The following is a 47090-nucleotide window of genomic DNA, read 5'->3' as shown; positions in this document are numbered from 1 at the left end:
TCAAATTTTTCATCTTGCGGGATAAATCCATGCTCGTTTGTTATAGAATAGCTTTCTAGCGGAAGATTGTCTCGATTCTTTTCTCCTGCTGGAAAAGTAATATCAGAGAACTTACGCTGTTCCCAAGGGTCAGTAAAGCCCTTGAACCGGAGGGCAGGTTTCTTCTCGTTATCCTGCATAATCATTCACCTCCCAGCAACTTTTTGAGTTCTGCAATGCCCTGCATGTCAAATTCATTTCCCTGCAAATCGTCCAGCAGCCCCAGCAATTCGTGCTCGGTGCTGGCGATCTGGCTCTCTACGTCCTCAAAAGTGGTTTCATATTTCTTGCAGACGGCATCCAACTGCTTCACAAAATCGTCCAGAACGGCATCCGGCAGACTGTTCAGATTTTCCATCAGGGGCAGGATCCACTTGCGATGCAGCAGGTCACGCACTTCTTCATCGGTCAGGTGCTCGATCACGCTCTTGGTGCGCTGGTGGAGGGCGGCGCTGTCGTCCTTGACCTGCTTTTTCAGGGTCTTTTCCTCGGCAAACAGCGCGTCCACATCCTTCAGAATGCTCATGGTGGCAGGTTCTACCTCCCGCGCTTTGATGGCCTTTTTGACTTCAGCGGCAACAAAGGCGTCCTTTGCGTCATTCACAAAGTTCTGCTCCTTGTCCTCCTCGCTCAGTTCGTCCAGATAGCTTTCATATTCTCCGGCGATTTCGGAGAGTCTGGTTTCCTTTGCCCGCAGCGCTGCTACTTCCTCGTGCATTTTAACGCTCTGCACCAACTCAAAGGGCAGCACATGACCCACCCAGCCGTCCTGTACTTCGGCATCCTTTTTCAGCACCATGTTGGGGTCTACCTGCTTGGTTGCAGCAAAACCCTCGGTCTGGATGATTTCAAGGTCAATGGCGATTTTCTTCCAGTCATCGTCCAAAAGCTGGTATGCTGCATAGCGGTCAACCAGCGGAATCTCTGCCAGCCGTGCAAAGATCTCCCGGCTCAGGCGTTCTTCCTCGCCGGCAGCATTCAGCTGCGTCATGCCGTCGATGAGTGCGGACTTCAAGTAGGCATCAAAGTCACCGAAAGCATTCTGGAAAGCGGTCTTGAACGCCACCACATCCGGGTGGGACAGAACAGCGTTCTTTAAATTGGCCACATTCAGACGGCAATAGGCTTCGTTGTCCGGGCTGAACAGAGCCGCTTTCAAGTGCGGGAATGCTGTCCAGTAGGCAGACAGGTCTTGCAGTTCGGCCTCGGGAATGCCGCCAAACATGGAAGCGTAAATATCCCAGCTCTCAGCCTTTTCCGAGGAATCCACATACCGGGGGATGTTCAGGTTGTAATCATTCTGGATAATCTCTGCGCGGGATACTCTGCGTGCGAACTTTTCGATTTTCTCCGGGCGTTCCTTGTAAGCATCCACAATGCGTTTGATGTCACAGGCACGCAGCTTGTTGTTTTTGCCGTCCTTCTCAAAGCCCTTAGACGCATCAATAATCAGAACGTCCGAATCCTTTTTATTCTTCCGCAGTACCATGATGATGGTGGGAATGCCTGTGCCGAAGAAAATATTGGCGGGCAGACCGATGATTGCATCAATGTTGTTGTGGTCAATCAGATTTTTGCGAATTGTACCTTCTTCACCGCCACGGAATAGAACACCGTGGGGCAGAACGATGGTCACAATGCCGTCATTGCGGATATGATACAGGTCGTGCAGCAAAAAGGCGTAGTCTGCCTTGCCTTTGGGGGCAAGGCCGTAATCCGAAAAGCGCGGGTTGTTCTCTTTGTCGTTCGGATTCCATGCCTGCGAATATGGGGGATTTGATACCACCGCATCCACAAACAGCGGGTCGTAGGTGTTAACCGGGTCGTTTTCTTCAAAGTACGGCCAATCTTCCTCCAGCGTATCGCCGTTGCGCGTTACAATGTTGTCGGGCAGAATGCCGCGCATGACAAGGTTCATGCGGGTCAGGTTGTAGGTGTTTTCCTTCAACTCCTGTGCGTAGTATTTGATGTTGTTGCCATTGCCCATATACCGTGCTGCACACTGACCAATGTTGATCAGCAGAGAGCCGGAACCGCTAGTGGGGTCGTAAATTTTGATCTCTTCCCGGTCTTTCAGGTGGTACGCCACGATTTCAGACATGAGCAGCGAAACTTCGTGCGGCGTGTAGAACTCGCCGGCCTTCTTGCCTGCGTTTGCTGCAAAGTTGCTGATCAGATATTCGTAGATAAAGCCGAGAACATCGTAATCCTGCTTGCCGTCCATGGGAATATCTTTGATGAGATAGATCAGGTCGCGAATGGCCTTTGTCCGCGCACCGGAGCTTTCACCCAGTTTGGACAGGCCGGTTTGCAGCGTAGCAAAGACACCGTCAAACACCTTTTTGTGGTGCGGGTCGATCAGTCGACTGAATGCCTGCAATGCCACCGTTACGTCGTCAGCCTTGAAGTCGTTGCCTTTGCTGATCCATGTGGAAAACAGATTTTCATAGGCGATAAAATAGCCGACATTCTTCCGAACGGTATCCAGCGTTTCGACATCGTCTTCGGTCAAATCCGGCAGATATTCGTCTGTCCAGTCATTCTCTTTCAGCCATTTGACTTCTTTGTCCGACAGAAATTTATAAAACATGAAGCCCAGAATGTAATCCTTGTACTCGTTGGCTTCGATTTTAGAGCGCATCTTGTTGGCAGATTCCCAGATTTTCGATGCGAGTTGCTGCTTGTTCATGCTATTCCTCCCAGTGGCCTGCAATAGCGCATTTTTAGATTTTTTAATCGGACAGCCCCTCCGATTTTATGCGTGTGTTCATTGAACCAATTATACAAAAGTGCCACCCGGTTTGCAATGCGAATGAAAAGTTTCTCAATCGCATTCGCAGAGCCATAACCATGGCGAGCAGAGCCTTTGTGCGCACAAAGGCTAAATTCGCACGCAGAATTAAAATTCTGCTGTGTTCATTCGCTTGTTGGGATGCAATCCCAATCCCTGTAATCATCACAATTCCGTGATGGCTGCGCATTCCTGCGGTGTGCTGAAAGAGCGTTTTGCAAAAAACGCGTAGCCTGCATCCATCGGATGTAGTTCAAGGGTTTGGGATTTCCCAACAAGCATTTTGCAACGCAAAATGGTCTTTGTATATACGAAGACACTGCTTGCTACGGCTATGAACGCCTTTTGAATTGCAAAATGATTTTTCAGTTGCTATACTGGGCTTATCAAAGTTTTTTCGGGAGGACGTCGCAGTGACCGCACAGACAATGCAAATCGGGAGCAGACCTTGCCGCATTTACGGCGAAGCCCATGCGGAATACCTGCTGCTCCAAATGACCGGCGAACATGAGTTGCAGCGCATGGACAGCGAGGTTGCCGCTATTGCACAGAGTGCGCACCACTTTCTGTTTGCGGCTATTCCAGTGGAAAGCTGGAACGATGCACTTTCTCCGTGGGAAGCCCCTGCTGTGTGGGGAACGCAAGGGTTTGGCGGCAATGCTATGGACACCCTGCGCTTTCTGATAGAACAGGTCATCCCCACGCTGAAGCGGCAGTTTCATCTCCCGGAAAACGTCAAAATCATTCTGGGCGGCTATTCACTGGCCGGGCTGTTTGCGTTGTGGGCATCCACCCAGACTGATCTGTTCTATGGTGTCGCCGCCGCATCCCCCTCTGTTTGGTTTCCGGGCTGGATGGAGTTTGAACAGCAGCATTTGATACAGGCACAGCACATTTATCTGAGCCTTGGCGACAAGGAAGAGCGCACGAAAAACGCTGTCATGGCTGCGGTGGGGGATAATATCCGCACCCTGCACAGTCGGCTTGCAGAGCGTGGCGCAGACTGCACCCTTGAATGGAACAGCGGCGGGCATTTCAAAGACGCTGACCTGCGCACTGCGAAAGCCTTTCGGTGGGTGATGGAGGAACACGCATGACCATTTTGATCGATGCAGATGGCTGTCCGGTTGTCGATTTGACATTGCAGATTGCAAAGCAGTTCGGCGTTCCTGTCATCATCCTGTGCGACACCTCGCACCAGATCGAACGTGAGGGTGCACAGACGATGGTATTCGACAAGGGTATCGACAGCGTAGACTTTGCGCTGGTCAACCGGGTCAAACCGGGGGATGTGGTCGTAACACAGGACTACGGGCTGGCGAGTATGTGCCTTGCCAAGTGCGCCCGGGTGCTGAACCAGAATGGTCTGGAATACACCGCCGACAACATAGACGCTCTCATGCTGCGGCGGTATGAAAACAAAAAGCTCCTCCGTGCCGGAAAGCACCCCAAGGGGAGCCCAAAGCGGACGAAGGAGCAGGATGTCAGGTTTGCGGACACGCTTGAGAAGATCTTGAACTGCAACCATTGATACATACTTTTGGAAGGCTGGAGAAATCCAGTCTTCTTTTTTCATAAGTGCCAATTGTGACTTTTTTGTTAACTTTCAAAGATGTGGTTGTATTTTGGCCTTTCAACTGGGTTCGTATATGAAGGCTTCTTTTTTTGGCGAATATCGATTCGAGAGATTACATCTTGGTTACAAGTTATAAATTGTGGGTGCAGAATGGCCTTTTTCGTCGGCTACCAATTAGGGGGATGATTTTTCAAAAGCCCTAAATTCCGAAGATTTTCTATAAAAAGCGGCTCCATGAAAACAGAACAGTTCAATCGTCCGGTACTTCACAAAAGGTACTTCTGTAACTCGCAGCCCGGTCATAACGAAGACGGGGTTGCTGAAATGCCAATGAAGCGGTGCAAGCCCGCTGCTGGACGATTCCCCACCCCTAGGGTGCCGAGGGCGAATATGGGAGACCTATATCATATTGACGCAGATGGACTGTAAGCCTATCTGCGACGCGAGAGTTGAAACTACTGTCAGCTCTCTTTACATTGCCACCTATCCGCAGGTGACACACTTTTTGACGCTATGAAGGATTCTTCTGGCTAGTATCAATTTGAACGATTACATCTTGGTTACAGATTGTAAGTGGTGGGTGCAGAATAGCCCTTTTCGTGGGCTCGTATATAGAGGGGTATTTCTTCGGAGTATCTTCTTTCACGAAGGTTTGCTTGTACTCGTATGATTATTATGACAATTCCGTTTAATAGCAGACGCACGATTTGCAAATGCAAATTGTGACTTTTTTGTTAATTTTCAAAAGCATTGCTACGTTTTGGCCTTTTTCGTCGGCTACCTATTGAGGGCATCTTTTTTCAAGACCACTTTCAACTTCAGGCACCGCCATTGTTGCAAAGTTTCGCCCTCCATCGGTTACCCCATGGACCGACGTTATTTTAACCAAGAAGCTACTTCGGCTATATTTTCCAAGAACTTTTTAACAAATTTCTTTTTCAGGTTACTTTTTGGCCTTTCTCGATGCCTACCAATTAGAGGGACAATTTTTCGGAAGCCTTAAATTTCGAAGATTTTCTATAAAACTCTGTTCTTTGAAAACAGAATAGTTCAATCGTCCGGTACTTCACAAAAGGTACTTCTGTAACTCGCAGCCCGGTCATAACGAAGACGGGGTGGCTGAAATGCCAATGGTGCGGTGCAAGCCCGCTGCTGGACGATTCCCCACTCCTAGGGTGCCGAGGGCGAATATGGGAGACCTTAACATATTTTTCGGGAAGTCAGCATGTTAGCCGGCTTCTCTTACATATCGCTTTTATCCTCAAGCTTTATCTAAGCTTTTTCAAATTATCAGTTTTCACGGCATGATCATCTGCCATATCCAAGGAGGGTCTATGAAGTTTAACGATGCCTATTCCCAGATGTTTCCCGGCTACCCCGATGCCGTCAGCCTTCAGCAGGCTGCGGAGATGCTTGGTCTGAACCGCCATACAGTTGGGGAACTGATCCGTTCCCGCCGCCTGTTTGCGCTTAAAATCGGCCGCACCTATCGTATCCCGAAGCTGAGTGTGATCGAGTTCCTGCTCACCGGGCAGAGCACCTTCCCGGCTGGAAATCCGCCGCTGGATGTGGTATGCTGTGGGTGCAGCAACGGACAGCACGCCTGTTGACCCAAAGGAGGTTTATGATGAAAACTACAGGGTCTGTCCAAGAGAAAAATGGACGTTTCTATTTCGTGATCAATCTTTATGATGCCAACGGCAAGCGGAAGATCAAGTGGATCTCCACAGGTCTAACCGTCCGGGGCAACAAGCGCAAGGCGGAATCCATGCTCCGGGAAGTATTGCTCCGCTATGATGAGACCGGGGAGCTGCCCACAGGGCGGGGCGGAGCCTACGAAAAAGTAGATACTAAAACCACCAAGCCTCTGCCGCAACCCCTCCAACCCGTCAGCAAGTCGGAGATGCTGTTTCTGGACTATCTCAACGAGTGGGTGCAAGTCCATAAAGCATCCATCCAGCCTGCAACCTTTATCAGCTACAATCGGATGATCACCGGGCGCATCACGCAGTATTTTGAGCCGCTGGGCTTGAAGCTGTGCGAGGTCACGCCGCAGGTGCTGGATGAGTTTCAGGAGAAGATCTTGCTGGAGGGCTACACCACCAACACGGTCATTCACTACCACGCCATCTTCGGTAAAGCGTTCAAGGATGCCGTCCGCAAGGACTATCTGGAAACCAACCCGATGCTGAAAGTTGACCGCCCGAAGAAGAACAGCTTCCGGCCCAACTTCTACTCCAAGGATGAAGTCCAGCAGCTGCTGGAAGTATCGCAGGATGACCCCCTGCACCTGTGCATCCTCATTACAGCCTACTACGGTCTGCGCCGCAGCGAGGTACTGGGGTTGAAGTGGTCGTCTATCGACTTTGAGCGCAAGTCCATCACCATCAATCACAAGGTGACGGAACAGTTGGTGAACGGCAAGTACGTTCCTGTGGTCAGCGATGTGATGAAGAACAAGACCAGCTGCCGCACCCTGCCGCTGATCCCGGCTGTGGAAGAAGAACTTCTGAAGCAGAAGGAAAAGCAGCAGCTTTACCGCAAGCTGTTCAAGAAGAGCTACAGCACTGAGTATCTGGATTTCGTCTGCACCGATCAGGAAGGCAAGCTGATCCGCCCGAACTTCGTGACGGAGCACTTTGATTGGCTGCTGACCAAGTACGGGCTGAAGCACATCCGTTTTCACGACCTGCGCCATAGCTGCGCCAGCCTGATGGTGATGAACGGCGTATCCATGAAGCAGGTTCAGGAATGGCTGGGGCACAGCACCTTTTCTACCACCGCTGACATCTACGCACATCTCGATTACAAGAGCAAACAGGGGTCTGCTGGGGTCATTGCGAACCTTTTGGGAGAATCCAAACTCCCCAAATAATTATGGATTTATCGTTCATGTATAAAGCATACTGTGATGAGGCAAAAACGATCTTTCTCTGCTTGATGCAAAAGAAAAAGTCGCAGATTCGTTTGAATCTGCGACTTCTGGCGGAGATGGTGGGATTCGAACCCACGTGCCCGGTTAAGGACAAAACGATTTCGAGTCGTTCTCGTTACGACCGCTTCGATACATCTCCAAGTATATTTTCATGGCCGATTTACGATTTGTATATCGCAAATCGGCCTTGAAACTTGGAACAGTTGCTGTTAGAATATTGTTAGAAAACGCATCGTTCAGACAGGCTTTGAAGCCTGTCAGGACATCAAAATTGACGTTTCCTCGTGTGATATGGAGACATCCGGCGAAGCATCCACTTGGATTTCGAGTCGTTCTCGTTACGACCGCTTCGATACATCTCCCTATTCCCTTCGCGCTCCAGAGCGGCGGGCAGAAGCTGTCAAAGCCGCTTGATAGCCCTATTATTATAACAAAGTTCCCGCTTTCCGTCAACTGGTTTTCTTCTGCGTCTGCCGGGTATATTTTCAAGGGCTGTGCGGCATCCTGTGAAAAAGCAGCGGCGTCGTTGCGCCTGCACTTGACAGATGCCGTGATTTCTGGTAATGTATCCAAGCTTGGCAAAAGTTTAACGATTTAGCCCGGCAGCTTCTCCCGGCGGGAGAGGTTTTGGAATGAATGGAGCCGCCGTGGGCGGCAGAAGAGGGAAAGCAACCTATGAACAACGTCAATTTACGCAAGATCGCCGTCATCGGCTGCGGCTTCGTCGGCTCGGCGTCCGCCTTTGCGCTGATGCAGAGCAAGCTGTTCTCGGAGATCGTCCTGATCGACGCAGACCACGCCAAGGCCGAGGGCGAAGCCATGGACATCAGCCACGGCATCCCCTTTGTGGGCAACATGAAGATCTATGCCGGCACCTACGATGACATCGTGGATGCCGCCATCATCGTTATCACGGCAGGCGCAGGCCAGAAGCCCGGCGAGACCCGGCTGGACCTCGTGCACAAGAACCTGAACATCTTCAAGAGCATCATCCCGGAGATCGCCAAGCGGGAATGCCGCGGCATCCTGCTGGTGGTGGCGAACCCGGTGGACATCCTGACCTATGCCGCCATCAAGCTGTCCGGCTTCCCGGAGCAACGGGTCATCGGCTCCGGCACCGTGCTGGACACCGCCCGCCTGAAGTATCAGCTGGGCGAGCACCTGTCCGTGGACAGCAAGAGCGTCCACGCCTTCATCATCGGCGAGCACGGCGACAGCGAGATCGCGGCCTGGAGCAGCGCCAACGTCTCCGGCATCGCGCTGGACGATTTCTGCGAGATGCGCGGCCACTACAATCACGACCAGTCGCAGGAGAACATCGCGGAGAAGGTCAAGAACAGCGCCTACGAGATCATTGAGAAGAAGCGCGCCACCTACTACGGCGTCGCAATGGCCGTCAAGCGCATCTGCGAGGTCATCATCCGGGACGAGAAGTCCATCCTGCCCATCTCCTCGATGATGCACGGCGACTTCGGCGTGGACAATGTCGTTCTGAGCATGCCCGCCGTTGTGGGTGCCGACGGCCTCGAAGAGCTGGTCCCCATCGCACTGAGCGAGAAGGAATCCGCCGACCTCCGGAAGTCCGCAGACACCCTGCGCGGCATCCTGGACGAATGCGGGATCTGATGCAAGCCTGAAAACGGCTCCGGCAGCTGCCGGGGCCGTTTTCTTCTGCACAAAAGCGGGCCGGTCGTTGGAATTTTCACAAAATATTACTATTTTGACGCGATTTTGTACAAACGTTCCGGAGACTTCCTGTGATATACTAATCTCACAACGAGGTCTGCACCGCAGACCCACACAGAGAAAAAACTGAGAAGGAGTCGTATCAATGAGAGAGATCATTTCCTTGAACGAAAACTGGACCCTGTCCTTCCCCAAGGGCGACCATGTGACGGAGCAGGTCAACCTGCCCCACACCTGGAACGCTGTGGACGGCAACGACGGCAACGGCAGCTACCTGCGCACCACCGGCGTTTACACCCGCACCTTCGAGCAGCCCAAGCAGCCCCGTGAGGGCGGCCGCACCTATGTTGAGGTGCTCGCTGCTGCGCTGAACGCCACCGTGAAGGTCAACGGTACGGTCGCCACCACCCACGAGGGCGGCTTCTCCATCTTCCGTGCCGATGTCACCGATCTGTGCCACGAGGGTGAGAACGAGCTGACCATCGAGGTCTCCAACGAGGACACCCCGTCCATGTACCCCGCTTCCGCCGACTTCACCTTCTACGGCGGTCTGTACCGCGGCGTCAACCTGATCAGTGTGCCCAATGCACACTTTGATCTGGACTACTACGGCGGCCCCGGCATCATGGTCACCCCGGTCCCCACGGAGGACGGCGGTGCAAACTTCACCATCAAGAGCTTCGTCACCAACCCCGCTGACGACCTGACCGTTCTGTACAGCATCGAGGACTGCTTCGGCCGCGAAGTCGCTTCCGCTGTCCGCGGCTCCGCCGAGACCGAAGTCACCATCTACGTGCCCGATGCACAGCTGTGGAGCATGGACGAGCCCAATCTGTACACCGTCACTGCGACCCTGCAGCGCAACAACGAGGCCGTCGATGAGATCTACGCCAACGTCGGTGTCCGTTCCTTCAAGGTCACGCCCAACGAAGGCTTCTCCATCAACGGTGTGCCCACCCCGCTGCGCGGCGTTTCCCGCCATCAGGACCGCGTGTTCGAGGGCAACGCGCTGACCCCCGAAGAGCACTATGAGGACGCTATGCTCATCAAGGAGCTGGGCGCCAACACCATCCGTCTGGCACACTATCAGCACAGCCAGGACTTCTACGATGCCTGCGACGAGATCGGTTTCGCCGTCTGGGCTGAGATCCCCTTCATCAGCGTCTTCAAGAAGGGCGAGGGCGCACACACCCACGTCATGGAGGAGATGAAGGAGCTCATCATCCAGAACTACAACCACCCCTCCATCATGTTCTGGGGCATCTCCAACGAGATCCTGATCGGCGGCATCTCTCAGGAGCTGGTGGACACCCACCACGATCTGGAGAAGCTCTGCAAGGAGCTTGACCCGACCCGCCTGACCACCATTGCACACGTTTCTCACACCCCCGTGGACGGCCCCATGCACCACATCACCGACCTGGAGAGCTACAACCACTACTTCGGCTGGTACGGCGGCAAGATGGAGCAGAACGGCCCCTGGCTGGACAAGTTCCACGCCGACCACCCCGACATCTGCATCGGCGTTTCCGAGTACGGCTGCGAGGGCATCATCAACTGGCACAGCAACACGCCGGAGTGCAAGGACTACACCGAGGAGTATCAGGCACTGTACCACGAGCACATGGCACAGGTCTTCGAGGACCGTCCCTGGGTGTGGGCTTCCCACGTCTGGAACATGTTCGACTTCGGCTGCGCTGCCCGTCATGAGGGCGGCGTGAGCGGCCGCAACAACAAGGGCCTCATCACCATGGACCGCAAGACCAAGAAGGACAGCTATTTTGTCTATCAGGCTTACTGGACCCAGACCCCGATGGTCCACATCGCTGGCCGCCGCCACGCACAGCGCGCAGGCGAGACCACCGAGATCAAGGTCTACTCCAACCAGGATACCGTCGTTCTGTACGTCAACGGCAAGGAAGTCGGCCAGCAGACCGCGCACCGCGTCTTCAAGTTCGACGTTGCTCTGAACGAAGGCTTCAACACCATCCTGGCTGTGGCCGGCGATGTGAAGGATTCCATCACCCTGGAGAAGGTCGCCGAGGAGCCCGCTTACTACACCCTGCCGGAGTTCAACGAGCGCCAGGAGGGCGTTGCCAACTGGTTCAAGCAGGTCGGCAGCCTGGATCTGGACCTCAAGGCTCCCATGGAGTTCCCGGAAGGCTACTACAGCATCAAGGACAACATGGAAGAAGTCTCCAAGTGCCCCGAAGCTTTCGCCCTCGTTGCCAAGGTCGTGAAGCTGACCACCAACTTTGATGTGAAGCCCGGCTCCGGCATGTGGGATATGCTGAAGACCATGTCCCCGGAGAATCTGGGCAACGTCATGGCTCTGCCCGATGGCTTCCTGGAAAGCCTGAACGCACAGCTCATCAAGATCAAGAAGGTCTGAGCGTTCCCGGATAGGACCCAAAGTTAAAGCCCCATAAAACCGCCCCGGCAGATGCTGTGCAGCACCTGCCGGGGCATTTTGTCGTCCTGTTCAGAGGCTCCTGAGAGGGGAGGCCGCAACACCAAAAGCCCGCAGCGAAAGCTGCGGGCTTTTGGTGTTTCTTCGAAAAGAAAGGAGGTAAATGAGATGAATGAATAGAGGGAAATGTCGTAGAAAGTTCAGCCGCTCAGCGCTTTTTCTTGTGCTGAGCGCGGGGCTTTGCCGAGGCGGCAGAGGTCTTGGTGCTGCCGCTGGAACGCCGCTGATGAAGATACTTAGCCACCGAGGGCGCAACGATCGCAAGGATAGCCAGAATCACGATGACCTGCAGATCAGGCAGCTCATGATTGGTATTGAACAGGGTCTGCAAAACGTTGCTCATAGCACTGTACCTTTCCGGTCCCGGCGGAACCGCTCAGAAGAGGTGGGGCGTCACAGCCAGATGCTGCCGTTCTCGTCCGGCTTCATGGGGGCCGCGATGACAGCATCCACGATGGTCATGGCTGCCGAAAAGCCGGTCCAGAAGGTGGCCAGATACAGCACCCCCAAAACCGGGCGCTTGGCGTAGAACTGGTGCGCCCCAAAGGCCCCCAGAATGCAAAGGCGGAGATACTTTTTCCGGTTTACCTCATGGCGCTGGCGGTTTTCCTTCCAATAGAAATAATGTTCGATGGAATTCCAGATAAAACCGTGGTCGGGGTCTTTTGTCCATTGGGTATTTGCCATTGTCGTACCTCTGTCTTTGTCTCATAAAATCGGGAAAGCCGCCCACTGTGCACGTAGCCGGTGAGCGGTCTTTCCCATGGGATGTAGTTTCCGCAGAATCAGAAAGCGTGGCAGCTTGGATTATGCGTTTTCAGCCATTGCCTTCATCTTGATGGCAGCGACCTCGTCCTGGATCTCAGCCATCTTCTCCTTGGTCAGGGGATAGAACTTCATGGCGATCAGGTTGCACAGCAGGCCGATCATGATGACGCCGCTGTAGCAGAAGGCGCAGCCGATGCGGAGCTTCATGGTAGCCACGTCGCCCTCAACGGGGTTGTGGTCAGCGAAGCCGCAGATGGTGAACATGACACCGGCGATCATGGGAGCGAAGGAGGAGACCAGCTTATCGACGAAGCTGAACAGGGTGCCCATCAGGCCGGGAACGTACTTGCCGGAGCGATAGACCTCGTAGTCGGCGCAGTCCGCAGTCATGGGGATGACGATGTTGCCGGAGATGCCCTGGAAGCCTGCGTAAGCAACGCTCAGCAGGACATGGAGGATCAGGAAGTAGCCCCAGTTCAGGGTGCCCTTAGCGGGGTCAGAGGTCATGGTGGTGGGGTCGCCCAGCAGCCACAGGGCGATGGTCAGAGCGTTGATGACCAGACCGCCGACGGAGCCGATGATCATGGCCTTGCGCTGGCCGAACTTGGTAGCCACCAGAGAGATGGCCAGGAAGGTGACGATGACGCTGGGGATGGTGGTCAGAGCGGTCACGTTGCCCTGCAGAACGGTAGAACCGGCGATGCAGGCGAACATCGCAACGGAGACAGCGCTGGTACGGGCAGAGGAGCCCAGCTTATCGGTAGATGCGGACAGGACCAGCATCTGGATGGCGCGGTTGTTCTTCAGGGTATCCCAGTAATCCTTCAGGCCGACCTTGACCGGCTTGCCGGTGCCAAAGAACTCCGGACGGTCCTTCGGGGCGATGGCGATGACAGCCAGCAGGGTGAAGATACCGGAAACAATGGCGGTCATGACCCACAGGCTGTGGAAGAACTGGGTGGAAGCATAGCCGCCGACATCCTTGTAGCTGTTTGCCATATTCGCAAACACAACCGCCAGACCAGCGAACAGAACGGTGTTGAACACGCCGTCGAAGGAAGCGAACATGGGGCGCTGCTTGGGGTCATTGGTCATGCAGGACTGTGCAGACTTGGTAACGACGCACTGGCAGGTGTAGCCCAGATAGTAGATCATCAGGACCACAACGTAGAAGGGGAAGCGGACTGCCTGCGGCAGCTGGTGGGTGACGTGGAACAGGATGAAGCTGGTCACGGCCAGAATGATATTGCCGATGACGATGAACGGGCGGTTCTTACCGAACTTGCCGTTGGTCTTATCGACCATGAAGCCCACGAACGGGTCGGTGACACCGTCCCAGATACGCATGATCATGCTCAGGGAAGAGGCCAGCATCATGCCGACGCCGACCCAGCCCATCAGGTAGTAGGTAGCGTAACCCATCATCATCATGTACAGGTTGGTAGCCGTGTTGTTCAGTGCAAAGCATGCGATGCGCCACAGCGGAACGCGGTGGATGCCGTTGTGCTCGTAGTCTTTGTCGTAGTACTTATCCGGCAGACTTCTCGTTTTTGCCATTTCGTTTTCTCTCCTTAATTTGTAAACAAGGCGTTCTCCGTTTTTGCCCCGTTTGAAAACCGCACCTGCCACTGTGCGGCACATCGGGACTTTATGTCCTTATTATGAACGATATTTTGAAATTCTGTTAGTAATATTTTGAGGTAAAACAGGACGATTTTACTATTTTGAAGCAATTTTCACAACTTTCCAAAAACCTATTGGTCAAATTGTACATATCATTGATATACTAGTACAGCACATTGCCAGTTTTCTCCGCCTGCATGGACCTGCATGGAAAAGAATATTAGGAAAGTGCGGATTTTTCCAAAAATTTTTCTAATCCCTTTCTGGGGTCTGCCATTATAATATAGGTATCACGAACCCCACCGCAGACGGCGTAAAATAAAAAGGAGAAATCACATGGCAACGAAAGCATCCCAGCGCGTCCAGCGCTATGTCAACGCAAACGGCCCCACCATCGGCACGGTGGAGCGCCGGGTCATCGAACAGGATGGCCTCTATTTCAAGGATATCGACGGCACCGGCACCGTCAGCGCCGTCAACGACTGGCGCCTTGCCCCGGAAGAGCGCGCCAAAGCCTATGTCCAGACCCTGACCACCAGCGAGAAGATCGGCCAGCTGTTCACCTCTGACTGGCGGATGGGCCCCAAGTACCCCTCGCCCCGTCTGGCTGCCAACGGCCACAAGCCCGTGGGCGATGACTCCGGCCTGCTGGATGAGGCACCGGTGGACGTTTCCGACAGCATCTTCGGCCATCAGGCGCTGCCCAGCACCTCCGACATGGTCAAAAAGTGCTTCAACCGCCACGTCATCCTGCGCGAGAACCCCACCCCCGAAGATCTGGCCGACTATCTGAACCAGCTGCAATACCTGACCGAGACCTGTGAGCACTTCGTGCCCATGCAGGTCATGTCCAACAGCCGCAACGAGAACGGCGAGGTCGTCTTCGGCATGAACGATGCCGCCGGTGTCTTCGCCACCTGGCCCGGCACTCTGGGCATCGCAGCGGCCGTCAAGGGCACCGCCCGCATCGACATCATCGACAAGTTCGCCGACACCATCCGCCGCGAGTGGAACGCCTGCGGCCTGAAGAAGGGCTACATGTACATGGCCGACTGCGTCACCGACCCTCGTTGGCAGCGCACCTTCGGCACCTTCGGCGAGGACCCGGAGCTGATCGAGGAGATCTTCGACCACCTCATCCCCGGCATCCAGGGCGGCAGCAACGGCGTCACCCCGGACGGCGTGTCCGTGACCGTGAAGCACTTCCCCGGCGGCGGTGCCCGTGAGAACGGCTTCGACCCCCACTATGCAGCCGGTCAGTGGAACATCTACGCCACCCCCGGTTCCTTGCAGAAGTATCACATCCCGACCTTCCGTGCGGCCATCCGCCACAACGCCGAGTCCATCATGCCCTACTACTCCAAGCCGTCCGCTGAGAAGAGCGCCCCGCAGGAGGACTTCGAGGGCAACCCCATCGCGCTGAATCCCTATGGCTTCGCTTACAACAAGGTCTTCATCGACGGGATGCTCCGCAGCCAGATGGGCTTCAAGGGCTACATCAACTCCGACACCGGCATCGTCCACAACATGTGCTGGGGCGTCGATATGCTGGATGAGCCGGAGCGCATCGGCTACGCCGTCACCCAGAGCGGCGTGGACCTGATCTCCGGTCTGCTGGACAATGCGTTCGGCGAGGAGAGCTACGCCCGCGCTACCAACGGCTACTACGACACCCACGAGGTACCCGCAGGCTTCCGGAAGGAAGACCTTGTCCTGACCGACGAGAGCCTGAACCGCGCCGTCCGCCGCACCCTGACCGAGCTGTTCCGTCAGGGCATGTTCGAAGATCCCTATGCAGACCCCCGGAAGGCTGCCGAGGTCGTGGCCACCAAGGCCGACTGGGAAGAGGCCAGCCGCGTCCACCGCGAGAGCGTCGTCCTGCTGAAAAACGACGGCACCCTGCCCCTGAAGGACGGCTGCAAGGTCTACGCCGAGGCCTTCGGCAAGAGCGCCGAGGCCGGCGAAGCTGCCACCAAGGCCCTGCGCGAGATGCTGGGCAATGTCACGCTGGTGGCCGACCCCGCCGAGGCCGATATTGCCCTGCTGATGGTCAGCCCGCAGTCCGGTGCATACTTCAATGCAACGCCGGGCTATCTGGAGCTGGACATCTGCGAAGGCAAGACCGTCTGCAACGTGGATGAAAGCGGCAAGCCCACCGCCGAGACCCATCAGGAGACCACGCTGGTCGGTGCCAGCCGCATCCCCGGCATCGCCGAGGCGGTCCACGCACACGGCGGCAAGGTCGTTTCCAACATCAACTGCCCGCTGGCCTGGGAAGTCGGCAGCATCGAAAAAGTCTCCGATGCGCTGACCGTCGGCTTCGATACCTACCCCTCCGCAACGCTGGATGTCCTGTTCGGCCGCTTTGCCCCGGTCGGCAAGCTGCCGCTGACCCTGCCCAAGGGCGACGAAGTGCTGGCCGTCAATGCAGACGGCGTCTGCATCAGCCCCAACGATGTGCCCGGCTACGCCAAGGATGCCTACATGCCCGACTGCATGAAGGACGAAAATGGCAAGGCTTACGCTTACCGTGACGCCGCCGGCAATTACTATGAGTTGAATTTCGGCCTGTCGTATTAAAATATGCGGTGGTCCGCACCCCCTTCGGGTGCTGGCCGCCCTTTTCATGCAAGGAGAAACCAATGGCACAAACACAGAAAAAACAAGGAGATATGGGCACCGGCAGCGTCAAAAAGCTGCTGCTCCAGCTGATGATCCCGGCCGTGGTGGCCCAGATCGTCAACCTGCTGTATAACATCGTGGACCGTATCTACATCGGCCACATCCCCGGCATCGGCGCAGCCGCGCTGACCGGTGTGGGCCTGTTCACCCCCATCCTGATGCTGCTGAACGCCTTTGCGATGCTCATCGGTGCCGGTGGTGCGCCCCGCACCGCCATCGCCATGGGCCAGGGCGACAAAGACCAGGCGGAAAAGATCGTCAGCAACAGCTTCACCATGCTGCTGATCTTCTCGGTGCTGCTGACCGTCGTGTTCTACGCCGCCGCACCGGCCCTGCTGCGGATGTTCGGTGCCAGCGACGCCACCCTGCCCTATGCGCTGGCGTACAGCCGCATCTACATCCTCGGCTCGGTCTGCGTCCTCATCGTGCTGGGCATGAACCCCTTCATCACCGCACAGGGCTTTGCCAAGATCAGTATGCTGACCACCGTCATCGGTGCGGTCATCAACATCGTGCTCGACCCCATCCTCATCTTCCTCTTTGGTCTGGGGGTGCGGGGTGCAGCCATCGCCACCGTGCTCAGCCAGGCTGTGGGTGCCATCTGGATCATCCGCTTCCTCACCGGCCCCAAGACCACCCTCCGGCTGAAGAAAGAGTACCTCAAGCCCGAAGGGAAGATCGTGCTGCCCGTCCTGGCGCTGGGCATCTCCACCTTCGTCATGATGTCCACCGAGAGCCTGCTCTCGATCAGCTTCAGCTCCAGCCTGGCCCGCTACGGCGGCGACGTGGCCGTGGGCGCAATGACGGTCATCACCAGCGTTTCCCAGCTGGCCAGTATGCCGGTCTCCGGCGTCTGCCAGGGCGGCCAGCCGGTGATGAGCTTCAACTTCGGTGCAGGCAAGAAAGAGCGCGTCAAGGAGGCCTTCCGCTTCCAGCTTCTGGTCTGCTTCGGCTACACAGCCATCTTCTGGGTGCTGATGATGCTGGTGCCCGGTGTGGTGGCCGGCATCTTCACCTCGGATGCCACTCTGATCGAATACACCACCTGGGCCATGCGCATCTACATGGCTGGCATCTTCTCGCTGGGCATCCAGATCGCCTGCCAGCAGAGCTTTATGGCGCTGGGTCAGGCCAAGGTCAGCCTGCTGCTGGCCTGCCTGCGCAAGCTGATTTTGCTCATCCCCCTCATCTTCATCCTGCCGCATGTGGTCGCAGACCCGGTGTTCGGCGTCTTCCTGGCCGAGCCGGTCAGCGACATCATCGCCGCCACCGTCACCGCCGCTACCTTCTTCTCCCGGTTCGATAAGATCCTGGACAGGGGCGCGGGCAAAGTTTAAGCAACGAAGAGGAGATCTGTTATGGAAAAGAAAGTTCTGAACACCGACCTCACCGGCAAGGTGGCCGTTGTCACCGGTGCCAGCGGCACCCTGTGCTCCATCTTCGCCAAAGCGCTGGCGCGGGCCGGTGCAAAGGTCGCCCTGCTGGGCCGCAACATGGAAAAGCTCAAGGAGCTGGCTGACGCGATCGAGGCCGAGGGCGGCGTAGCCCGCGGCTATACCTGCAACGTCATGAACAAGGCCAACTGCCTGCAGGTGGCCGAAGACGTGCTGGCAGACCTCGGCCCCTGCGACATCCTCGTAAATGGTGCCGGCGGCAACAACGCCCGCGCCAACACCGACAAGGAATACTTCGAGATGGGCGACCTTGACACCGACACCGTGACCTTCTTCGACCTTGACGAGAGCGGCGTGGAGATGGTGTTCAACCTGAACTTCATCGGCACCCTGCTGCCGACCCAGGCTTTCGCCCGCCAGATGGTGGGCCGTGAGGGCTGCAACATCCTGAACATTTCCAGCATGAACGCCTATCTGCCCCTGACCAAGATCCCGGCCTACTCCGGCTCCAAGGCCGCCGTGACCAACTTCACCCAGTGGCTGGCCGTCCACTTCAGCAAGGTGGGCATCCGGGTCAACGCCATTGCGCCGGGCTTCTTCGCCAGTGAGCAGAACGCAAAGCTGCTCTACAACGAGGACGGCACCCCCACCGCCCGCACCGGCAAGATCCTTGCCGCCACCCCGATGGGCCGCTTCGGTGACAGCAAAAAAGACCTCGTCGGCGCACTGCTGTTCCTGCTGAACAACGACGCCGCCGGATTCATCACCGGCATCTGCCTGCCCGTAGACGGCGGCTTCTCCGCCTATTCGGGCGTGTAAGACTCTGTAAACGCCTGTCCGGATCGGTTCCGGCTGCCCGGCCAGGCCGAAAAATCATCAAGTCCCATGTCTGCACCGTCACGGTGTCGGCATGGGACTTTTTCATATCCGAAGCGCATCCACCGCTGGCAAGGTGCCGCGCACTGGACTTTATACCAGAAGGGTGCATTTCGGGCAAATTCTCATATATATGAGTGGTCATTCGACCGCGCGTGTGGTATACTCGGCTTAGTTCAACAAATCGGAATTTATGGAGGAAAACATGCAAGGTGAAAGAAAAACGTTGACACAACTATCTGTGCCAATATGTCTGGAAACTTTATTTTATATGCTTTCAGGTATGGTTGATACACTGATGTTATCATCAGTAAGCGACCAGGCTGTTGGGGCTGTCGGAACAGCAAATACATATATAGGTGTTTTTATCATTATGTTCGGGGTAATATCATCTGGTATGGTAGCGGTGATGTCACAGAATATCGGGGCTGGAAGACCTGGAATTGCATATCAGGCGAGACAGCTTGGACTTGTATTTAATGCACTGACAGGTATCTTGATATCTGTTGTTCTTGCTGTCTTTTCAGGAGGGATACTGAGGGCAGTGAGTATTGCTCCTGCTTTGCTTGAATCAGCTGAAACATATCTTAAAATTGTTGGAGGCGCAAGCTTTTTAAATGCGCTTATTCCTATTTTTTCCAGCTATTTAAGAGTATTTGGATATACAAAACATTCCTTGATAGGGACAGTTGTCGGTAATGTAATTAATATTATACTGAATTCAGTATTCCTGTTTGTGTTTCACTGGGGAGTCATGGGAGTTGCTACTGCAACAGTTATTTCAAAAGCTGTGAATCTTATTATTGTAGCGGCAATGGGGGCTGTACTTATAAAAGCAAAGCAGAGCCCTGAACGTGAACAACCACGAAGGATACTTGCACAGATTGTTAAGATTGGGTTTCCTTCTGCATTTGAGACAGCACTTTATAATGTAGCAATGACATTTATAGTGCGTTTTATGAACCAGATGGATACGGATGGAATGAATGTTACAGCTCGTTCGTATGCTATGCAGATAGCCAATTTCTCATATTGTGTGGGGGCAGCACTTGCACAGGCAAATGCTATTATGACTGGCTGGAGAATCGGGGCAAAGAAGTATGAGGAATGTGACAGGGGTACACGGAAAGCTGTGATATATGGTCTTGTAACAGCAACGTGCTTTTCTGTGACATTTGCAATGACCGGACGTTTTATCGTTCATATATTTACGGATGATACACAGATGATTGAGCTTGTAGTAAAATTGTTGATAGTAGATATATTCCTTGAATTTGGAAGAGTGACAAATCTTGTATATGGACAGGCATTAAAAACAAGTGGAGATGCTATTTTTCCAGTTATAATTGGTGCAATATTTATGTATCTGTTTGCAGTTGGTGGAACATATTTTCTTGGAATACACATGGGACTTCTGGCGGTAGGAGCATATATTGCCATGGCGGGTGATGAGTGCGCTAGAGCAATTGGAATGGTGCTTAGATGGAAGAGTGGAAAATGGAAAAGTAAGAGCCTGATAGAATTGTAGATTTGATGTTAAATTCAAGAATACATGATATGGCAAAAGAACTTGGGAAAACATGTATTTACAACTTCCAGTTTGTCGCACTTGTTTCCGGCAGGACAGGAATTTTTAAGAATTGAAACGTTGTAACCGCAGGACGCTCCCTGCTCTTACAAACAGCAGAAAACCAGAACGGCGCAGCTGATCCAGCTGACAGTTCTGGTTTTCTTTCTATCCGTTCAAACGGCTGTTTTATGAAGCCTGTATGTTCCCGCTTATTGGTTCGCCAGAAGGATGGCCAGAACGGCTTTCTGGACGTGGAGGCGGTTCTCGGCTTCGGTGAAGATCTCGTCGGCGTGCTGTTCAAAGACCGCCGTGGAGATCTCCTCGCCGCGGTGGGCGGGCAGGCAGTGGAGAAGCATCGCGTCGGGCTTTGCTCCGCTCAGCAGGCCGCTCGTGACCTGAAAGCCTGCGAAATCACGCAGGCGGCGTTCGCTCTCCGGTGTGCCGGGGGCGGTGTTCCAGGCCGCCGTCACGACCACGTCGGCGTCCTTCACGCCCTCGGCGGGGTCGGTGAGGAGATGGAACTTCGGGCCATACTTGTGGGCAAACATCAGCACATCGGCAGCGGGGCGGTAGCCCTGCGGGCAGACGCAGCTGACGGTCATCCCGGCCAGCAGACCGCCCACGATGAGGCTGTTCGCCATGCTGCATCCATCGCCGATGAAGCAGAGCTTCTGGTCTTCCAGTGCGCCGCGGCGCTCCCGAATGGTCATCAGGTCGGCCAGCACCTGGCAGGGGTGGGCATAGTCGGTCAGGCCGTTGATGACCGGGACCCCGGCCAGCTCGGCGAACTCTTCAAGGTCGCACTGGCGGTAGGTGCGCCAGACCACACAGTCGTAGTAGCGGCCCAGCACACGGGCGGTATCCTTGAGCGGCTCACCCCGGCCGGATTGCAGCTCGGTGGCGGCGTTCATGTAGTTGCCAAGGCCCCCCAGCTGGTACACGCCCACCTCAAAGCTGGTGCGGGTGCGGGTGGAGTTTTTGGAGAACATCAGCGCCACGCTCCTGCCGTGCAGCAGCGGTGCCGTGCCTCCGGCCTTCTGCTCCGCCTTGAGCCGGTCGGCCACATCGAGGATGTGGTGCAGCTCTTCGGGGGAGAGGTCGCTCAGTTTCAGCAGATGTTTCATGCCTGTTCCTCCGGAGACTTCTGCGCCATCTCGCTCAGCACTTCGTTCAGGATGGCCAGTGCCTTCTCGACATCATGTGCCGTCAGGGTCAGGGGCGGCAGCAGGCGCAGGCGGGTCTTGGCCGTCAGCACCAGCAGGCCCTTTTCGCGGCAGGCGGCGAGGACATCCGCCGCCCGGACATCGCCGAAAAATTCGATGCCCACCATCAGGCCGATGCCGGACAGGCTCTTGACCATGGGGAGCTTTGCCAGGCCGGTGCGCAGCTGGACGGCGCGCTCATTGACGTTCGCCAAAAAGCCGTTGTCCATCCGGTCCACGACCACATTGGCACCGGCGCAGACCACCGGGTTGCCGCCGAAGGTGGAGCCGTGGGTGCCTGCACCCATCCCGGCCGCGACCTTTTCGTTCATCAGCACGGCACCGATGGGCAGGCCGCCGCCCAGACCCTTGGCCAGGGTGACGACATCCGGCTTGAGGTTGTAGTGCTCACAGCACAGGAAGGTGCCGGTGCGGCCCACGCCGGTCTGCACTTCGTCCACGATGAGGACCAGGTCCCTGTCATCGCAGAGCTTGCGGACGGCCTGCACGTATTCCGGCTCCAGCGCCACGACACCGCCCTCGCCCTGCACCAGCTCCAGCATCACGGCGCAGGTGTGGCGGTCCACCAGCTCGGTCAGGGCTTCGAGGTCGCCCGCCGGGACGTACTGGAAGCCCTCGTTGAAGGGACCGAAGTAGTTGTGGAACACCTCCTGTCCGGTGGCGGTCAGGGTAGCGATGGTGCGGCCATGGAAGCTGTTGACCAGCGTGATGACCACATCACGGTCCTTGCCGTAGTGGTCGAAGCTGTATTTGCGGGCCGCCTTGATGGCACCCTCATTGGCCTCGGCACCGGAGTTGCCAAAGAAGACCTTGCTCATGCCGGTGCGCTTGCACAGCTTTTTGGCCAGCTTGCCGCAGGGGGCCGTGTAGTAGAGGTTGGATGTGTGCTGCAGCTTGTGGGCCTGCTCGGAAACGGCCTCGGCCCAGTCTACATCACAATAGCCCAGACTGTTGACGCCGATGCCGCTGGTGAAGTCCAGATACTTCTGGCCTTCGGGGCCTTCGGCATACAGGCCGTGGCCCTTTTCCAGCGCAATGGGATTGCGGTTGTAGGTATGCAGGACATAGTCGTTGTCCCGCTTGATGACTTTTTCGGAATCCATAAGTTTGCCCTCCTAGCCCGTTTTCTTTCATTATAAAGCAGATGAGGATGCGAAGCAACCCTTATTCCTGATGGCTCCGGCGGTAGAAGCGGGTGCCGGAACCGCGGTTGGAGAACAGCTCCAGCAGGATGGAGTGGGGGACACGGCCATCAATGATGACGGCCTCGTGGACGCCCTGATAGATGGCATCGGCCATGCCGCCGATCTTGGGGATCATGCCGCCCGCGATGACTCCAGCGGCCTTGTAGCCCTCGATCTCGGAGACTTCCACTTCGGGGATGAGGGTGGATTCGTCGTCCTTATCCCGCAGCAGGCCCGCGATATCGGTCATGGAGACGAGCTTTTCGGCCTTGAGCGCAATGGCGATCTGGGCGGCAGCGGTGTCGGCGTTGACATTGTATGCCTGGCCGAGGTCGTCCATGCCGACCGTCGCGATGACCGGGATGTAGCCGCCGTTCAGCAGGTTTTCGATCAGGGTCGGGTCCACATGGATGATCTCGCCCACATGGCCCAGCTGGGGGTCCAGCTCGGTGCAGCGGAGCATCTGGCCGTCCATGCCGCACAGGCCGACGCCGCGGCCGCGCAGCTTTGCCACGAGGTCCTTGTTCACCTTGCCGGCCAGCACCTGCTGGACGATCTCCATGGTGGCGTCGTCGGTCACGCGCAGACCGTTGGCAAAATGGCTCTCCACACCGACCTTTTTCAGCATTTCGTTGATGGCCGGGCCGCCGCCGTGGACCAGCACCACCCGCACGCCCAGCAGCGTCAGGGTGACAAGGTCGTTCATGACGGCGTTCTTCAGCGTCTCGTTGATCATGGCGTTGCCGCCGTATTTGATGACCATGGTCTTGCCGTGGTACTTCTGGATATAAGGGGTCGCCTCCGAAAACAGGAGGGCCATTTCTTCGTTCTTCATACGTTTCCTCTTCCCGCTCGATGCTCTGTTTCGAACCGCTTCTCAGGTGCGGTAATCGCCGTTGATCTTGACGTAATCATAGGTCAGGTCACAGCCCCAGGCCTTTGCACTGGCGTCGCCGGTGCCCATGTCCACCTTGACGAGGACATCGTGCTCGGCCAGCACTTTGGCGGCCTCGTCCTCGCTGTAGGGGTGGTAGGCTGCGTTCTCGCAAACGTAGACCTCCCCGGCGGCACTGGACAGCCAGACGCAGACCTTGTCGATGGAGAAGTCGCCGGGGGTGTAGCCGATGGCGCAGAGGATGCGGCCCCAGTTGGCATCGCGGCCAAAGACCGCCGCCTTGAACAGGTTGGAGCAGACCACGCTGCGGGAGACGGCGCGGGCCGTCTTCAGGTCGGGCGCATGGGTGACTTCGCAGGTGATGAGGTGGGTCGCGCCCTCGCCGTCACCGGCGTGTTCAGCACACATGTGCTCGGCAATGGCCGTCAGCGCTGCCACAAAGGCCTCGTAATCGGCGTTCTCCTCGGTGATCTCCGGGTTGCCCGCAAGGCCCGATGCCAGGATGATGAGGGTGTCGTTCGTCGAAGTGTCGAGGTCCACGCTCATCTGGTTGTAGGTGCCGGGCACGACAGTCTTCAGCGCCTTTTCGAGCAGGGCGGGGGAGACGGCGGCGTCGGTGGTGTAGAAGGCCAGCATCGTCGCCATATTGGGGGCGATCATGCCGCTGCCCTTGCCGATGGCACCCACGGTGCAGGTCTTGCCGCCCAGCTCGAACTGGATGGCGTACTCTTTTTTGTGGGTGTCGGTGGTCATGATGGCAGTCGCCGCATCGGTGCTGCCCTGCCCGGTTGCGGCCAGCTTGGCCGCTGCGGCGGGGATGCCGCGGGCAAACGGGTCGATGACCATAGGCTGGCCGATGACGCCGGTGGAGGCGGGCAGAACATCCTCAGCGGGGATGTCCAGCGCCTTGCCCACCAGCGCACAGCACTCTTCGGCCAGTGCCACACCGTTGGCGGCGCAGGTGTTGGCGTTGCCGCTGTTGACAAGGATGGCCTGTGCATAGCCGTCCTTCAGGTGGGCACGGTCCACCTTGATGGGCGCACCGCAGACCTTGTTGGTGGTGTAGACACCGGCGGCCGCGCAGCGGACTTCTGCTTTGATGAGCGCCAGATCGTATTTTTCGTTGTGGTTGGCCCGGATGCCGCAATGGACACCGGCCGCTGCAAATCCTCTGGGCGCACAGATGCCGCCCGATACTTCCTTGTAAGACATATCGTTCTTCCCTCCATTAAACCTCTCCGTCTCGCCTGCGGCTCGCCAGCCATTCCCCTTCTGGCGTTTACACGCCACCTCCCCCGGCCGGGGGAGTCTTTCCTGATAGGGGAGCCTCTGGCGTATCCAGCAAGCCATATCCGACTGCCAAGGCCTCTCCGATCAGGAGAGGTGGTAATGCGAAGCATTGACGGAGAGGTTTCACTCTAATCCTTCGACCTCGTTCAGACCCAGCATCAGGTTCATGCACTGCACGGCGGCACCAGATGAGCCTTTGCCCAGGTTGTCGAACAGCGAAATAAGCATCATCTGGTCGCCTGCTGCGTTCACAGTCAGGTACAGCTCCATCCGGTCGCTGCCGGAGAGGGCGTTGGAGTACAGGCCGTTTTCGGGCAGCGGTTCGTTCAGGGCGTGGACAGAGACCATCGCGCCATCCTTATAATAGGCGGCGATGCCCTCGGCCACCTGCCCGGCGGTGGTGCCCGCCAGCTTCAGATCCAGCGGAACGAGGACCTGCATCCCGGAATAGTAATCGCAGACCACCGGCACAAAGGCGGGCGTGTGGGCCAGCCCGCTGATCTTCTGCATTTCGGGCAGGTGCTTGTGGGCCAGCGTGAGGCCGTAGCTCTTGGGCGCGTCGATCTTGCTGTGGGCCGGGCGGTCCGGGCTCTCGTACTCGGCAATCATCTTTTTGCCGCCGCCGGAGTAGCCGGAGATGCCCGTGCAGCTGAACGGATAGTCCGCCGGGGCCAGCCCCAGCTCGACCAGCGGCCGCGCAATGCCGATGAAGCCGCTGGCGTAGCAGCCGGGCACGGCCACACGGCAGGAGTTCTGGATCTTCTCTTTCTGGCCCTTCAGCTCCGGGAAGCCATAGTCCCATGCCGGGTCGGTGCGGAAGGCCGTGGAGGTATCCAGCACCTTGACGTCCGGGCGGAGCAGGGGCATGACCTCTTTGGAAGCCGCATCGGGCAGGCAGAGAAAGGCGAGGTCTGCGGAGTTGATGACGCTGGCCCGCTCGTTCACGTCCTTGCGGCCCTCGGCGGAGATGCTCAGAAGCTCGATCTCAGGCCGGGCCGCCAGACGGTCCGCGATGCGCAGACCGGTGGTGCCGGAGGAACCGTCGATAAAAACTTTCACGCTCATGCGTTGTTCGCCTCCCATGCGTCCACCTGTGCAGATGCCAGTGCGATCTGATTCTTCACGCTTGCCTCGGAGGGGCCGCCGTAGCTGGTGCGGCCCTCGCAGCACTTGATGAGGTCGATGGCATCGTAGATATCGTTCTCAAACAGGCTGCTGTAGCCCCGGAACTCGTCCAGCGTCAGCTCTTCGAGGGTCTTGTCTTTGCTGATGCAGTCGGAGACCATGCAGCCGGTCAGCTTGTAGGCATCGCGGAAGGGCATTCCCTTTTTGGTCAGGTAATCAGCGCAGTCGGTGGCGTTGATGAAGCCCTTGGCCGCAGCGCGGCGCATGTTGGCGGGCAGGGTCTTCATGGTGTCCAGCATCGGGGTGACGGTCTTCAGGCAGAGGTCGAGGGTATCGACGGCGTCGAAGATGGCCTCCTTATCCTCCTGCATATCTTTGTTGTAGGCCAGCGGGATGCCCTTCATCATGACGAGCAGGGTGTTCAGGTCGCCGTAGACACGGCCGGTCTTGCCGCGGATGAGTTCGGTGACGTCCGGGTTTTTCTTCTGCGGCATGATGGAGGAGCCGGTGGTGAAAGCGTCGTCCAGCTCGATGAACTTGAACTCCCAGCTGCACCAGAGGATGATCTCCTCCGACAGGCGGGACAGGTGCATCATGCAGGTGGAGATGGCAGCGGCCAGCTCGATGCAGAAATCGCGGTCGGACACGCCGTCCAGGCTGTTGGCGCAGGGTGCGGCAAAGCCCAGCTTCTCAGCGGTGAAGGCGCGGTCCAGCGGGTAGGTGGTGCCGGCCAGCGCGCCGGAGCCCAGCGGGCACTGCGCGTCCATGCGGGCCGTGGCATCCTCAAAGCGCTGCAGATCGCGCAGCAGCATCCAGGCATAGGCCATCAGCGCGTGGCCGAAGGTGATGGGCTGGGCGCGCTGCAGGTGGGTGTAGCCGGGCATGACGGCGGCGGTGTTCTCCGCTGCTTTCTTGCAGATGACCCGGACCAGCTCGACGATGCGGCCCTGCAGCATCCGGCTGTAGTCGCGCAGAGTCAGGCGGATGTCCAGCGCCACCTGATCGTTGCGGCTGCGGCCGGTGTGCAGGCGCTTGCCGGCGTCGCCGATGCGGGCGGTCAGGGTCTGCTCCACGAAGGTGTGGACGTCCTCGGCGTTGGGGTCGATCTCCAGCTTGCCGCTGGCCAGATCGTCGGCAATGGAAGCCAGACCGTTGAGGATGTCCTCGCAGTCCTGCTCGGAGATGATGCCCTGTTTGGCCAGCATGGTGGCGTGTACGCCGCTGCCCCGCATATCCTGTGCGATCATCCGCTGGTCAAAGCGGATGGAAGAGTTGAAATCATTGACGCGCGAATCGACCGCCTTGGAAAAACGGCCTTTCCAGAGTTGTTCTGCCATAGTTACTGTTCCCTTTATCTCGATTGTAACGCGATCCTTCGTACAACCTCTCAGTCGGGCTTGCGCCCGCCAGCTCTCCTAGTAGGAGAGCCTCTGGCGTATCCATCAGGCTTCACCCGGCTGCCAAAGCCTCCCCTCATTAGGAAAGACTCCCCCGGCCGGGGGAGGTGGCACAATCGTGCCAGAAGGGGAGTGGGTGGCATCGCGCAGCGATGACGGAGAGGTTTGGCTCTAAAAACGGCAAAGCCGCCGCAGGGGAAAACGCTCCTGCGGCGGTGCCGCCGGCAACTCTGCCGGTCTTGGAACCGCTGTGTGAAAGTGTAGAAAACACACAGCGGGGAAAGTTGGCTTCGTTCGGCCGCTTAGTCCTCGACCTTCGGCCAGCTCTTGGACAGCTTTGCGCGCTCCTTGATGGACAGGCCGAACAGGTTGATGAAGCCTGTTGCATCGGCCTGGTTGTAATCCTCGTCCACGCCGAAGGAAGCGGTCTGCTCATCGTACAGGGTGTACGGAGAGGTGACGCCTGCGTTGATCATGTTGCCCTTGTAGAGCTTCAGCTTGACGTCGCCGGTCACGGTCTTTGCCAGGCTGTTGGCGAAGGCATCCAGAGCCTCGCGCAGCGGGGTGAACCACTGGCCGTTGTAGACGATGTCGGCATACTTCTGCGCCAGCTGCTCCTTGAGGTGTGCGCTCTCCTTGTCGAGGGTGATGGTCTCCAGCACATTGATGGCCTTGTACAGGATGGCACCGCCGGGAGTCTCGTACACGCCGCGGCTCTTCATGCCGACCAGACGGTTCTCAACGATATCCAGCAGGCCGATGCCGTTCTCGCCGCCGACCTTGTTCAGGTACTCGACCAGTTCCACAGCGCCCATCTCCTTGCCGTCGATGGCGGTGGGGATGCCCTTCTCGAAGTGAATGGTGAGGTAGGTCGGGGTATCGGGAGCCTGTTCCGGGGAGACACCCAGCTCCAGGAAACCAGGCTTGTTGTACTGCGGCTCGTTGGCGGGGTTCTCCAGATCCAGACCCTCGTGGCTCAGGTGCCACAGGTTCTTGTCCTTGGAGTAGTTGGTCTCGCGGTTGATCTTCAGGGGGATGTTGTGGGCCTCGGCGTAGTCGATCTCCTCGTCACGGCTCTTGATGTCCCACTCACGCCACGGAGCGATGATGGCCATATCGGGGCAGAGGGCCTTCAGGGTCAGCTCAAAACGCACCTGGTCGTTGCCCTTGCCGGTGCAGCCGTGGCAGATGGCGTCGGCACCTTCCTGGATGGCGATGTCGGCCAGAGCCTTTGCGATGCAGGGACGTGCGAAGCTGGTGCCCAGCAGGTAGTCCTCATACTTTGCGCCGAACTTCAGGGTGGGGAAGATGTAGTTCTCAATGAAGTCCTTCTTCAGGTCCAGAACGTACAGCTTGGAAGCGCCGGTCTTCTTGGCCTTCTCTTCCAGACCGTCCAGCTCGGTGCCCTGGCCCACGTCGCCGGAGACGGCGATGACTTCGCAGTTGTTGTAGTTTTCCTTCAGCCAGGGAATGATGATCGAGGTATCCAGGCCGCCAGAGTAGGCCAGAACGACTTTTTTGATGTTCTCCTTTTTCATGATGAACGCTCCTTTGTTTTCATGCTTACACTTTTGTTTTCCTGCACCGGGCGTCCCTCCCGGTGCGCTCGATCTCTCGGTTGCTTATCACGCTTTTTATTATACGCGGCGCGGCTTTTCCGTCAATGCGGAAAACCGCCAAACCTTCTGCCCTTTTCCAGTGCCGTTTGTGGCACTTTGCATGTTTATGCAAATATTTTATTATTTATGCAAATTTTATGCAGTTCTGCTGTATATATTCTGACACATTCTGAAAGCCGTTTCATCCATCCAGCCGGGCAGGTGCCAAGATTTCAGCACCGCTTTCCGAAACGCAGAAGAGCCCCGGCAAATGCCGGAGCCCTTCGTTTCGTTTCATTCTGTTTTTCCGTATTTGCAGAGCACGGCCTGCGTCTGCTCTGCCGTCACCATCCGGACGGGGGCAGGTTTTTCGTTGCCGGTGCGCAGCGCCAGCCACCATGTGGACAGGCCCAGCCAGCCGAATTTATACGCCGTGTGCGGGGTGCGGCCCACGCAGGAAAAGCCCAGCTGCACATGGATGCGCTCGCTGGCGGGGTTCGGGTCGGCCACGAGTGCATAGACGTTCCAGTAGCCGCAGGCGGTCAGCAATTCCAGCAGTGCGCGGTAGAGCAGGGTGCCTACCCCGCAGCCGCGGGCATCCGGGGCGCAGTAGATGGTGCTCTCCACCGACCAGTCGTAGGCCTCGCGCGGGTGCCAACGGTGAGCGCAGGCATAGCCCAGCAGCCTGCCGTCTGCGTCCCGCGCCAGCAGCAGCGGGGCCACCTTCAGGGTGTTGTCCACCCAGTCCTCGTATTCTTCCAGCGTGGAGGGCGTGACCTGAAACGTTGCGGTGTGGTGCAGCACATACCAGTTGTACAGTTCCAGAATGTCCTTTGCATCGGCGCGGGACGCCACCGAGAGGCGGGGGAGGTTCTTCTCCTCCCACCCGGCGCAGAGGGCTTCCTTTTTCGCTTTCGGCAGCTTTTTCAGGGCCGCTTCCCGGCGCAGCGCCGCCGACCGGTCCGCGCACCGTTCCAGATAGGCGAACCGCTCCGCCCCCATGGCCCGTGTGGCCTTGGCCCCCCTGCCGGTCTTGTGGGCGTGCAGGCGGGCACCGGGGTCGTTCGTCCAGCCCGTATAGAGCTGACCGCCCGCGCACCGCACCATATACACGTAGGCCCGCTCTTCGGTCTCTTGTTCGGTTCCTGCGCTCATGTTACAGTCTCCCGTTGTTTTTCAGCACCTGACGGCAGGCTGCAAGGGCCGTTTCCTTATCCTTGGCCGTGATGAGGAAGCGGCTGGCATGGCAGAAGCTGATGCCCTCGATGCCGCTCTTCTGCTCGATGACCTCCTGCGGCTGGCCCGCCCAGGACTGCGGGAAGGGCAGCTTGGGCTTCTTGGTCTTGTGGTCGGTCACGCACTGAGCGCTCCACCCGCCGCGCTGGCTGGGGTAGACCACGAACAGCGCATCCGTCCGGTACAGACCGTTTTTCCAGGGCAGGTAACAGGGCAGCACGACGATGCCGTCGCGGGAATTTTTGTAAGCCTGCTGGACTTTCTCGTCGGCGCGGTTCACGGCGTTGGCGCTGTCGAGCTGGTGTTCCAGGATCTGCTTTGCCACGGCCACGGCCTTGAAGAAGCAGGTGTCCTGATCTTCCTTCGAATCCCACACCGGGTTGAAGAAGCCGATGGCGTCGCACAGGCTGTTCTGCTCGCCTGTGTTGTCGTTCAGGTCCAGCGGCTGGATGAAGTTTTCATCAATGAGCCGTGCCTGCCGCTCACCGACCAGCCCCGGCCCCAGCACCCGCCACAGCAGACCGAAGGCCGCATAGGGGACGCCGTTGGGGCGGGTCTCGCGCGGCTCCTGATGGTGGTCGAACATGCCGAAACCGATGTCGTACACGATGCCATCGAAGTCATCCGGCACCACAAAGCCGCGGGTAATTTTGATATCCGGCCGGACGATCTGCAGCAGCGCGGTGGCAAACACGTCGTCTGCATGGAACTTGCCAGCGTGTGTAAAACCATTTGCGGGAATTTTCATATCTGTACCTCATTCTCAACAGTGTCTTTGAGGACAGTATAGCACATTCTGCGGAGCGGGACAAACCTTGCTTTCCTCTTTCTTCTATCGTATTGCGAATCGCAACACAGCGTGGTACAATAAAAGCAATAGGAGGCGATCTTTATGTCCGCAAAAACCGCAAATGTCACCGCCCGCATCCAGCCAGAGATCAAGGAGCAGGCCGAAGCCATTCTTTCTCAGCTTGGCATTCCCGTTTCGGTCTTCATTGATATGGCATACCGTCAGGTCATCCTGCGGGACGGCATTCCATTTTCGCTGGACCTGGCCACCCGGCTCCCCACTCGTGATGCTCTGAGCCGTGACGAATTTGACGCCATGATGCAGACCGGCCTGGACCAGGCCAGGCGCGGAGAATCTTCCCCTTTGAACGAAGCCTTTGCCCGGCTCCGCGCGGAGATCTGAGCCATGGAGGAATATACTGTCGCGCTCACCCCGCAGGCCGAACAGCAGCTCCGTGCCATCGTCCACCATATCGCACATGAACTTCTGGAACCCGAAACTGCAGATGCACTCCTGACCACATTGGAACAGGCTATGGCTTCTCTGAGCCTTCTGCCTCAGCGGGCACCCCTTGTCGAAGAAGAACCCTGGCATTCACAAAACATCCGGAAACTTCTGTGCCGAAATTTTCTGATCTACTTCTGGCCGGATCCCGACTCACACCGGGTCCAAGTCCTCGCCGTCATCTATGGACGGCGTGACCAGCTGAACCAACTGCGAAATCTGAAAATGAAGCCGTGATAAACACAAAAAGGCCCCGGAAACGGCAAGTTCGCCGCTCCGGGGCTGTATTTTTTACTTTTTCCGGCTGTTCGTCTTGGTCACCGCTCTGGTCGTGGTCTTTGTCACGGCCGTGGTGGGCTTGACGGCGGGGGAGAGGTTCGGCTTTCTGGTGAGGGCCGTGGTGGCGGCAGGCTCGCCGAGGGCCAGCACCTCGCTCAGTTCTTTCTGAACGGTGTCGTTGTCGGCATCGGTCACGGCCAGAACGTCGGCATAGAACTGCTCCATCTCCTCAAAGGTGGAGAAGGTGGCGACGTACATCTGGTTGCCCATGGCACCGGAGAGGGCGTCGGGGATGCGGTCCACCATCCGCATGTTGGCCTGATACTTCTGCATCAGCTGCTCATGGCTGTACACGAAGTGCTTGCCGTCGCGGCGGCCCGCAAACGGGCAGTAATAGTGCTCGCCCACCGGCATATCGGTGCCGCCGAAGGCGATCATATCGGCCCAGATCTTGTACACGTTGGTGGAACGTGCAAAGTTGATCATATCGGGCGTGAAGCCGCCGCAGGGGCGCATGTTGACTTCCAGCGCCACGATCTGGCCCTTCTGGCCCATGCTGGTCTGATTTTCCGTCATCCGGAAGAACTCGAAGTGGACGAAGCGGCTCTTGACGCCGAAGCTCTTGACGGCGGCACGGCCTGCGGCGCGGGTATCATCGGGCAGGTCCTTGATGATGTAGTAGATGGAGTTGTCATCGTTGTTCACGATGTCCATAATGGACATCGGGCTGACGTTGCCCGCCTCAAAGATAGGGTTGCCGCTGCCGTCGATGATGGCATCGTAGCTGTTGACCTCGGCGTGAACGAACTCCTCCATGATGTAGGAGACGTCGGCATGGTGGGCGCTCTTGTAGGTCAGGAAGGCGCGCAGCTCCTCGTCATCGGAGAGCTTGTGGGTGTCGGACGCACCGACGCCGTTGTCCGGCTTGACGACGACCGGGTAGCCCACCTCGTCGATGAACTTTTTACAGCCCTCGAAATCGTCCACCATGTGGTAGCGGGCGGTGGCGATGCCGGCCTTCTGATAATACTCCTTCATCTTGCTCTTGTACTTGATGCGGGGCATATCCTCGGTCTGGAAGCCGCTGGTGATGTGGAAATCGGTGCGCAGGGCGGCGTCGCGTTCCAGCCAGTATTCGTTGTTGGATTCCAGCCAGTCGATGCGGCCATACTTGAAGGCGAAGAACGCCACGGCGCGGTAGACCTCGTCGTAATTTTCGAGGCTGCCGACCTTATAGTACTCGTTCAGGCTGGCCTTCAGCTCCGGCTTCAGCTCATCATACGGCTGGTCGCCGATGCCCAGAACGTTCATGCCGTTGTTTTTCAGCTCCCGGCAGAACTGCCAGTAGTTCGTCGGGAAGTTCGGAGAGATAAAGATAAAATTGCTCATGGTGTCTTGTCGATTCCTCTTTCTTTTGATACGCTATACTTTCCACCCATCCCTCTGCGAGGGGCGTTCAGCCCAGAATGTAGGGCATATAATATGCGACCTGCTGATACCACCAGTTCCAGTCGTGGTTGACATCGTGGCCCCACAGGTCTACCCAGATGGGGATGTGCTTGGCCTCAAAGATGCGCTTGAGATACCAGGTGGTGTCCGGCTGCTCCCAGTCGCCCTGACCGCAGCAGATGACGGCCTTCTGGTTCCGGAACAGCTCCATATAGGGGTGGTTTTCCGGGAAGTTGACCATGTAATCCACCGGGGAGTTCATATAGACCAGCTCGTCCATATAATCGCCGAAGCCGTAGTGGGCGGTGTAGATGCCGCTGAGGGCCAGACAGCCGCAGAAGATGTTCGGGAAGCGGAGATACAGATTGACGGCATGGGTCGCGCCCAGACTGCATCCAAAGGCGATGACGCCCGGTTCGTCGTTCCAGCCGTTCCGCTCGCGGGCGATGTGGCGGATCTTGGGCACGGCTTCCTCCACGATGTAGCGGATCCACTGCTCATAGCGGCGGATGCGCCAGTAGGGGTCGCCGTTCGTGTCGGACCAGGTCTCCTTGTCGATGGTGTCGATGGAGAGGACCATCACCTGGCCGGACTCGATCCACGGGGCCAGCGTATCGGCCATGTGGAAGTCCTCGAAGTCAAAAAACCGGCCATCCTGGCAGGGGATGTAGAGCATCGGCCGGCCGGCGTGGCCGTAGACCTTGCACTCCATCTCGCGGCCGAGCGCGGGGCTGTAATCCTTAAAATACTGCATTTCCATCGTGGGTCCCTCCTTATAATCGGGTCGTCGGGTCAATCCAGTTCGTACATCAGGGTATGGATCATGAACGGCAGCTGCTTTTCCCAGCTGGCTTCGCTGTGGGTGCCGCCGGGCACCAGACGGGCGGTCAGGTGGATGCCGCGGATCATGACCTTGCTGCACATGTCGGCAAAGCCCTTGCGCATTCCCTCGTGGTTGCCCATCTCGCGGGAGCCGTAGTCCATGTAGAGCACGGTGCCCGGCTCCAGCTTCGCGCGGCCCAACAGACCGCTGAGCTTTTCCGGCGAGACCCAGATGGACGGCGACAGAGCCGCCGCACGGCCAAAGACGTCGTTGTGGTTCAGCAGGGCGTACAGGCTCATCAGACCGCCCATGGAGCTGCCGCCGATGAAGGTGTGCTCCCGGTCGGGCAGGGTGCGGAAATTGCGGTCGATGAAGGGCTTGAACCGGTGGATGAACCAGCTCATGGTCGCAGCCCCCTTGCCGTCAAAGTGGCCGTAGGTCGGATCATCGAAGCGGTAGGGCGAATACTCCACCAGACGCTCGTTGTTCGGCCCGGCGTTGCACTCGACCGCCGCCACGATAAGCGGCGTGTCGGTGTAGTCCAGATAGTTTGCCAGCCCCCAGCTCTTGCCGAAGGTGGCGTCTTCGTCAAAAAAGACATTCTGGCCGTCGAACATGTACAGCACCGGATACCGGCGGTCCGGGTCGGCTTCGTACATGGTGGGCAGATAGACATAAACACGGCGCTGCTCGGTGCCGTTGACAGCGGGGTAGCTGACGCTCCATTTCTTGATCATGATCCTGGTCCCTCTCAATCCTCTTACTCTATGCTTAGTCTAGCACCATCCCGGCAGAATTGCAATTCATAACCAAGACCACAGGGCCGATTGCGCTGCAAAGCGCCTGAGCGGTTGATACAGCAAACGCCGCCCGGTGAGCTGCCGGACGGCGCTTGCAGAACTCGGAACAAGGAAAGAAACTTGCAGCTTAGTACTTCTTCTCCACCGGAACGATCCAGCCCTTGGTGTCGGGCAGCTTGCCCCACTGCATCCCGGTCATGGTGTCGTACAGCTTCTGGGTGACAGGGCCGATGTTGCCGTCGCCGATGTAGGCATGCTCGCCCTTCCAGACCAGCTCCTTGACCGGGGAAACAACTGCGGCGGTGCCGGTGCCGAAGACCTCTTCCAGCTTGCCCTCACGTGCAGCCTGCATGATGTCGGCGATGGCCAGCTTGCCCTCGATGACCTCATAGCCCCAGTCCTTCAGCAGCTCGATGCAGCTGCGGCGGGTGACGCCGGGCAGAACGGTGCCCACGGTGGCGGCGGTGTAGACCTTGCCGTCGATCTTGAACATGATGTTCATGCTGCCGACTTCCTCGACGTACTTCTTCTCCACGCCGTCCAGCCACAGCACCTGGGCATAGCCCTGCTCCTCGGCCAGCTCACCAGCCTTGATGGAAGCAGCGTAGTTGCCGCCGCACTTGGTGAAACCGGTCAGGCCGGGAGCGGCACGGATGTACTCATCTTCGACATAGATGCGGACGGGGTTGATGCCCTCTGCATAGTAAGCGCCCGACGGTGCACAGATGATGCAGAAGATGTAGTGCTTGGAAGCATGGACGCCCAAGCCCACATCGTTTGCAAACACGAAGGGGCGGATGTACAGGGAAGCGCCGTCTGCATGGGGCACCCAGTCACGTTCCACATCCACCAGCGCCTCAACGGCCTGGATGTAATCCTCGACCGGGATCTTCGGGATGCACAGACGGTCGGCAGAATCCTGCATCCGCTTTGCATTGCAGTCCGGGCGGAACAGCTGGATGGTATCGTCTGCGGTGCGGTAAGCCTTCATGCCCTCAAAGATCTCCTGTGCGTAGTGGAACACGACCGTAGCCGGGTCCAGCTGGAACGGAGCATAGGGGACGATACGGGCATCGTGCCAGCCTTCGCCCTCGGTGTAGTCCATGACGAACATGTGGTCGGTGAACTTCTTGCCGAAGCCGAGCTTGGTCTCATCCTGCGGCTTCTCTTTCGGACAGGTCGTCCGGGTGATCTTGATATCCAACATGATAATTTTCCCTCTTTTCTGATCTCACACAGCTGACACACGCGGCTCCCTCCGCGCTTTCCAGATGTCAAATGTTGTTTTCTATTATAATATCATGAACGCATTTTTCAAGGAATCAAAAAATCTTTCATGTTTGGGGGCTGTAAGTTGTCGCAAATTGTGATATTATTTTTGTGAGCAACCCTCTCCGTCATTGCTCACGCAATGCCACCTCTCCCAAAGGGAGAGGCTTTGGCATGTCAGGCAGAGTGCAAGATCGCCTGCGGCTCCCATAGCCGTGGGCCCTGTCCCCATTGGCAGCTCCTGTCTGCCTCTTTTGCGGAGCCCGGATGTTTCCGGGCCGCTCCACCTTCTTCATTTTCTACGATCAAAACCGTCCTGCCAATGGCTCTCCCTTCGGGAGAGCTGGCGCAAAGCGCCTGAGAGGGCAGGGACGCAAACAGAAAGGATACCTTATGATAAACGGCGTCATTTTTGATATGGACGGCCTGATGTTCGACACCGAGCGGATGTGGGCCACATTCTGGGAACCGGCTCTGGCGGCACTGGGGCTTCCTTATAAAGAGGGCCTCAGCGAGGCCGCGCGGGGCACCGCAGGCGAAACTCTGCGGAATGTCGTGCGCCAATTCTACGGGCAGGACTGCGATGCGGCCGCCATCGTGGACAGCCTGCACGCGGTGGCCGACAAAGCGTTCCAGAAGCCGGTGCCCAAAAAGCCGGGTCTGGACGAGCTGCTGGCCTGGCTGGACGAGCAGCACATCCCCATGGCCGTGGCGTCTTCCAGCCGGATGGATGTCATCCAGCGCAATCTGGACAACTGGGGGATGCGCCATTATTTCAGCGTCCTCGCCTCCGGCCAGCAGGTGACCCGCTCCAAGCCCGACCCGGAGATCTTCCTTCTGGCGGCGGAGAAGCTGGGCGTTGCGCCCGGACACGCCCTTGTGCTGGAGGACAGCTACAACGGCGTCCGCGCCGGAGCCGCCGGGGGCTTTGTCACCGTGATGGTGCCGGACCTGCTGCCCGCCGACGACGAGATGCGCCGCCTGTACACCGCCGAGTGCCGGAGCCTGTTCGAGGTGCTCGATGGCCTCAAGGCGAACCGCTGGTAATGTGATACGCAAAAACACCCGTTGGCCCTGTCATGGCGGCAGGAACAGCGGGTGTTTTTTGCTGCCTGTGCAGGCCGAAATGAGAAGCCGCACAGGCAACGGAGAAAAAAGAAGGTATTGGAGTAGCTCTCTGGTATGGTATCCCAGATAAACTCAGTGGAATAGTGCGAGGATCTTGGGGATCTGAGTAGACAGACCGGAAATGGTCATGATGACGGCGAAGATGTAGCTGATGGTCATGCAGATGCGCAGACCGGTGGGCTTCTTATAGCCCTTGCTCAAATCATCGCGCCAGATCATCAGCAGCATGAACAGACCACCAAAAGGCGTAGCGATGGAGGTGGCGATGTTGGCCATCAGGATCAGCTGGGTAGGGGAACCGCCGTAGCTGTAACAGACCACCATGGCAAAGACCAGGCAGGCCAGGCAACCAATGCGGATGAACTTGCTCTCCAGGCTGACGTCCTTGTCAAGACCGGCACCCAGCAGCACCATGCCGCGCTGGGTATTGGCCAGCAGGGAAGAGAAGCCTGCGCCCAACAGAGCCAGACCCATGATGTAGCGGGCACTGCCGCCCATGATGGGCACCAGCATCTCTGCCAGCTGGGCCGGGGCCTTGATGCTCAGCCCCTGCGGGTGCAGCACGACGGCACCCACCAGCACGATGGCACCGGAAATCAGGGAGACACTGACGATGTGAGTGATGGCATCCGTCAACATAACACCATTGAACAGATCGTCTTTCTTCCACTTTTTCTCTTTGCCAAGGTAAGTGCCGTAAATACCAGCAGTCACAGCGGCATTGGTGGAAATGAAGGCCAGTGCCGTGCTGAGGGAGCCTTCAGGGACCTTAAAGCCGAACAGTCCTTTGGCAAGCCCCTGAGGTTCCGGGCCGCCGACACCCACCAGCGTGGCATAGAACGCCACGATCATCAGGACGATGCAGAGGGTAATAATCTTTTCGACCTTGGAATAGACGTTCTTGGCAAAGTACATGTACACCACGACCGCGATCATGATGACGGAGCCGATCTTCCAGTCGATGCCGAAGATGAGGTTCATACCGGCACCGGTGCCGGAGATGTTGCCCATCGTGAAGAACAGGCAGGAAAGGAACATGGCGCAGCCCACGATGCCGGAAGCCACCGGGCCGTAATACTTGCGGATGGCGTGGATGGTCGGCATCCCGGTCACGATGGCCAGACGGTTGGTGACCATCATAAAGGTGATGCCCATGAAAATGATGGGGAAGAACAGCCACATCAGGTCGTAGCCATAGTTTGCGCCGATCATCGAGGCTGTTGTCACGGCACCGGGGCCGATTACGATGCCTGTCGCGATCAGACCGGGGCCAATGCGCTTGAGCAGGTCTTTCAATGGCAGACGCTTCACGTCTGAGCCAAAGGCAGGAGCGGACATCGGCATCCCGGCCGACATCGTTGCATTGTTCTCGCTCATGATAAAGCCTTCCTTTTATTCTTAAAAAAGAGGGTGCTGCACTGATGAGGTCATCAGGCAGCACCCGGAGTATGATCCGACCCTCCGCAGCAGCTTCGCACATCGCTGCTGCGGGAATGGGGGTTACCTTACTTGTACTGCTCCATATCCACTGCGGGGAGCTGGCTGCGCTCCAGACCCAGAGCGACCCAGTCCTTCTCCTCCTGGTTCAGGGGCAGAACGGGCTTGCGCATCAGAGCGCTGGTGAAGATGCCGCGCTGCTTCAGAGCTTCCTTCAGGCGGGCATGAGCCTCACCGGAGGGCTGGCCGCCGCCGTAGATGGCCTGAGAGATGTGGTAGATGCGGTTGGACCAATCCTGTGCTTCCTTCAGAGTGTGCTTGTCAGGATTCTTGAAGACATCCCATGCCGGGCAGATCAGCTCAGGCACACAGCCTGCGAAGCCGATCAGAGCGCCGTCCATGCCGGGGAACCAGGAGACGCACAGGGTCTCGTCGTGGCAGGTGATCAGGCTGATATCGGGGCACTCCTGACGGAGCAGGCGGACGTCATGCTCGTAGATGGAGGTGACGCGGGTGCCCATCTTGATGCACTTGACGTGGTCGATCTCCTTGCACATCTTAATCAGGGTCTCGACCGGGTAGAAGGCCTTGGAGGTTGCGGGATACAGGTGGATGATGATGTCGATGTCAGCACCCTCAGCAACGTCCTTGACATACTCGAAGGGAGCGTTGGGGTTCATGCCGAAGCGCAGCCACATGTGCGGGGGCATCAGCAGGATGCCGTCTGCACCAGCCTCCTTGGCTTCCTTGGCCATGGCGATGGACTCAGCGGTGTTCTCGCAGTTGACGCCAGAGATGATGGTCATCACGTCGCCGCACTCCTCAGAGCAGATCTCGACGACACGCTTGCGCTCGGCACGGGTCAGGCCGGTGATCTCACCAGTGTGGCCGTTGCAGACCAGACCTTCGATTCCCTTGCCGTAGAAGCTCTTGATCCAGCGCAGATAAGCGCGGAACTCCGGCTCTTTGATGGAGTAATCGTCGTTCAGGGGAACGGACACAGCGGGGAAGATGGTCTTGAACGTTTTAACCTTAGCCATAATGAGAATCTCCTTTTATCAAAAATCAATGTTGTGTTGGTTTTCGTTCTGGATCGCAGAAGCTGCTTTGGAGATCATCTCGCGCGCCGATGTCTTTGGGCTTTGCTCTGCAATCGTTTGTTTTCTGTGACTCTGTTATACCATGGCTGCAAGCCTTCGTCAACAAAAAGCAGCCTCCCTGCAAAGTTTTGCATATTGCCTGCAACGTCTTGCATAATTTTACATTTTCAGCATTTTTTGGCTCGGATTTTGTTCATTTTGCCAAGCAGCATCTTGACAAGCGTTCCTTTTCCTGCTTCTTGATTTTTTGTTCCGCCAGGATTACAATAGGGGTGTTCGGGATACTCCTGGCTAAGAATCTTTACAAGTTGTGCAAACGTTTGCATTCAGAACGGAAAGGAGAGCTGCTTCATGGCGACCCTGAAAGACGTTGCGCAGAAAGCGTGTGTGGATGTCAGCACCGTTTCCCGCGCCTTAAACAATACCTCTTATGTCCACCCGGAGACCAAAGCCCGCATCGTGGCTGCCGCTAAGGAGCTGGGCTACCGACCCAATGTCATGGCAAAAGCGCTGCGGCAGGGACGGCGGCACACCCTAGGGGTCATCGTGCCCCGGCTCCACTTGACCCTGTTCTCTGAGATCCTGCCGGGCATCGAACACGAAGCCGAACGGCTGGGGTATTCCACCCTGATCTCCACCACCGACGATGATCCCCAGCGGGAAAAAAGCTGTCTGGAACGGATGCAGAACAGCTTCGTGGATGGCATCATCATCACCGGCACCGGGCGCAACAACCGGCTGCTGCGCAGCATCCAGGCCAGCGGCATCGCCGTCACCCAGATCGTGCGGTGTCAGGAGCCACGCATCAGCAGCATCGTAGCCGACTACGAAGCCTGCGGCCGGAACGCCGTGGACTATCTCTATTCCAAAGGCTGCCGCCGCATCGCGCTCATCGCCGGTTACTCCCACCAAAGCCCCTTCAAGGGCCGGTACGAGGGCTACTCCAAGGCCATCGCCGCCCACGGACTGGAGGAGATCCTTGCCGAATCCACCCAGCCGGTCAACAGCTTTGAGTATGGCTATGAGTGCGCCAACCAGCTTCTCCGGGACGAGCCGGAGCTGGATGCCATCTTGGCCCCGGTGGACCTGCAGGGGCTGGGCGTTCTGCGTGCCCTGAAAGAACAGGGCATCCGGGTGCCGGAGCAGGTCAAGGTCATCAGCATGACCGGCCACGCCATCGGCGAGATGCTGGAAACCAGCATGACCTCCATGGAGATGCCTGCCTTTGAGATGGGCGAAAAAGCCGCCCAGCTGACCATTATGGAGATCGAAAGCCCCAGCGAAAAAGCTCCCACGCCCCAGTCCATCCAGTTCCCTTATACATTGACCCAGCGGGAGACCACCTGAACCGGTACAAACAGCGACGCCGTCGGCAAATGCCGACGGCGTCGTTCTGCGTTTTCTGTTATTTGCACCCGACCATGATGTCGATGATCTCGCGGTTCGTTTCCTTCATGCCCTGTTTGCCCAGGCGGCCCACGTTCCGCAGTGAGTTTTCCACGCCCTTGGCGACGATGCCGTCGCCGCCGCGGAACTGCTGGCCCCGAATATACATATTATAGCCGAGCAGCCCGGCTTCCACTGCCGTGGCGATCTTGGCCGCACAGCTGGCCTTGGCACCATCGCAGATGACGCCCGACACGATGGCCAGCGCATTGACGACGGTGTGGATGACGGCCTCGTATCCGCCGCCGCAGAGATAGGCGATGCCCGCACCGGCCCCCGCGCCCGCACTGATGGCGCCGCAGTAGGCGGATAACCGGCCGATGGGTGTCTTTTCGTGGATGGTGGTCAGGTTGGAGAGGGTGAGCGCCCGGTACAGCTGCTCTTCGCTCGCCTTGAGCTCCCGCGCATAGACGATGACCGGCACCGAGGCGGTGATGCCCTGATTGCCGCTGCCGGAGTTGATGACCACCGGCTGTTCGCAGCCGTTCATCCGGGCATCGGAGCCTGCGGCCGCGTAAGCCTTGGCCCGCACCCGCACATCATTGCCCTCCATGTCCAGCAGAACGCTGCCGATGTTGGCCCCGTAATCGCCCCGGAGGCCTTCTTCGGCAATGGCCATGTTGTACCGGATCTGCGGGTCTAAAATCGGCTTCACGTCCTCGATGTCCACCGAATGGACAAAATCCCAGATGTGCTCCATGTCGAGCAGGCTGCGGTCGGTCAGGTTCTCCTCCTCGTCGCCGTGGACGGGCAAGTCCAGCAGGACTTCGCCGTCCTTCTCAATGCGGACGATGTTGGTGTGGAAGACTGCGATGCGCACCTGCGCGGTGTGCGCCCCCTTCCAGACCGTGACGATGATATCAAAGGTGACGCCGTTCTCCACATGCTCGACCTTCACATCGGTCTGCTCCAGATAGGCGCGGATGGCCTTCGTCTCCTCCAGTGTCACATTGGCGATGACTTCCAGCTTCTGCTCCGGGCGGCCAGCCACGATGCCCGCCGCTGCGGCGGCTTCCAGCCCCTTCATATTATCGGTGTTGGGCACGATGACCGACTTGACATTCTTGATCATGCTTCCGCTGGCCCCGACCCGCACCCGGTCCGGGAGTTCCCCCAGCGTCTGCCGGGCCACTGCGGCGGCATAGGCCACCGCGATCGGCTCGGTGCAGCCCATCGCCGGGATCAGCTCCTCTTTTAAGATCTGAAGGTATGCCTGGTATCTCTGTTCGGTTTTTTCCATCTTCCGTCGTCCCCCTTTTTTCTCCATTGTACCGGAAGCTGCGGCAAAACACAATGCGTACCGCAAAATTTGCCCGGCAAAAACAGCGCTCCGACACAGCCTCAAAAGCTGGATTTCAAATGAAGTCCGCTAAAAAAACAACCTCCCTCCTGACACTGTGATCGTCGGAAGGGAGGTTGCCTTTTAAGGAGAATGGTATGATGAAGAAGGTATCATTTTAAGAATATATCTATGTAGAGGATCTTCTATCGCAATTTTCAAAAATAGTGCCCATCAACACGGCATATTTGCGATATGCAGTTTGCGGATGTTGCTTGTGCATTAAAAACGCAAACTGCTATAAACTGGCAATCAGTCATTCGCAGTTTCCTTGACCAGCCCCGGATGCAGCTCGCCCTCGCTCTTGGCTACAACGACGGCGGTAGCAGCATCACCCACAATGTTGGGGATAACACGAGCCATGTTCAGGATACGGTCGATACCGGCCAGCAAACCGATGGTCTCCAGCGGCAAATTGACTGCATTCAGCACGATGGTCAGCATGACCAGACCGGAACCGGGAATGCCAGCAGTACCGATGGATGCCAGAACAGCCGTGACCATGACCATCACCTGCTGGGAAATCGTCAGGTGGATGCCGAACACTTGGGATGCAAAGACGACTGCAACAGCTTCGTAAATGGCTGTGCCGTTCATGTTCATAACTGCACCGAAGGGAATCACAAAGTCGGCGATCTTATCGCTGACGCCCAGCTTTTTGGTGCACTTGAGGTTCAGGGGAATGGTCGCCACACTGGAGCAGGTAGCAAAGACAAAGAGCATGGCTTCCTTCATAGTGCTGAAGAACTTGATGGGGCTGATGCCGCCGTAAACACCAGCCATCAGGCCACCCTGCACAAAGATGGTGAACAGAGCGCAGGTCAGGTAACATGCGATGATGGTCTTGAGGTAGGGCAGCAGGACATCCACACCGTACTTGCCCACGATGTCCGCCATCAGGCCAAACACACCGTAGGGGGTGAACTCCAGCACGATGTTTGTGATTTCTTTCCATGCTTCCGTCCATGCGCGGAAAAAGTTCAGAACGGGGGCACCCTTATCGCCCAGCTTGATGAGAGAAAATCCCAGCAACAGGGAGAAGAAAATGATCTGAAGCAGATTTTGGGTACTAAGGGAGTTGAACGGGTTGGTAGGGATAATGCCCATCAGCGTATCGACCACACTGGGAATTTCACTTGCATCGTAGCTCCCCGTGGTCTCCATCACGAAGCCTGCACCGATTTGCATGAAGTTGCAAAGTATCAGACCAATGGCAACAGCGACAGCTGTGCCGCCCAAGAAGATCGCCAGCGTTTTACCGCCGATCTTACCCAGAGTTTTGAAGTCCTTCACGTCTGCCGCTGCACAGATCAGAAGACCCAGCACCAACGGTGCGACCACCATCGTCAGAAGACGGGTCAGAATCGTACCGAGAAAGGCCAGAGCAGAAGCCTTTGGGCCAAGCACAAAACCAGCCAGAATACCCAGAACGAAACCGATCATGATTTTGGTGAACAAACCAAGCTTATTCCATTTTTTCAAAAGGTTCATACCGCAATTCCTCCTGTTTGATTACACGAAACGGCAGACGTGATCGACTGCAATATCCGAAAAGCCGAATGCTTCTGCCTTGGTCATCTTACCGTTGCAGATATCCTGAATGTTGTTCAGCATCTCTGCGCCCATCTCCTGATAGGTCTTTTCGCCGCGCACGATGGGGCTGAGGTCAACGTCCATGTTGTCCTCCATGTGCTGATACGTACGAGCATTTGCCGTGACCTTCAGGACGGGGACGATGGCGTTGCCGGTGCAGGTGCCGCGGCCCGTGGTGAAGATGACTGCGTTGCAGCCTGCAGCGACCATCGAGGTGACAGAGGAAATATCATAGCCAGCGGTGTCCATAACGACTGCGCCGCGCTTCGTGGGAGGAACAGCCTGTTCCAGAACCTCGACGATGGGACGGGTGCCACCCTTGCGGATGCAGCCAAGGCTCTTCTCGTCCAGAGTGGACAGGCCGCCTGCCTTGTTGCCGGGGGTGGGCTGACCGGCGCGGCAGTCCTGACCAGCGGATTTCAGATGGGCTTCGTAGTCCTTGCAGACCTGAATGATCTGGTTGTGGATGGCCGGGGTAGCCGCACGCTTTGCCAGCAGATGCTCGCCGCCGATCCATTCGATGGACTCGCTCATCATGGTAGTTGCGCCCAGATCGACCAGCCGATCGCTCAGTTCGCCGACTGCCGGGTTGCTTGCAATGCCGGAAGTGGCGTCCGAACCGCCGCACTCGATGCCCAGCATCAGCTCGGAGATGTCGCACAGCTCTTTCGGCTGCATGGCGGCTTCCGCTGCCATCTTGCTGGCGGCGCGAACCGCTTTCTCAATGGTCTTGAGGGTACCGCCCTCTTCCTGAATGCCAAAGGAAACGACCGGCTTGCTGGTCATGGCCTGGATCTTCTCACGCAGCTTTGCGTGGGGAACGGTCTCACAGCCCAGACCGATGATAACGACGCCGTAAACGTTCGGGTTGCAGGCAAAGCCCGTCAGGACTTTCTGCGACATCGCGGTGTTGGCAGCAACATCGGAGCAGCCGGTGTTGAACACGATGTTGACTGCACCGCGCACCTGACTTGCCACGATCCGGCAGCTCTCACTGCCGCAGGCGCAGGTGGGAAGGATCAGGACATGGTTGCGGATACCTGCACGGCCTTCTTTGCGTTTATAACCCCAGAATTGCATCTCCGATTCCTCCTTATTCCTGTACCATTTCGCTGTCATAGTCACGCGGTACGCTGACCAGATTGTTGTGGGAGACCCAGTGGCCCTTTGCAGCGTCCTCGGTCATCACACCAAGGCTCTCGCCGTACTTGATGACCTCGTCGCCCTTCTTCAGATCGACCAATGCGACCTTGTGGCAGTAAGGGATGTTCTCCTCTGCTTTCACGGTGCAGAACTCCTGCCCCTTGCGGTAGACAACATCCTGTCCGGCGGCAACTTCTGTCACGCAAGTCACAACATTGTCTTTTTCGTCCATGAGCAATGCGTTGATTTCCATGTTCATTCTCCTTTCGACATGGTGTACTCTCTTTGTGACTTTACAATACCACCAATGTGCAGTATAATCAATTTTATAGATTTTATAAAGCTATAAGTATTTTTTATAACACGGCAAGGTGAACGTTATGAAGCAGGAGATGCAGTATATCTACCAAGTCTATCAATCCGGGAGCTTTTCCAAAGCAGCGCAGGCTCCCTATTTAACGCAGCCCGCTCTGAGCATCGCCATCCAGAAAGTCGAAGCGGAGATTGGGATGCCGCTGTTCATTCGGGATAAAAAGCCGTTGGAATTGACCGATGCCGGAAAAGTCTACATCGAAAAGGTCAAGGAGATCCTGCACCTTGAAGCGGAGCTGTCCAAAGAGCTGAGCGATCTTTCCAGCCTGAACATCGGCAATCTCGTTTTGGGCGGAACCCATTATCTGAACTCCTATATCCTGCCGCCTGTGCTGACGACTTTTCAAAAACAATATCCGGGTGTCCATCTGGAGTTGGTGGAAGCCAGTTCCAACGAACTTATCGAAATGCTGCGCGAAAATAAAATCGACCTGACCTTTAACTGCATCCCAAACCCAAAGGACAATTTCCGTCGAACACCCATTTTCAAGGACAATGTTCTAGTCGCCGTCCCGACCTCTTATCCCATCAACAAAACTCTGAAGAATTACGCATTGACCGCAAGAGACATTATGTTCCGCCGCAATCTCATGCCGGATTGTCCGGCGATTCCCTCGCTTGCTCCCTTTGCGGATGTGCCGTTTATCCTATTGACCAAGGGCAACAACCTGTACAGCCGCTCTATTGCGTTGTTTGAGGATGCCAAGATCGACCCCATCGTCCGGCTTCAGGTGTCACAGCTTGTGACGGCGTATCATCTGGTCTGTTCCGGCCTTGGTGCGGCGTTCATCAGCGATTGGATGGTACTCTACGACCACGACGATATGCGCTACTATAAAATAGCGCATCCGCTGGCCGTTCGTCAATTCGATGTAGTGTCTTCCCGCCGGAATTATCTTTCCAAACCACAGAAGGCGTTTATTGAGTCAATCAGCAGCTATTATCATCCATATCTCTAATCAATGCTCCAAATCCTATAAGTCTTACTATCATCGCTTTACCGTAATAAACTTTGCAAAACCATCTTGACGCTCGCCGCATTCCGTGATAGCCTTTATCGCAAATCCCACCGAGCTTGGCAGGCGGAACAGGCTCATCATATCCCCGGCAAAGAAAAACAGAGCGTTCCCGACTGCTGGGTATCCGTAAAACAGTTTTCGAAAAATGACACGGCAACTGCCTGTCAGGATTGGTTACGGAGTACCCGGCTAGGCCGAGGAAGCATCAAGTCCCATGTCCGCACCGTCAAGGTGTTGGGTA

At 57.1% G+C, this 47090-nt stretch carries 38 protein-coding genes and 1 tRNA gene; 15 read left to right on the top strand and 24 right to left on the bottom strand.

Features of this window, described 5'->3' with window-relative positions; all coding sequences use genetic code 11:
* Window positions 1-181: 181 nt before the first annotated feature.
* Complete coding sequence (locus J3350_RS12755) at window positions 182-2728, bottom strand: type I restriction-modification system subunit M (protein ID WP_207686883.1); 2547 nt, start codon at window positions 2726-2728, stop codon at window positions 182-184.
* A gap of 515 nt (window positions 2729-3243) precedes the next feature.
* Here J3350_RS12755 and J3350_RS12750 point away from each other — a divergent pair.
* From J3350_RS12750 to J3350_RS12735, 4 genes are all read left to right on the top strand, one after another.
* Window positions 3244-3927 (top strand): alpha/beta hydrolase, encoded by a 684-nt coding sequence (locus tag J3350_RS12750; protein ID WP_370569327.1) that lies wholly within the window; start codon window positions 3244-3246, stop codon window positions 3925-3927.
* Window positions 3924-4361: a DUF188 domain-containing protein gene (locus J3350_RS12745; protein ID WP_055188917.1), complete on the top strand. Its 438-nt coding sequence runs from the start codon at window positions 3924-3926 to the stop codon at window positions 4359-4361. The genes J3350_RS12750 and J3350_RS12745 overlap by 4 nt, the downstream gene beginning before the upstream one ends.
* Before the next feature lie 1379 nt (window positions 4362-5740).
* Complete coding sequence (locus J3350_RS12740) at window positions 5741-6016, top strand: helix-turn-helix domain-containing protein (RefSeq protein ID WP_117530179.1); 276 nt, start codon at window positions 5741-5743, stop codon at window positions 6014-6016.
* A 65-nt stretch (window positions 6017-6081) separates the two neighbouring features.
* Window positions 6082-7281: a tyrosine-type recombinase/integrase gene (locus J3350_RS12735; protein WP_370569326.1), complete on the top strand. Its 1200-nt coding sequence runs from the start codon at window positions 6082-6084 to the stop codon at window positions 7279-7281.
* A gap of 108 nt (window positions 7282-7389) precedes the next feature.
* Here the strand turns inward: J3350_RS12735 and J3350_RS12730 are convergent.
* A tRNA-Ser gene (locus J3350_RS12730) sits at window positions 7390-7480 on the bottom strand.
* Window positions 7481-8016: 536 nt separating this feature from the next.
* On the opposite strand from J3350_RS12730, the gene J3350_RS12725 reads away from it, so the two are divergent.
* Window positions 8017-8967: an L-lactate dehydrogenase gene (locus tag J3350_RS12725; protein ID WP_097791184.1), complete on the top strand. Its 951-nt coding sequence runs from the start codon at window positions 8017-8019 to the stop codon at window positions 8965-8967.
* 205 nt (window positions 8968-9172) lie between these two features.
* On the top strand, window positions 9173-11419 hold the full coding sequence (locus J3350_RS12720) for a glycoside hydrolase family 2 protein (protein ID WP_207686881.1): 2247 nt from the start codon (window positions 9173-9175) through the stop codon (window positions 11417-11419).
* A gap of 226 nt (window positions 11420-11645) precedes the next feature.
* Here J3350_RS12720 and J3350_RS12715 read toward each other — a convergent pair whose 3' ends face one another.
* The 3 genes from J3350_RS12715 to J3350_RS12705 form a co-directional block, all read right to left on the bottom strand.
* The gene (locus tag J3350_RS12715) at window positions 11646-11840 is read right to left on the bottom strand and encodes a hypothetical protein (RefSeq protein ID WP_207686880.1); all 195 of its coding nucleotides are present in this window, start codon (window positions 11838-11840) and stop codon (window positions 11646-11648) included.
* Window positions 11841-11890: 50 nt separating this feature from the next.
* A complete protein-coding gene (locus J3350_RS12710) occupies window positions 11891-12184 on the bottom strand; it encodes a TM2 domain-containing protein (protein WP_097791187.1) in 294 nt (97 codons plus the stop codon).
* A 120-nt stretch (window positions 12185-12304) separates the two neighbouring features.
* The gene (locus J3350_RS12705; protein ID WP_097791188.1) at window positions 12305-13822 is read right to left on the bottom strand and encodes an MFS transporter; all 1518 of its coding nucleotides are present in this window, start codon (window positions 13820-13822) and stop codon (window positions 12305-12307) included.
* A 402-nt stretch (window positions 13823-14224) separates the two neighbouring features.
* Between J3350_RS12705 and J3350_RS12700 the strand changes: the two genes are divergently transcribed.
* The 4 genes from J3350_RS12700 (at window position 14225) to J3350_RS12685 (ending at window position 20368) form a co-directional block, all read left to right on the top strand.
* Window positions 14225-16468: a glycoside hydrolase family 3 N-terminal domain-containing protein gene (locus J3350_RS12700; protein ID WP_207686879.1), complete on the top strand. Its 2244-nt coding sequence runs from the start codon at window positions 14225-14227 to the stop codon at window positions 16466-16468.
* A gap of 62 nt (window positions 16469-16530) precedes the next feature.
* Complete coding sequence (locus J3350_RS12695; RefSeq protein ID WP_207686878.1) at window positions 16531-17907, top strand: MATE family efflux transporter; 1377 nt, start codon at window positions 16531-16533, stop codon at window positions 17905-17907.
* Between the two features lie 21 nt (window positions 17908-17928).
* Complete coding sequence (locus J3350_RS12690) at window positions 17929-18783, top strand: SDR family oxidoreductase (RefSeq protein WP_207686877.1); 855 nt, start codon at window positions 17929-17931, stop codon at window positions 18781-18783.
* A gap of 262 nt (window positions 18784-19045) precedes the next feature.
* Window positions 19046-20368: an MATE family efflux transporter gene (locus J3350_RS12685; RefSeq protein ID WP_097771281.1), complete on the top strand. Its 1323-nt coding sequence runs from the start codon at window positions 19046-19048 to the stop codon at window positions 20366-20368.
* Between the two features lie 251 nt (window positions 20369-20619).
* On the opposite strand, the gene argF is transcribed toward J3350_RS12685, so the two are convergent.
* The 9 genes from argF to J3350_RS12640 all read right to left on the bottom strand — a co-directional run bounded on the left by argF (window position 20620) and on the right by J3350_RS12640 (window position 31106).
* Window positions 20620-21534, bottom strand: a complete 915-nt coding sequence (gene argF, locus J3350_RS12680) for an ornithine carbamoyltransferase (RefSeq protein ID WP_207686876.1) — start codon at window positions 21532-21534, stop codon at window positions 20620-20622.
* Entirely contained in the window at window positions 21531-22736 is a 1206-nt protein-coding gene (locus tag J3350_RS12675; protein ID WP_207686875.1) for an aspartate aminotransferase family protein, read from the bottom strand. Before J3350_RS12675 ends, argF begins: the two co-directional genes overlap by 4 nt.
* A gap of 61 nt (window positions 22737-22797) precedes the next feature.
* Window positions 22798-23652 (bottom strand): acetylglutamate kinase, encoded by an 855-nt coding sequence (argB, locus tag J3350_RS12670; protein WP_097791195.1) that lies wholly within the window; start codon window positions 23650-23652, stop codon window positions 22798-22800.
* Window positions 23653-23694: 42 nt separating this feature from the next.
* Window positions 23695-24924, bottom strand: coding sequence for a bifunctional glutamate N-acetyltransferase/amino-acid acetyltransferase ArgJ (argJ, locus tag J3350_RS12665; protein WP_097791196.1), 1230 nt, complete (start codon window positions 24922-24924; stop codon window positions 23695-23697).
* 201 nt (window positions 24925-25125) lie between these two features.
* Complete coding sequence (gene argC / locus J3350_RS12660; RefSeq protein ID WP_207686874.1) at window positions 25126-26067, bottom strand: N-acetyl-gamma-glutamyl-phosphate reductase; 942 nt, start codon at window positions 26065-26067, stop codon at window positions 25126-25128.
* Window positions 26064-27464: an argininosuccinate lyase gene (argH, locus tag J3350_RS12655; protein ID WP_207686873.1), complete on the bottom strand. Its 1401-nt coding sequence runs from the start codon at window positions 27462-27464 to the stop codon at window positions 26064-26066. The genes argC and argH overlap by 4 nt, the downstream gene beginning before the upstream one ends.
* A gap of 362 nt (window positions 27465-27826) precedes the next feature.
* Window positions 27827-29062, bottom strand: a complete 1236-nt coding sequence (locus J3350_RS12650; protein WP_207686872.1) for an argininosuccinate synthase — start codon at window positions 29060-29062, stop codon at window positions 27827-27829.
* Window positions 29063-29416: 354 nt separating this feature from the next.
* Window positions 29417-30277, bottom strand: a complete 861-nt coding sequence (locus tag J3350_RS12645; protein ID WP_207686871.1) for a GNAT family N-acetyltransferase — start codon at window positions 30275-30277, stop codon at window positions 29417-29419.
* A 1-nt stretch (window position 30278) separates the two neighbouring features.
* Window positions 30279-31106 carry an MYG1 family protein gene (locus J3350_RS12640; RefSeq protein ID WP_118553759.1) on the bottom strand — a complete coding sequence of 276 codons (828 nt, stop codon included), beginning with the start codon at window positions 31104-31106 and terminating at the stop codon, window positions 30279-30281.
* A gap of 144 nt (window positions 31107-31250) precedes the next feature.
* Here J3350_RS12640 and J3350_RS12635 point away from each other — a divergent pair, with 144 nt between their 5' ends.
* On the top strand, window positions 31251-31550 hold the full coding sequence (locus J3350_RS12635; RefSeq protein ID WP_097791202.1) for a type II toxin-antitoxin system RelB/DinJ family antitoxin: 300 nt from the start codon (window positions 31251-31253) through the stop codon (window positions 31548-31550).
* Between the two features lie 3 nt (window positions 31551-31553).
* Window positions 31554-31889 carry a type II toxin-antitoxin system RelE/ParE family toxin gene (locus J3350_RS12630; protein ID WP_207686870.1) on the top strand — a complete coding sequence of 112 codons (336 nt, stop codon included), beginning with the start codon at window positions 31554-31556 and terminating at the stop codon, window positions 31887-31889.
* A 54-nt stretch (window positions 31890-31943) separates the two neighbouring features.
* Here the strand turns inward: J3350_RS12630 and J3350_RS12625 are convergent, their stop codons facing one another.
* The 4 genes from J3350_RS12625 to J3350_RS12610 form a co-directional block, all read right to left on the bottom strand.
* A complete protein-coding gene (locus J3350_RS12625) occupies window positions 31944-33320 on the bottom strand; it encodes an acetyl-CoA carboxylase biotin carboxylase subunit family protein (protein ID WP_207686869.1) in 1377 nt (458 codons plus the stop codon).
* 67 nt (window positions 33321-33387) lie between these two features.
* The gene (locus J3350_RS12620; protein ID WP_207686868.1) at window positions 33388-34140 is read right to left on the bottom strand and encodes an esterase family protein; all 753 of its coding nucleotides are present in this window, start codon (window positions 34138-34140) and stop codon (window positions 33388-33390) included.
* A gap of 32 nt (window positions 34141-34172) precedes the next feature.
* On the bottom strand, window positions 34173-34940 hold the full coding sequence (locus tag J3350_RS12615) for an alpha/beta hydrolase (RefSeq protein ID WP_207686867.1): 768 nt from the start codon (window positions 34938-34940) through the stop codon (window positions 34173-34175).
* A gap of 190 nt (window positions 34941-35130) precedes the next feature.
* Entirely contained in the window at window positions 35131-36210 is a 1080-nt protein-coding gene (locus J3350_RS12610; RefSeq protein ID WP_207686866.1) for a branched-chain amino acid aminotransferase, read from the bottom strand.
* A gap of 455 nt (window positions 36211-36665) precedes the next feature.
* On the opposite strand from J3350_RS12610, the gene J3350_RS12605 reads away from it, so the two are divergent.
* Window positions 36666-37319 (top strand): HAD family phosphatase, encoded by a 654-nt coding sequence (locus J3350_RS12605; RefSeq protein ID WP_207686865.1) that lies wholly within the window; start codon window positions 36666-36668, stop codon window positions 37317-37319.
* A 153-nt stretch (window positions 37320-37472) separates the two neighbouring features.
* Here J3350_RS12605 and J3350_RS12600 read toward each other — a convergent pair whose 3' ends face one another.
* Both J3350_RS12600 and J3350_RS12595 read right to left on the bottom strand, forming a co-directional pair.
* The gene (locus J3350_RS12600; protein WP_242700285.1) at window positions 37473-38777 is read right to left on the bottom strand and encodes an Nramp family divalent metal transporter; all 1305 of its coding nucleotides are present in this window, start codon (window positions 38775-38777) and stop codon (window positions 37473-37475) included.
* Between the two features lie 128 nt (window positions 38778-38905).
* The gene (locus J3350_RS12595) at window positions 38906-39877 is read right to left on the bottom strand and encodes a dihydrodipicolinate synthase family protein (RefSeq protein WP_207686864.1); all 972 of its coding nucleotides are present in this window, start codon (window positions 39875-39877) and stop codon (window positions 38906-38908) included.
* 411 nt (window positions 39878-40288) lie between these two features.
* On the opposite strand from J3350_RS12595, the gene J3350_RS12590 reads away from it, so the two are divergent.
* Window positions 40289-41284: a LacI family DNA-binding transcriptional regulator gene (locus J3350_RS12590; RefSeq protein ID WP_207686863.1), complete on the top strand. Its 996-nt coding sequence runs from the start codon at window positions 40289-40291 to the stop codon at window positions 41282-41284.
* A gap of 58 nt (window positions 41285-41342) precedes the next feature.
* On the opposite strand, the gene J3350_RS12585 is transcribed toward J3350_RS12590, so the two are convergent.
* The 4 genes from J3350_RS12585 to J3350_RS12570 form a co-directional block, all read right to left on the bottom strand.
* Window positions 41343-42623 carry a serine dehydratase subunit alpha family protein gene (locus tag J3350_RS12585; protein WP_207686862.1) on the bottom strand — a complete coding sequence of 427 codons (1281 nt, stop codon included), beginning with the start codon at window positions 42621-42623 and terminating at the stop codon, window positions 41343-41345.
* A 351-nt stretch (window positions 42624-42974) separates the two neighbouring features.
* Window positions 42975-44213, bottom strand: coding sequence for a dicarboxylate/amino acid:cation symporter (locus J3350_RS12580; RefSeq protein ID WP_207686861.1), 1239 nt, complete (start codon window positions 44211-44213; stop codon window positions 42975-42977).
* Window positions 44214-44234: 21 nt separating this feature from the next.
* A complete protein-coding gene (locus J3350_RS12575) occupies window positions 44235-45395 on the bottom strand; it encodes a UxaA family hydrolase (protein WP_207686860.1) in 1161 nt (386 codons plus the stop codon).
* 13 nt (window positions 45396-45408) lie between these two features.
* Window positions 45409-45711 carry a UxaA family hydrolase gene (locus tag J3350_RS12570; protein WP_022256559.1) on the bottom strand — a complete coding sequence of 101 codons (303 nt, stop codon included), beginning with the start codon at window positions 45709-45711 and terminating at the stop codon, window positions 45409-45411.
* A 127-nt stretch (window positions 45712-45838) separates the two neighbouring features.
* On the opposite strand from J3350_RS12570, the gene J3350_RS12565 reads away from it, so the two are divergent.
* A complete protein-coding gene (locus J3350_RS12565; protein WP_207686859.1) occupies window positions 45839-46789 on the top strand; it encodes a LysR family transcriptional regulator in 951 nt (316 codons plus the stop codon).
* Window positions 46790-47090: the final 301 nt, after the last annotated feature.

Source organism: Faecalibacterium sp. Marseille-Q3530 (genome assembly GCF_017377625.1).
GTDB classification, from domain to species: Bacteria; Bacillota; Clostridia; order Oscillospirales; family Ruminococcaceae; genus Faecalibacterium; species Faecalibacterium prausnitzii_E.
This window is presented reverse-complemented; position numbering and strand designations above follow the sequence as displayed.

Bases quoted from the DNA above. Each gene is read 5' to 3' on its own strand.
- argH (WP_207686873.1), bottom strand. From the start codon at position 27,464: ATGGCAGAACAACTCTGGAAAGGCCGTTTTTCCAAGGCGGTCGATTCG.
- J3350_RS12570 (WP_022256559.1), bottom strand. From the start codon at position 45,711: ATGGAAATCAACGCATTGCTCATGGACGAAAAAGACAATGTTGTGACT.
- J3350_RS12695 (WP_207686878.1), top strand. From the start codon at position 16,531: ATGGCACAAACACAGAAAAAACAAGGAGATATGGGCACCGGCAGCGTC.
- J3350_RS12720 (WP_207686881.1), top strand. From the start codon at position 9,173: ATGAGAGAGATCATTTCCTTGAACGAAAACTGGACCCTGTCCTTCCCC.
- J3350_RS12675 (WP_207686875.1), bottom strand. From the start codon at position 22,736: ATGGATTCCGAAAAAGTCATCAAGCGGGACAACGACTATGTCCTGCAT.
- J3350_RS12745 (WP_055188917.1), top strand. From the start codon at position 3,924: ATGACCATTTTGATCGATGCAGATGGCTGTCCGGTTGTCGATTTGACA.
- J3350_RS12620 (WP_207686868.1), bottom strand. From the start codon at position 34,140: ATGGAAATGCAGTATTTTAAGGATTACAGCCCCGCGCTCGGCCGCGAG.
- argJ (WP_097791196.1), bottom strand. From the start codon at position 24,924: ATGTCTTACAAGGAAGTATCGGGCGGCATCTGTGCGCCCAGAGGATTT.
- J3350_RS12590 (WP_207686863.1), top strand. From the start codon at position 40,289: ATGGCGACCCTGAAAGACGTTGCGCAGAAAGCGTGTGTGGATGTCAGC.
- J3350_RS12585 (WP_207686862.1), bottom strand. From the start codon at position 42,623: ATGGAAAAAACCGAACAGAGATACCAGGCATACCTTCAGATCTTAAAA.
- J3350_RS12565 (WP_207686859.1), top strand. From the start codon at position 45,839: ATGAAGCAGGAGATGCAGTATATCTACCAAGTCTATCAATCCGGGAGC.
- J3350_RS12595 (WP_207686864.1), bottom strand. From the start codon at position 39,877: ATGGCTAAGGTTAAAACGTTCAAGACCATCTTCCCCGCTGTGTCCGTT.
- J3350_RS12645 (WP_207686871.1), bottom strand. From the start codon at position 30,277: ATGAGCGCAGGAACCGAACAAGAGACCGAAGAGCGGGCCTACGTGTAT.
- J3350_RS12610 (WP_207686866.1), bottom strand. From the start codon at position 36,210: ATGTTGGATATCAAGATCACCCGGACGACCTGTCCGAAAGAGAAGCCG.
- J3350_RS12615 (WP_207686867.1), bottom strand. From the start codon at position 34,940: ATGATCAAGAAATGGAGCGTCAGCTACCCCGCTGTCAACGGCACCGAG.
- J3350_RS12600 (WP_242700285.1), bottom strand. From the start codon at position 38,777: ATGAGCGAGAACAATGCAACGATGTCGGCCGGGATGCCGATGTCCGCT.
- argF (WP_207686876.1), bottom strand. From the start codon at position 21,534: ATGAAACATCTGCTGAAACTGAGCGACCTCTCCCCCGAAGAGCTGCAC.
- J3350_RS12715 (WP_207686880.1), bottom strand. From the start codon at position 11,840: ATGAGCAACGTTTTGCAGACCCTGTTCAATACCAATCATGAGCTGCCT.
- J3350_RS12630 (WP_207686870.1), top strand. From the start codon at position 31,554: ATGGAGGAATATACTGTCGCGCTCACCCCGCAGGCCGAACAGCAGCTC.
- J3350_RS12625 (WP_207686869.1), bottom strand. From the start codon at position 33,320: ATGAGCAATTTTATCTTTATCTCTCCGAACTTCCCGACGAACTACTGG.
- J3350_RS12685 (WP_097771281.1), top strand. From the start codon at position 19,046: ATGCAAGGTGAAAGAAAAACGTTGACACAACTATCTGTGCCAATATGT.
- J3350_RS12640 (WP_118553759.1), bottom strand. From the start codon at position 31,106: ATGAAAATTCCCGCAAATGGTTTTACACACGCTGGCAAGTTCCATGCA.
- J3350_RS12725 (WP_097791184.1), top strand. From the start codon at position 8,017: ATGAACAACGTCAATTTACGCAAGATCGCCGTCATCGGCTGCGGCTTC.
- J3350_RS12740 (WP_117530179.1), top strand. From the start codon at position 5,741: ATGAAGTTTAACGATGCCTATTCCCAGATGTTTCCCGGCTACCCCGAT.
- J3350_RS12700 (WP_207686879.1), top strand. From the start codon at position 14,225: ATGGCAACGAAAGCATCCCAGCGCGTCCAGCGCTATGTCAACGCAAAC.
- argB (WP_097791195.1), bottom strand. From the start codon at position 23,652: ATGAAGAACGAAGAAATGGCCCTCCTGTTTTCGGAGGCGACCCCTTAT.
- argC (WP_207686874.1), bottom strand. From the start codon at position 26,067: ATGAGCGTGAAAGTTTTTATCGACGGTTCCTCCGGCACCACCGGTCTG.
- J3350_RS12690 (WP_207686877.1), top strand. From the start codon at position 17,929: ATGGAAAAGAAAGTTCTGAACACCGACCTCACCGGCAAGGTGGCCGTT.
- J3350_RS12755 (WP_207686883.1), bottom strand. From the start codon at position 2,728: ATGAACAAGCAGCAACTCGCATCGAAAATCTGGGAATCTGCCAACAAG.
- J3350_RS12635 (WP_097791202.1), top strand. From the start codon at position 31,251: ATGTCCGCAAAAACCGCAAATGTCACCGCCCGCATCCAGCCAGAGATC.
- J3350_RS12575 (WP_207686860.1), bottom strand. From the start codon at position 45,395: ATGCAATTCTGGGGTTATAAACGCAAAGAAGGCCGTGCAGGTATCCGC.
- J3350_RS12605 (WP_207686865.1), top strand. From the start codon at position 36,666: ATGATAAACGGCGTCATTTTTGATATGGACGGCCTGATGTTCGACACC.
- J3350_RS12710 (WP_097791187.1), bottom strand. From the start codon at position 12,184: ATGGCAAATACCCAATGGACAAAAGACCCCGACCACGGTTTTATCTGG.
- J3350_RS12705 (WP_097791188.1), bottom strand. From the start codon at position 13,822: ATGGCAAAAACGAGAAGTCTGCCGGATAAGTACTACGACAAAGACTAC.
- J3350_RS12580 (WP_207686861.1), bottom strand. From the start codon at position 44,213: ATGAACCTTTTGAAAAAATGGAATAAGCTTGGTTTGTTCACCAAAATC.
- J3350_RS12650 (WP_207686872.1), bottom strand. From the start codon at position 29,062: ATGAAAAAGGAGAACATCAAAAAAGTCGTTCTGGCCTACTCTGGCGGC.